The organism is Bacillus sp. SJZ110, from assembly GCF_006715455.1.
GTDB classification, from domain to species: domain Bacteria; phylum Bacillota; class Bacilli; order Bacillales; family Bacillaceae; genus Bacillus; species Bacillus subtilis.
This window is the reverse complement of record NZ_VFNF01000005.1, coordinates 1-57671: the sequence shown is the minus strand read 5'-3', so window position 1 is coordinate 57671 and position 57671 is coordinate 1. Positions and strand designations below refer to the sequence as shown.

General features: G+C 44.0%; 58 protein-coding genes, 1 tRNA gene and 3 other annotated features (1 of these 62 running past the window's edge). Of the genes, 52 read left to right on the top strand and 7 right to left on the bottom strand.

From position 1 onward, the window contains the following. Window positions 1-748 carry the 3' portion of an aspartate kinase gene (locus FB592_RS15025; RefSeq protein WP_032726339.1) on the top strand. It extends 479 nt beyond the left edge of the window, so 748 of the gene's 1227 nt are visible here — the last part of the coding sequence; its start codon lies beyond the left edge, outside the window; its stop codon occupies window positions 746-748. Between the two features lie 43 nt (window positions 749-791). Here the strand turns inward: FB592_RS15025 and FB592_RS15020 are convergent, their stop codons facing one another. Continuing rightward, window positions 792-1238 (bottom strand): YslB family protein, encoded by a 447-nt coding sequence (locus tag FB592_RS15020; protein ID WP_003222508.1) that lies wholly within the window; start codon window positions 1236-1238, stop codon window positions 792-794. Between the two features lie 292 nt (window positions 1239-1530). Here FB592_RS15020 and sdhC point away from each other — a divergent pair, with 292 nt between their 5' ends. From sdhC to FB592_RS14960, 12 genes are all read left to right on the top strand, one after another. Continuing rightward, window positions 1531-2139, top strand: a complete 609-nt coding sequence (gene sdhC, locus FB592_RS15015) for a succinate dehydrogenase cytochrome B558 (protein ID WP_003222512.1) — start codon at window positions 1531-1533, stop codon at window positions 2137-2139. 33 nt (window positions 2140-2172) lie between these two features. Beyond that, window positions 2173-3933, top strand: a complete 1761-nt coding sequence (gene sdhA, locus FB592_RS15010) for a succinate dehydrogenase flavoprotein subunit (protein WP_003229567.1) — start codon at window positions 2173-2175, stop codon at window positions 3931-3933. A 2-nt stretch (window positions 3934-3935) separates the two neighbouring features. After that, the gene (sdhB, locus tag FB592_RS15005) at window positions 3936-4697 is read left to right on the top strand and encodes a succinate dehydrogenase iron-sulfur subunit (RefSeq protein ID WP_014477584.1); all 762 of its coding nucleotides are present in this window, start codon (window positions 3936-3938) and stop codon (window positions 4695-4697) included. Window positions 4698-4757: 60 nt separating this feature from the next. After that, a complete protein-coding gene (locus FB592_RS15000) occupies window positions 4758-5201 on the top strand; it encodes an acyl-CoA thioesterase (protein ID WP_077671534.1) in 444 nt (147 codons plus the stop codon). Between the two features lie 115 nt (window positions 5202-5316). Next, complete coding sequence (gene gerE, locus FB592_RS14995) at window positions 5317-5541, top strand: spore germination transcription factor GerE (protein WP_003184172.1); 225 nt, start codon at window positions 5317-5319, stop codon at window positions 5539-5541. Between the two features lie 243 nt (window positions 5542-5784). Further along, complete coding sequence (locus tag FB592_RS14990; protein ID WP_003229573.1) at window positions 5785-6225, top strand: MarR family winged helix-turn-helix transcriptional regulator; 441 nt, start codon at window positions 5785-5787, stop codon at window positions 6223-6225. Between the two features lie 7 nt (window positions 6226-6232). Then, window positions 6233-7051 (top strand): glutamate racemase, encoded by an 819-nt coding sequence (racE, locus tag FB592_RS14985; RefSeq protein ID WP_015251521.1) that lies wholly within the window; start codon window positions 6233-6235, stop codon window positions 7049-7051. Window positions 7052-7165: 114 nt separating this feature from the next. Beyond that, window positions 7166-8266 (top strand): spore germination protein GerM, encoded by a 1101-nt coding sequence (gerM, locus tag FB592_RS14980; RefSeq protein WP_021480263.1) that lies wholly within the window; start codon window positions 7166-7168, stop codon window positions 8264-8266. 110 nt (window positions 8267-8376) lie between these two features. Then, entirely contained in the window at window positions 8377-9114 is a 738-nt protein-coding gene (rph, locus tag FB592_RS14975) for a ribonuclease PH (RefSeq protein ID WP_003246039.1), read from the top strand. A 12-nt stretch (window positions 9115-9126) separates the two neighbouring features. After that, complete coding sequence (locus FB592_RS14970; RefSeq protein WP_077671535.1) at window positions 9127-9723, top strand: XTP/dITP diphosphatase; 597 nt, start codon at window positions 9127-9129, stop codon at window positions 9721-9723. A gap of 15 nt (window positions 9724-9738) precedes the next feature. Beyond that, complete coding sequence (locus tag FB592_RS14965; RefSeq protein ID WP_017697219.1) at window positions 9739-10248, top strand: metallophosphoesterase; 510 nt, start codon at window positions 9739-9741, stop codon at window positions 10246-10248. 129 nt (window positions 10249-10377) lie between these two features. After that, a tRNA-Arg gene (locus FB592_RS14960) sits at window positions 10378-10451 on the top strand. 63 nt (window positions 10452-10514) lie between these two features. Here the strand turns inward: FB592_RS14960 and FB592_RS14955 are convergent. From FB592_RS14955 to cotQ, 3 genes are all read right to left on the bottom strand, one after another. Further along, the gene (locus FB592_RS14955; RefSeq protein WP_021480260.1) at window positions 10515-11336 is read right to left on the bottom strand and encodes a YsnF/AvaK domain-containing protein; all 822 of its coding nucleotides are present in this window, start codon (window positions 11334-11336) and stop codon (window positions 10515-10517) included. A gap of 183 nt (window positions 11337-11519) precedes the next feature. Beyond that, complete coding sequence (locus tag FB592_RS14950; protein WP_021480259.1) at window positions 11520-11975, bottom strand: GNAT family N-acetyltransferase; 456 nt, start codon at window positions 11973-11975, stop codon at window positions 11520-11522. A gap of 157 nt (window positions 11976-12132) precedes the next feature. Beyond that, window positions 12133-12468, bottom strand: coding sequence for an inner spore coat protein CotQ (gene cotQ / locus FB592_RS14945; protein WP_141949725.1), 336 nt, complete (start codon window positions 12466-12468; stop codon window positions 12133-12135). Between the two features lie 445 nt (window positions 12469-12913). Next, window positions 12914-13158 (top strand) — a binding site (T-box leader). A gap of 121 nt (window positions 13159-13279) precedes the next feature. Here cotQ and ilvB point away from each other — a divergent pair. From ilvB to yihA, 13 genes are all read left to right on the top strand, one after another. Further along, a complete protein-coding gene (ilvB, locus tag FB592_RS14935; protein WP_015251528.1) occupies window positions 13280-15004 on the top strand; it encodes an acetolactate synthase large subunit in 1725 nt (574 codons plus the stop codon). After that, the gene (gene ilvN / locus FB592_RS14930; protein ID WP_004399096.1) at window positions 15001-15519 is read left to right on the top strand and encodes an acetolactate synthase small subunit; all 519 of its coding nucleotides are present in this window, start codon (window positions 15001-15003) and stop codon (window positions 15517-15519) included. Before ilvB ends, ilvN begins: the two co-directional genes overlap by 4 nt. Before the next feature lie 23 nt (window positions 15520-15542). After that, window positions 15543-16571 (top strand): ketol-acid reductoisomerase, encoded by a 1029-nt coding sequence (ilvC, locus tag FB592_RS14925; RefSeq protein ID WP_003222549.1) that lies wholly within the window; start codon window positions 15543-15545, stop codon window positions 16569-16571. Further along, the gene (locus tag FB592_RS14920; protein ID WP_032726332.1) at window positions 16558-18114 is read left to right on the top strand and encodes a 2-isopropylmalate synthase; all 1557 of its coding nucleotides are present in this window, start codon (window positions 16558-16560) and stop codon (window positions 18112-18114) included. Before ilvC ends, FB592_RS14920 begins: the two co-directional genes overlap by 14 nt. Window positions 18115-18134: 20 nt before the next feature. Further along, entirely contained in the window at window positions 18135-19232 is a 1098-nt protein-coding gene (leuB, locus tag FB592_RS14915; protein WP_014477570.1) for a 3-isopropylmalate dehydrogenase, read from the top strand. Window positions 19233-19281: 49 nt separating this feature from the next. Then, a complete protein-coding gene (leuC, locus tag FB592_RS14910) occupies window positions 19282-20700 on the top strand; it encodes a 3-isopropylmalate dehydratase large subunit (RefSeq protein ID WP_003229604.1) in 1419 nt (472 codons plus the stop codon). A gap of 12 nt (window positions 20701-20712) precedes the next feature. After that, complete coding sequence (gene leuD, locus FB592_RS14905) at window positions 20713-21312, top strand: 3-isopropylmalate dehydratase small subunit (protein ID WP_021480251.1); 600 nt, start codon at window positions 20713-20715, stop codon at window positions 21310-21312. A gap of 118 nt (window positions 21313-21430) precedes the next feature. Beyond that, a complete protein-coding gene (ddcA, locus tag FB592_RS14900; RefSeq protein ID WP_103803769.1) occupies window positions 21431-22435 on the top strand; it encodes a DNA damage checkpoint antagonist DdcA in 1005 nt (334 codons plus the stop codon). 227 nt (window positions 22436-22662) lie between these two features. Further along, complete coding sequence (tig, locus tag FB592_RS14895; RefSeq protein ID WP_014480469.1) at window positions 22663-23937, top strand: trigger factor; 1275 nt, start codon at window positions 22663-22665, stop codon at window positions 23935-23937. Window positions 23938-24208: 271 nt separating this feature from the next. Continuing rightward, entirely contained in the window at window positions 24209-25471 is a 1263-nt protein-coding gene (gene clpX / locus FB592_RS14890) for an ATP-dependent protease ATP-binding subunit ClpX (protein ID WP_003229613.1), read from the top strand. Window positions 25472-25622: 151 nt separating this feature from the next. Then, window positions 25623-27281, top strand: coding sequence for an ATP-dependent protease LonB (gene lonB, locus FB592_RS14885; protein WP_014477564.1), 1659 nt, complete (start codon window positions 25623-25625; stop codon window positions 27279-27281). A gap of 180 nt (window positions 27282-27461) precedes the next feature. Beyond that, the gene (gene lon, locus FB592_RS14880) at window positions 27462-29786 is read left to right on the top strand and encodes an endopeptidase La (RefSeq protein ID WP_003229618.1); all 2325 of its coding nucleotides are present in this window, start codon (window positions 27462-27464) and stop codon (window positions 29784-29786) included. After that, on the top strand, window positions 29783-30370 hold the full coding sequence (gene yihA, locus FB592_RS14875) for a ribosome biogenesis GTP-binding protein YihA/YsxC (protein WP_003229621.1): 588 nt from the start codon (window positions 29783-29785) through the stop codon (window positions 30368-30370). The genes lon and yihA overlap by 4 nt, the downstream gene beginning before the upstream one ends. Before the next feature lie 21 nt (window positions 30371-30391). On the opposite strand, the gene FB592_RS14870 is transcribed toward yihA, so the two are convergent. After that, window positions 30392-30889, bottom strand: a complete 498-nt coding sequence (locus tag FB592_RS14870; protein WP_103803770.1) for a hypothetical protein — start codon at window positions 30887-30889, stop codon at window positions 30392-30394. A 229-nt stretch (window positions 30890-31118) separates the two neighbouring features. On the opposite strand from FB592_RS14870, the gene hemA reads away from it, so the two are divergent. The 8 genes from hemA (at window position 31119) to cotN (ending at window position 40288) form a co-directional block, all read left to right on the top strand. Next, entirely contained in the window at window positions 31119-32486 is a 1368-nt protein-coding gene (gene hemA, locus FB592_RS14865; RefSeq protein ID WP_103803771.1) for a glutamyl-tRNA reductase, read from the top strand. Window positions 32487-32493: 7 nt separating this feature from the next. After that, window positions 32494-33324 carry a cytochrome c biogenesis protein gene (locus tag FB592_RS14860; RefSeq protein ID WP_003222575.1) on the top strand — a complete coding sequence of 277 codons (831 nt, stop codon included), beginning with the start codon at window positions 32494-32496 and terminating at the stop codon, window positions 33322-33324. 32 nt (window positions 33325-33356) lie between these two features. Then, on the top strand, window positions 33357-34301 hold the full coding sequence (gene hemC / locus FB592_RS14855) for a hydroxymethylbilane synthase (protein ID WP_021480247.1): 945 nt from the start codon (window positions 33357-33359) through the stop codon (window positions 34299-34301). After that, window positions 34291-35079 carry a uroporphyrinogen-III synthase gene (gene hemD / locus FB592_RS14850; protein WP_072175587.1) on the top strand — a complete coding sequence of 263 codons (789 nt, stop codon included), beginning with the start codon at window positions 34291-34293 and terminating at the stop codon, window positions 35077-35079. The genes hemC and hemD overlap by 11 nt, the downstream gene beginning before the upstream one ends. Further along, window positions 35076-36050, top strand: coding sequence for a porphobilinogen synthase (hemB, locus tag FB592_RS14845; protein WP_072175588.1), 975 nt, complete (start codon window positions 35076-35078; stop codon window positions 36048-36050). Before hemD ends, hemB begins: the two co-directional genes overlap by 4 nt. Window positions 36051-36079: 29 nt before the next feature. Further along, window positions 36080-37372, top strand: a complete 1293-nt coding sequence (gene hemL, locus FB592_RS14840) for a glutamate-1-semialdehyde 2,1-aminomutase (RefSeq protein ID WP_015384279.1) — start codon at window positions 36080-36082, stop codon at window positions 37370-37372. 130 nt (window positions 37373-37502) lie between these two features. Beyond that, on the top strand, window positions 37503-39230 hold the full coding sequence (spoVID, locus tag FB592_RS14835) for a spore coat morphogenetic protein SpoVID (protein ID WP_141949723.1): 1728 nt from the start codon (window positions 37503-37505) through the stop codon (window positions 39228-39230). 32 nt (window positions 39231-39262) lie between these two features. Beyond that, window positions 39263-40288: a spore coat protein CotN gene (cotN, locus tag FB592_RS14830; protein ID WP_141949721.1), complete on the top strand. Its 1026-nt coding sequence runs from the start codon at window positions 39263-39265 to the stop codon at window positions 40286-40288. Between the two features lie 18 nt (window positions 40289-40306). Here the strand turns inward: cotN and FB592_RS14825 are convergent, their stop codons facing one another. After that, window positions 40307-40498 (bottom strand): hypothetical protein, encoded by a 192-nt coding sequence (locus FB592_RS14825; RefSeq protein WP_003222590.1) that lies wholly within the window; start codon window positions 40496-40498, stop codon window positions 40307-40309. Window positions 40499-40663: 165 nt separating this feature from the next. Continuing rightward, window positions 40664-40886: a binding site (T-box leader), on the top strand. Between the two features lie 59 nt (window positions 40887-40945). Here FB592_RS14825 and valS point away from each other — a divergent pair. From valS to rpmA, 16 genes are all read left to right on the top strand, one after another. Continuing rightward, window positions 40946-43588, top strand: a complete 2643-nt coding sequence (gene valS / locus FB592_RS14820) for a valine--tRNA ligase (protein WP_141949719.1) — start codon at window positions 40946-40948, stop codon at window positions 43586-43588. A gap of 59 nt (window positions 43589-43647) precedes the next feature. After that, entirely contained in the window at window positions 43648-44940 is a 1293-nt protein-coding gene (locus tag FB592_RS14815; RefSeq protein ID WP_141949716.1) for a bifunctional folylpolyglutamate synthase/dihydrofolate synthase, read from the top strand. A 140-nt stretch (window positions 44941-45080) separates the two neighbouring features. Beyond that, window positions 45081-45827 (top strand): prepilin peptidase, encoded by a 747-nt coding sequence (locus FB592_RS14810; RefSeq protein ID WP_026113741.1) that lies wholly within the window; start codon window positions 45081-45083, stop codon window positions 45825-45827. A 133-nt stretch (window positions 45828-45960) separates the two neighbouring features. Then, window positions 45961-46959 (top strand): stage II sporulation protein SpoIIB, encoded by a 999-nt coding sequence (gene spoIIB / locus FB592_RS14805; protein WP_141949714.1) that lies wholly within the window; start codon window positions 45961-45963, stop codon window positions 46957-46959. Between the two features lie 152 nt (window positions 46960-47111). Continuing rightward, window positions 47112-47681 (top strand): Maf family nucleotide pyrophosphatase, encoded by a 570-nt coding sequence (locus FB592_RS14800; protein WP_004398496.1) that lies wholly within the window; start codon window positions 47112-47114, stop codon window positions 47679-47681. Between the two features lie 36 nt (window positions 47682-47717). Continuing rightward, window positions 47718-48413, top strand: coding sequence for a RadC family protein (radC, locus tag FB592_RS14795; RefSeq protein ID WP_041351757.1), 696 nt, complete (start codon window positions 47718-47720; stop codon window positions 48411-48413). Between the two features lie 91 nt (window positions 48414-48504). Then, on the top strand, window positions 48505-49518 hold the full coding sequence (gene mreB / locus FB592_RS14790) for a cell shape-determining protein MreB (RefSeq protein ID WP_003229650.1): 1014 nt from the start codon (window positions 48505-48507) through the stop codon (window positions 49516-49518). Window positions 49519-49548: 30 nt separating this feature from the next. After that, on the top strand, window positions 49549-50421 hold the full coding sequence (gene mreC / locus FB592_RS14785; protein ID WP_141949712.1) for a rod shape-determining protein MreC: 873 nt from the start codon (window positions 49549-49551) through the stop codon (window positions 50419-50421). Further along, the gene (mreD, locus tag FB592_RS14780) at window positions 50418-50936 is read left to right on the top strand and encodes a rod shape-determining protein MreD (protein ID WP_141949709.1); all 519 of its coding nucleotides are present in this window, start codon (window positions 50418-50420) and stop codon (window positions 50934-50936) included. The genes mreC and mreD overlap by 4 nt, the downstream gene beginning before the upstream one ends. A 52-nt stretch (window positions 50937-50988) precedes the next feature. Next, window positions 50989-51669 carry a septum site-determining protein MinC gene (minC, locus tag FB592_RS14775; protein WP_004398901.1) on the top strand — a complete coding sequence of 227 codons (681 nt, stop codon included), beginning with the start codon at window positions 50989-50991 and terminating at the stop codon, window positions 51667-51669. Between the two features lies 1 nt (window position 51670). Then, a complete protein-coding gene (minD, locus tag FB592_RS14770; RefSeq protein ID WP_014664846.1) occupies window positions 51671-52477 on the top strand; it encodes a septum site-determining protein MinD in 807 nt (268 codons plus the stop codon). A gap of 148 nt (window positions 52478-52625) precedes the next feature. Continuing rightward, window positions 52626-53420 (top strand): stage IV sporulation protein SpoIVFA, encoded by a 795-nt coding sequence (gene spoIVFA, locus FB592_RS14765; RefSeq protein WP_004398684.1) that lies wholly within the window; start codon window positions 52626-52628, stop codon window positions 53418-53420. Next, window positions 53413-54279 carry a stage IV sporulation intramembrane metalloprotease SpoIVFB gene (spoIVFB, locus tag FB592_RS14760; protein ID WP_004398649.1) on the top strand — a complete coding sequence of 289 codons (867 nt, stop codon included), beginning with the start codon at window positions 53413-53415 and terminating at the stop codon, window positions 54277-54279. The genes spoIVFA and spoIVFB overlap by 8 nt, the downstream gene beginning before the upstream one ends. A 57-nt stretch (window positions 54280-54336) precedes the next feature. After that, window positions 54337-54412: a sequence feature (ribosomal protein L21 leader region), on the top strand. A gap of 13 nt (window positions 54413-54425) precedes the next feature. Continuing rightward, window positions 54426-54734 (top strand): 50S ribosomal protein L21, encoded by a 309-nt coding sequence (gene rplU / locus FB592_RS14755; protein WP_003229668.1) that lies wholly within the window; start codon window positions 54426-54428, stop codon window positions 54732-54734. Window positions 54735-54736: 2 nt separating this feature from the next. Beyond that, window positions 54737-55075: a ribosomal-processing cysteine protease Prp gene (locus FB592_RS14750; RefSeq protein WP_003229669.1), complete on the top strand. Its 339-nt coding sequence runs from the start codon at window positions 54737-54739 to the stop codon at window positions 55073-55075. Between the two features lie 12 nt (window positions 55076-55087). Continuing rightward, entirely contained in the window at window positions 55088-55372 is a 285-nt protein-coding gene (gene rpmA / locus FB592_RS14745; RefSeq protein WP_003222623.1) for a 50S ribosomal protein L27, read from the top strand. A gap of 120 nt (window positions 55373-55492) precedes the next feature. Here rpmA and FB592_RS14740 read toward each other — a convergent pair whose 3' ends face one another. Continuing rightward, window positions 55493-55615 carry a hypothetical protein gene (locus FB592_RS14740; RefSeq protein WP_003229671.1) on the bottom strand — a complete coding sequence of 41 codons (123 nt, stop codon included), beginning with the start codon at window positions 55613-55615 and terminating at the stop codon, window positions 55493-55495. A gap of 77 nt (window positions 55616-55692) precedes the next feature. On the opposite strand from FB592_RS14740, the gene spo0B reads away from it, so the two are divergent. Together spo0B and obgE are read left to right on the top strand one after the other, a co-directional pair. Then, window positions 55693-56271, top strand: a complete 579-nt coding sequence (gene spo0B, locus FB592_RS14735) for a sporulation initiation phosphotransferase Sop0B (protein WP_004399131.1) — start codon at window positions 55693-55695, stop codon at window positions 56269-56271. 33 nt (window positions 56272-56304) lie between these two features. Beyond that, window positions 56305-57591 carry a GTPase ObgE gene (obgE, locus tag FB592_RS14730; protein ID WP_003229675.1) on the top strand — a complete coding sequence of 429 codons (1287 nt, stop codon included), beginning with the start codon at window positions 56305-56307 and terminating at the stop codon, window positions 57589-57591. Window positions 57592-57671 lie beyond the last annotated feature (80 nt).

The window sequence follows — 57671 nt, the reverse complement described above, 5'->3', positions numbered from 1 at the left end:
GGCTGCCGCTTTAAAAGCTGATAAATGTGACATATACACAGACGTGCCAGGCGTGTTTACAACCGATCCGCGCTATGTGAAATCAGCGAGAAAACTTGAGGGCATCTCATACGATGAAATGCTTGAGCTTGCCAATTTAGGCGCCGGTGTTCTTCATCCGAGAGCAGTTGAGTTCGCGAAAAATTACCAAGTGCCGTTAGAAGTGCGTTCAAGTACAGAAACCGCAGCGGGAACATTAATTGAGGAGGAATCTTCCATGGAACAGAATTTAATTGTCAGAGGCATTGCATTTGAAGATCAAATCACAAGAGTAACCATTTACGGGCTGACTAGCGGCCTGACAACTTTGTCTACTATTTTTACGACACTTGCCAAAAGAAACATAAACGTGGATATCATTATCCAAACGCAGGCCGAGGACAAGACTGGAATTTCCTTCTCTGTCAAAACAGAAGATGCAGACCAAACCGTTGCAGTGCTTGAAGAGTATAAAGACGCGCTGGAATTTGAGAAAATCGAGACAGAAAGCAAATTGGCTAAAGTATCCATTGTTGGATCCGGCATGGTCTCAAATCCTGGTGTAGCGGCTGAAATGTTTGCTGTACTGGCGCAAAAAAACATTTTAATCAAAATGGTCAGCACATCTGAAATCAAAGTGTCAACAGTCGTAAGCGAAAATGACATGGTGAAAGCAGTCGAGTCGCTTCACGATGCATTTGAGCTTTCAAAACACCCTTCAGCTGTGTAATGACAATCAAAAAGGCGGGACTATGCAGTCACCGCCTTTTTGATTACACTGGGTCTTTCATATCCCATTTCACAGTCAGAACCACTTTATCGGCTCTCTTTTTCACTTGTTCATATGATTCGGCAATCTGATCATTCATCAATTGAATTTGTTCAGCGATAAAACCAGCCTCCAGCTGAAAGCATGGTTCTTTCTGATGTTTAAGCCGGTTGGAAATGATCGGCCCTTCAAGTTCAAATTCAAGCTCCTGTTTTTTAGCGCTTACGTTGGTGAGGGTTCCCCAGCCAGCTTCTTCAAAGAAGGCCGGAAATTCCTCCCATGATTCAAGAGGAAACTTACGGGCGAGATGTTTTCCTGCCCAATACATCATGGAAGAGTAATCTTGGCCAAGCATATCTGGGAGAACGATCTCTCGTATTAGTTCGTAGGCATAGGCGTTCATTTCAATTTCTTTTAGGTTGTCAATAGATGCTTCAAATTTAGACTTCATATCTGTCTCCCCTCTCTCCTGCGTATATTATAGCTCAAACAGGGGGGAGGATTACAGAATGATCCTGTAATTCTTATGAAAAATTAAGCAAGAAATATATATTGATAAAATAAAATTTTTCAATCAACTAATCAATTCGGAAAATTATAATTTATGTACGCGTTTTCTTGACGCCCTTTTGAGGGAGGAGTAAAATGAAATTGTCAATAAATCTTAATAAAGTGCTTACAATTGAAAGAAGTGGGGGAAGAGATTTAGCACATTTCGCACTTATCAAACAGGGGGTAAAGTAATGTCTGGGAACAGAGAGTTTTATTTTCGAAGATTGCATTCCTTGCTTGGCGTCATACCGGTCGGCATCTTTCTCATTCAGCATTTAGTCGTCAACCAGTTTGCCGCAAGGGGCGCTGAAGCATTCAATAGCGCTGCTCATTTTATGGATAGTCTGCCTTTCAGGTATGCCTTGGAAATTTTTATTATCTTCTTACCATTAATTTATCATGCAGTTTATGGTGTGTACATAGCGTTTACTGCGAAAAATAACGCAGGTCAATACAGCTACATGAGAAACTGGCTATTCGTCCTGCAGCGTGTAACCGGTATCATCACCCTCATTTTCGTCAGCTGGCACGTGTGGGAAACCCGCATTGCCGCGCAAATGGGTGCTGAGGTCAATTTCGACATGATGGCGAATATTTTGAGCTCTCCGGCTATGCTTGGTTTTTACATTGTCGGTGTTTTATCAACAATTTTCCACTTCTCGAACGGTTTATGGTCTTTCGCTGTTACATGGGGCATCACGGTAACGCCTCGTTCTCAAAGAATTTCGACATACGTTACGCTGATTATTTTTGTTGCACTGTCATACGTAGGCTTAAAAGCGATTTTCGCATTTGTTTAAGAGTACTAGATTACTAGAGGGAGAGGGGCTATCATGAGTCAATCAAGCATTATCGTAGTCGGCGGGGGTCTTGCCGGCCTCATGGCGACAATTAAAGCAGCGGAATCAGGAATGGCGGTTAAATTGTTTTCCATCGTTCCTGTCAAACGTTCTCATTCAGTTTGTGCGCAAGGCGGCATAAATGGAGCGGTCAATACAAAAGGGGAAGGTGACTCTCCGTGGGAACATTTTGATGACACGGTATACGGGGGAGACTTTCTTGCCAACCAGCCGCCAGTCAAGGCGATGTGTGAAGCGGCGCCTTCGATCATCCACTTATTAGACCGGATGGGCGTCATGTTTAACCGGACGCCTGAAGGCCTGCTTGATTTCCGCCGATTCGGGGGTACACAGCACCACAGAACTGCTTATGCTGGTGCGACGACGGGACAGCAGCTGCTTTACGCACTGGACGAGCAAGTGCGCAGATACGAAGTTGCGGGTCTGGTCACAAAATACGAAGGCTGGGAATTCCTTGGCGCTGTTTTAGATGATGACAGAACCTGCCGTGGAATTGTTGCACAAAACCTGACAAACATGCAAATTGAATCCTTCCGTTCAGACGCTGTCATTATGGCGACGGGCGGACCGGGAATCATCTTTGGAAAATCAACGAACTCCATGATTAATACAGGATCTGCTGCATCAATCGTTTATCAGCAGGGAGCGTATTATGCAAACGGAGAATTCATTCAAATCCACCCGACAGCCATACCTGGCGATGACAAACTAAGACTGATGAGTGAATCAGCGCGTGGTGAAGGCGGTCGCGTGTGGACATATAAAGACGGCAAACCGTGGTATTTCCTGGAGGAAAAATATCCGGCATACGGAAACCTGGTGCCGCGTGATATTGCGACACGCGAAATATTTGATGTGTGTGTGAACCAGAAGCTCGGCATTAACGGTGAAAACATGGTCTATCTCGATCTGTCTCATAAAGATCCGAAAGAGCTTGACATTAAGCTTGGCGGCATCATTGAGATTTATGAGAAATTCATGGGAGACGACCCGCGTAAGCTTCCAATGAAAATCTTCCCTGCGGTCCATTATTCTATGGGCGGTTTATGGGTGGATTACGATCAAATGACAAACATCCCTGGACTGTTTGCGGCTGGGGAATGTGATTATTCTATGCACGGCGGCAACCGCTTGGGAGCGAACTCCTTGCTGTCTGCGATTTACGGAGGCATGGTGGCCGGACCGAATGCGGTGAAATATGTAAACGGCTTAGAATCTTCAGCGGAAGACATGTCTTCATCATTATTCGACGCTCACGTTAAGAAAGAAGAAGAAAAATGGGCTGATATTATGAGTATGGACGGAACCGAAAATGCCTATGTTCTTCACAAAGAGCTCGGTGAGTGGATGACGGCGAACGTAACGGTTGTCCGCCATAATGACAAGCTTTTGAAAACGGATGACAAAATTCAGGAGTTAATGGAGCGCTTCAAAAAGATCAACATCAATGACACGACAAAATGGAGCAACCAGGGAGCGATGTTCACACGCCAGTTCTCGAACATGCTTCAGCTTGCGAGGGTGATTACCCTTGGCGCATACAACCGTAATGAAAGCCGGGGCGCCCATTATAAACCGGATTATCCTGAACGTAATGATGACGAATGGCTCAAAACAACAATGGCTAAACATGTAAGCCCGTATGAAGCGCCGGAATTTGAGTATCAGGATGTCGATGTATCACTGATAACGCCTCGGAAACGGGATTACTCGAAGAAGAAGGTGGCGAAATAATCATGAGTGAACAAAAAACCATACGATTTATTATCACACGTCAAGATACAGCCGACAGCACGCCTTACGATGAAGAATTTGAGATTCCATACCGCCCGAATCTGAACGTCATTTCCGCTCTGATGGAAATCCGCCGGAATCCGGTTAATGTCAAAGGTGAGAAGACAACCCCTGTCACATGGGATATGAACTGTCTTGAGGAAGTATGCGGCGCATGTTCAATGGTCATAAACGGAAAACCCCGCCAGTCTTGCACGGCGCTTATCGACCAGCTTGAACAGCCGATCCGTTTAAAACCAATGAAAACATTCCCAGTCGTTCGTGATTTGCAGGTTGATCGCAGCAGAATGTTTGATTCATTGAAAAAAGTTAAAGCGTGGATACCGATTGACGGTACGTACGATTTAGGACCGGGGCCGAGAATGCCGGAAAAACGCCGTCAATGGGCATATGAATTATCAAAATGCATGACATGCGGCGTCTGCCTCGAAGCTTGCCCGAATGTGAACAGCAAATCGAAGTTCATGGGGCCTGCACCGATGTCGCAAGTCCGCCTGTTTAACGCGCATCCGACAGGCGCTATGAATAAATCTGAACGATTAGAAGCATTAATGGATGAAGGCGGCCTTCAAGATTGCGGTAACTCGCAAAACTGTGTTCAATCCTGTCCGAAGGGGATTCCGCTTACCACTTCGATTGCAGCCTTGAATAGAGATACAAACTTACAAGCGTTCCGCAATTTCTTCGGAAGCGACAGAGTATAAGAAGAAAAAACCTCTTCCGCATGGGAGAGGTTTTTTTAAACAATAAGGAGATGAAAAAAGATGAAGCTTCCCGCTTATATTGATATGCCGTTTCAAGAATGGAAAACATCCTTTTCTTTTTTCAATGAGGTATCCGTAAGATTTTCCGAGACAGACATGTTTGGGCATATGAATAATGTAACCCCTTTTATATATTTTGAGGAGGCGCGGATTTCTTATTTTAAACAGCTGAATATGATGAGTGAAAACAAACAGACCATGACAGTCGTGGCAAGCCAGCAATGCGATTATTTGCGCCAAGTCATGCCTTATGAAGAGTTGCGCATCTATGTGAAAACAAGCGCAGTCGGCAGTTCATCTCTTACCTTGCACTATCTCGGAGAGAACCTCGAAGGCGAACCCTGCTTCACCGGGGCAGTCGTGATGGTTCAAGTCTCAAAGGAAAGCGGCAAGGCTGTCAGCTGGACAGATGAGGAGAAAGAAACGCTCCTTCATACACGATAAACTAATTATCTTGTAAACGTCACCTCCTGCGCCCTTCTTACATATGATATCTCGACTATATCAAAACCCATTCGTTTCTGATTCGCTCTCACCTTAGCAAGGAGGGTTACAATACTTGAAGGAGAAAGAATTTCAATCGAAGCCGCTGCTAACGAAAAGAGAAAGAGAAGTGTTCGAATTGCTCGTTCAAGATAAGACAACAAAGGAGATTGCAAGCGAGCTATTTATCAGTGAGAAAACCGTTCGAAACCATATTTCAAATGCCATGCAGAAATTGGGTGTGAAAGGGCGTTCGCAAGCCGTTGTTGAGCTTCTTAGAATGGGTGAGCTAGAGCTTTAATCCTTGCCGGTATTCCTTCTTTTGGAAGGAGCCGGTTATTGCTGTTTGTTTGGAACATTCGAAACCATATTTGGAATGCTGTGCAAAACGTAGGCAAGTCATAAATTAAATTTTATTTCTTGATGTTGTTTGACTAAAGTCCTCTATTTCTCTCCTGCGAGTCTTGCATTTTCTTCAAAAAAGAAGGAAAATAGACACGGAACGCTTTTGTGCGTAAGAGATCCTTGAGTGAGGGATGGACAAATGACATCAAAACCTTTGGAGCATGTTGCGGATATTGAAAAGTCACTCCGCCACATTGCCGCGATCATTAAGCAAAAAGGACGAGAAATCCTTAACCAATATGCGATTACGCCGCCGCAATTTGTCGGCTTGCAATGGCTTTATGAATTAGGAGATATGACAATCGGTGAATTATCGGGCAAAATGTATCTGGCATGCAGCACGACAACAGACCTAATCGACCGCATGCAAAAAAATGAGCTTGTTGAGCGGGTCAAGGACCCGGCGGACAGACGTGTTGTCCGGATACATCTGCTGCCTGAAGGAGAACGGATTATCCAAGAGGTCATTACAAAAAGACAGGAATATCTGCGTGATATGTTCGAATCGTTTACAGATGAAGAAATAGCCATCTTCGAAAAATCTTTGATGAAACTGCAGCATGAAATGAAGAGAAAATGAGGCGATTTTGTTGGAACAACCAATAGGAGTCATTGATTCCGGGGTTGGCGGTTTAACCGTTGCGAAGGAAATCATGAGACAGCTACCTAAAGAAAATATTATCTACGTTGGGGATACGAAACGGTGTCCTTATGGGCCGCGCCCTGAAGAAGAGGTGCTTCAATATACGTGGGAGCTGACGAATTATTTACTCGAAAACCACCACATCAAAATGCTGGTGATCGCCTGTAATACAGCAACAGCGATCGCATTGGATGACATCCAGCGAAGCGTCGGTATACCGGTGGTCGGAGTGATTCAGCCTGGTGCGAGAGCAGCGATAAAAGTGACGGATAATCAGCATATCGGTGTCATCGGCACAGAGAATACGATTAAGAGCAATGCGTACGAAGAGGCGCTTTTGGCATTAAATCCTGATCTGAAGGTTGAAAACCTTGCCTGCCCGCTGCTTGTGCCTTTTGTGGAAAGCGGGAAGTTTCTCGATAAAACAGCAGACGAGATTGTCAAAACCTCGCTGTATCCGTTAAAAGATACATCGATTGATTCGCTGATTTTAGGCTGCACCCACTATCCCATTTTGAAAGAAGCCATTCAAAGATATATGGGAGAACACGTTAACATTATTTCGTCCGGCGATGAAACAGCCCGGGAAGTCAGCACGATTCTCTCGTATAAAGGGTTGCTGAACCAGTCTGCGAATGCCCCGGATCATCAGTTCTTGACAACAGGAGCGCGTGATCAGTTTGCGAAAATCGCAGACGATTGGTTTGGGCATGAGGTAGGTCATGTGGAATGCATCTCCCTGCAAGAACCGATTAGAAGATAGTTTTCCCCGCAACGGTATGTTGCGGGTTTTTTTCTGTTTTGCCGGAATTCTTCGGTCTATTTCCTAAAGAGGCTCGTATACATAATAGTACAAACATCCTTAGGAGGGAAAAGTATGCTGAAAAAAGGACCTGCAGTCATTGGTGCCACTTGTCTCACCTCTGCCTTGCTTTTATCCGGATGCGGTTTGTTTCAATCTGATAAGGCAGCCGAGGAAATTGATCCGCCTCAAGACGTTACATTCGTGAACGATGAAGCGGGTGCCAATTCAAATACAACAGCAGCCAAAAAAACAGAAAGTGAAAAAAGCGATACCGCAAAAGCGGATCAAGCCTCATCTACTGTTATGAGGGAGCTTTATCTCATTGATAAAAACGGATATGTTGTTGCGCAAACGCTGCCTCTCCCTAAAAGTGAGAGTACGGCTAAGCAGGCGCTTGAATACCTCGTACAGGGCGGGCCTGTGTCTGAAATTCTTCCGAATGGCTTCAGAGCTGTATTGCCGGCTGACACCACCGTTAACGTTGACATCAAAAAAGATGGAACCGCGATAGCTGATTTCTCTAATGAGTTCAAAAATTATAAGAAAGAAGACGAACAGAAAATCGTTCAATCTGTGACGTGGACGCTGACGCAATTTAGTTCGATAGATAAAGTGAAGCTGAGAATAAACGGGCATGAACTGAAGGAGATGCCTGTAGGAGGGACGCCGATCTCAGATGATTTAAGCCGCAAAGACGGCATTAATTTGGAAACAGCCGGTGTAAATGATCTCACTGCTACCCATCCGCTGACAGTCTACTATTTGGCGGAAAATGAAGACAGTGAATACTACGTGCCGGTGACCAAACGAATCGACAATTCGGAAAAAGACGACATCACAGCAGCCATTAATGAATTGGCTAAAGGCCCAAGCAAGGTGAGCGGGCTGTTAACAGACTTCAGTGAAGATGTAAAGCTGGTCAGCAAACCGAAAATCAAAGACGGGCGCGTGACGTTGGATTTCAATCAATCTATATTCGGCAGCGCCGATGAGAAGACGAAAATGATTTCTTCAGAAGTGCTGAACAGCATTGTGCTCACGTTAACGGAGCAGCCGGATATAAAAGGCGTGTCTGTTAAAGTGAACGGAAAATCAGAGCTGGTAAATGAAAAAGGCGAAAAGCTCACAGAACCGGTCTCCAGACCATCTCAAGTGAATACGGGTAGTTTTTAAATTGGGATTTTTGATATACTAGAAAGAAAGAGGTTAGCGTTCCGGCTGCCTCTTTCTTTATTCAATTCCGGGACAAAAATGGTTTATGTACATACAATCGGAGGTAAAACATGAGACATGACGGAAGACAACACGATGAGCTGCGTCCAATCACATTCGATTTGGATTTTATCAGCCATCCGGAAGGTTCTGTTCTAATAACAGCAGGGAATACAAAGGTAATCTGCAACGCGTCTGTTGAGGACCGCGTACCGCCGTTTTTGCGGGGCGGAGGGAAAGGCTGGATTACAGCAGAGTACAGCATGCTGCCGCGGGCAACAAACCAAAGAACAATCAGAGAATCTTCTAAGGGGAAAATTTCCGGCAGAACAATGGAGATCCAACGCCTGATCGGCCGCGCGCTTCGAGCTGTTGTAGATCTGGAAAAGCTCGGTGAACGGACGATTTGGATTGACTGTGATGTCATTCAAGCTGATGGAGGAACTAGAACAGCTTCCATTACAGGCGCATTTCTTGCTATGGCGATTGCGATTGGCAAGCTGATCAAAGCAGGAACAATCAAGACAAATCCGATCACTGATTTTCTTGCTGCGATCTCTGTTGGAATTGATAAGGAACAGGGAATTTTGTTAGATTTAAATTATGAAGAAGATTCCTCCGCTGAAGTTGACATGAATGTCATCATGACAGGCAGCGGCCGTTTTGTGGAACTGCAGGGAACCGGGGAAGAGGCGACTTTTTCAAGAGAGGATCTGAACGGTCTTCTGGGTCTTGCAGAAAAAGGAATTCAAGAGCTGATTGACAAGCAAAAAGAAGTGCTGGGTGATTCTCTGCCAGAACTGAAATAAAGACAGAAAGGCTTGATCATCATGAAAGAAGCAATTATTGCAACACATAATCCGGGAAAAGTGAAGGAATTCAAAGAAATTCTTGAGCCAAGAGGCTATGATGTCAAATCTTTAGCTGAAATTGGATTCACAGAAGAAATTGAAGAAACAGGCCATACATTTGAAGAAAATGCCATTCTGAAAGCGGAAGCTGTTGCCAAAGCAGTGAACAAAATGGTGATTGCGGACGACTCCGGTCTATCCATCGATAATCTTGGCGGCAGACCCGGGGTTTATTCAGCCCGCTATGCAGGGGAACAGAAAGACGACCAGGCAAATATCGAAAAAGTGCTCAGCGAGCTGAAAGGTATCGAAAAAGAACAGCGCACCGCCCGTTTCCGCTGCGCACTGGCCGTGAGTATTCCCGGAGAGGGAACAAAAACAGTCGAAGGCCATGTTGAAGGGTATATTGCTGAAGAACCGAGAGGAGAATATGGCTTTGGCTATGACCCAATTTTTATCGTGAAAGATAAAGATAAGACAATGGCTGAACTGACAAGTGATGAAAAAAATAAAATCAGCCATAGGGCTGACGCGCTTAAAAAGCTGTCTAAGCTTTTGGAGGCATAAGGAGGAAGCTTGTACATGAACGTGCTGATTATCAGTGACAGCCATGGGCTTGAAGAAGAACTCCAAACCATTGCGAAACGGCATGAGGCAGAAGTTGATCTCATGATTCATTGCGGGGACTCTGAGCTTGAAACGAGGCATCCTGCATTGGAGCCTTATGCGGTTGTAAAAGGCAATTGCGATTTTGCCGGCGATTTTAAGGACGAGCTTCTTCTGACTGCCGGCTCAAGAAAAATACTGGTCACACACGGCCACCTTCACGGTATAAAACAGACCTTGTTAAACGTATACTATCGTGCAGAGGAGCTCGGAGCGGATGTTATCTGCTTCGGGCATTCGCACATCGCGGGCAGCGAAGTGCTGCGCGGAAAACTGATGATTAACCCAGGCAGCATCCGGCTTCCGAGGGTGCGCAGGACAGAAAGCTATGCTATACTGACATTAGAAAATGATGCTGCGTCAGTCCGTTTTTACGACCAAGCAGGCAATGAAATTGAGGATCTGCAAAATCGAGTCACACTATGAAAATGTCATGAGGAAGAAAATTTTCTTCCTCATGAAAAAAATTCTAAAAAACCGTTGACTTATTATTGCATCCCATATATAATAAATCTTGTCGCTGATAGTTAAAGCGAAAAACAAAAAACAAAACGTGTCCCAGTAGCTCAGCTGGATAGAGCAACGGCCTTCTAAGCCGTCGGTCGGGAGTTCGAATCTCTCCTGGGACGTACCAAAAGAAAAACCTCAAATCCATTTAGGATTTGAGGTTTTTTGTTGTCGTCTTATGATTTTTATTTGTTATTTAACGTATCATCATCCAAGCCGTCAACTTTTCCTTCTTTATTCAGACGAGGTTCTTCTTTTTTCACAGTTTCAGAAATATGTTCATTTTCTTCAACAGTGCGTTTGCCGACAACCACTTCATCAGTGACAACCGGTTTTTTAGTCACTTCAAGCTTTTCCTCAACGATTGGAACTCTGATCTCTTCCGAATCGTTGACGGGAGCAGCGTCCGTTTTATTTTCATCCACTGGACGGCGTTCGACATAAATTTCATCGTGTCTCACCGGGATGTCCATATCTCTTTTTTCTGTTTTCACTTCTTTTCCTATTTCTACTTCGCCGGTTTGAACGTCTTCCTTATCGACTTTCAGCTGTTCTTCCCGGAGCGGCATCGTTTTTTCTTCTTTCGTTGTATAATCCAATTCATTTGTGCTTGAAAAGCCGCCTGAAAGGGCATTGCCGTTATCAATAGGAGCAATTACATCTGCATCTGTATCAACGGCTACCAGAAGTTTTCCGTCATCCAAATCTTCTTGATACTTGTCTATTTCATCAGTTTTAATATCCAAGTCGGATAATGCTTTGCTGTGTGTAGCAGTATCATCCATTGTGAAATAATCTTTCAGTTTATCGAAAAAAGATTCAGATTCGTCCTGATGTGCATCGATGGCTTGATTGACTTCTGTTCCTGTACGTGACTCCAAATAATCTGTATCTCGCCGGCTTGTCACAACAGAAATGTCATCAGAATCATAGCCTTTTGTGAGTAAGCCTTCAATCGCTGCGATGGTTTCCTGCGGGGTATCGTATACACCAACTATGCTTTTCATATCAATCTCCTCCTTTATGAATTTGCATGATATCGTTCATGTCGTTTGTAATTCCCGCTGTTCTTTGAATTAAACAAAATTGAAAACATTGGCGTGTATCATAAAGGTGAAAAATGTGTGAATATAAAAAAAGATAGATAAGACAGACCTTCCTCTGTACTTATCTATCCTTATAAAGCCGTCTCACAATTCCTTCGTCATAAACACACTGTTTGGATCTTCAACATAGTCTGCAAACGGTTCACAGTACTGAAAACCGAAGCTTTCATACAACTTTCTTGCCGGCTCAAATGAAGCCATTGAACCCGTTTCTAAGCTTAACCGCTCATAGCCTCGCTTTCCAGCTTCTTCAATGATATGCTGGAGAACTTGTTTGGCAACGCCTTTTCTTAAATGTGATGCAGATGTTCGCATTGATTTGATTTCTCCGTGCCGGCTGTCCAGTTCTTTTAGTGCTCCGCAACCGGCTAGTTCATCACCCTCCCATGCACTCCAAAATGTTATTCCAGGGCCTCTTAGTTTCTCTAAACCTAAGGCATGAATGCTTTCTGGTGGGGACATAAGCGTCATGCTATGTAAATGCTCATTTACAAGTGAGACCACCTGACGTTCAGTTAAATCGTCTATTTTTATATGCAATTTTATACCTCCTCAAACATTCATCTTAATCATATTTCCTCCTGAACCCAACTATAAAGGCAGAAAATCTGTCAGTTTTGAAGAAATGTATGAGTTGCAAAAGATGCTTGAAAGCAAAAAAAGAGGCCGAAATCGTGTTCGGCCCTTGCAGTTTTCTTTAATATCTAAAGCCTCCATGCACACCGGCTGTTCCGCTAAAACCGCCGACATGTGTCGCCGGAATACTGAACCCGCCGCTATGGCCGCTGAAGCCAGTGCCTGAAAATTGCTGCCCGAAAAAATCTGAAGTGTATGGATAAGAGGAGTACATAGCAGAGGGAGTGGTTAACGAGCTATATGCCTGGCTGAACGGCTGTCCGTATCCGTAGCCTCCAAATGGCTGATGGCTTTGCTGGTAAAAGGAAGGGACAGCAGGATAATGATGCTGCGGAAAGCTCGGGAAGCTTGGAAAGCCTGCAGGGAATCCTTGCATGTCTGCTAATGATTTATTCATCGTATCACCTTTTCTTTGCAAGATACCATTAATGTATGCCGGGGAATAATAGGGGTGCCTATCCGAAATTGAAATGGATTGCAGATGATCTGTCAGACTCAATCCATATACGAACCATAGCGTGTTATAAAATCTTACATGTTTATATAAAATTAAATAATTCTGGTTTATTCTTGATAGATTAATAAAAAAATTATAAAAACTTTTAACATTTGCAATTCCTTTTGTACCAATAATGAAAGCGTATACAATATAGATTGATTAATCAAAATTGTCTAATAATTTTAAAAAATGCTGTTGACACTGCGTCCAAAGCGGCGTAATATGAGTTCAACAAAAGATAAACGCAAGCTTCACAAGCGAAAATCATCGCAGTATGATTCTAAAAAAATGAAAAACAAACGACCTTCTTGAACAGCTGGAAAGCCGTTCCGAAGGCTGAATATGAAAAGCGCAGATGAGGATAAGTAGCCTTGAAAAAGCTTTCCACAGAGAACCGGGTTAGCTGAGAACCGGCGAAGCTTTACAAGGTGAACTCGCCTCAGAGTGCCAGTCTGAAATGACAGTAGGACTTGGCCGGGTGAACTTGATTCACTCGTTACTAAAGCGGATAGAAATATCCATGAGACGGCCAACTAAGGCCGTAAACAAGGGTGGTACCGCGGAAAGAAAAGCCTTTTCGCCCCTTTTAGCTATCGCAGTTACTGCGCGGCTGATTGTGGGCGGAAGGGCTTTTTTTATTGAATAATCAGCTATCTAGCTAATGAAAAGATGATCTTTAAAGGATGAAAATCCAAAAGGAGGAACTAAAATGGGGACTAATGTACAGGTGGATTCAGCATCTGCCAAATGTACACAGACGATGAGCGGAGCATTAATGCTGATTGAATCATTAAAAAAAGAGAAAGTAGAAATGATCTTCGGTTATCCGGGCGGGGCTGTGCTTCCGATTTACGATAAGCTATACAATTCAGGGTTGGTACATATCCTTCCCCGTCACGAACAAGGAGCAATTCATGCAGCGGAGGGATACGCAAGAGTCTCCGGAAAACCGGGTGTCGTCATTGCCACGTCAGGGCCGGGAGCGACAAACCTTGTTACAGGCCTTGCTGATGCCATGATTGATTCATTGCCGTTAGTTGTCTTTACAGGGCAGGTAGCAACCTCTGTAATCGGGAGCGATGCATTTCAGGAAGCAGACATTTTAGGGATTACGATGCCAGTAACAAAACACAGCTACCAGGTTCGCCAGCCGGAAGATCTGCCGCGCATCATTAAAGAAGCGTTCCATATTGCAACAACTGGAAGACCCGGACCTGTATTGATTGATATTCCGAAAGATGTAGCAACAATTGAAGGAGAATTCAGCTACGATCATGAGATGAATCTCCCGGGATACCAGCCGACAACAGAGCCGAATTATTTGCAGATCCGCAAGCTTGTGGAAGCCGTGAGCAGTGCGAAAAAACCGGTGATCCTGGCGGGTGCGGGCGTACTGCACGGAAAAGCGTCAGAAGAATTAAAAAATTATGCTGAACAGCAGCAAATCCCTGTGGCACACACCCTTTTGGGACTCGGAGGCTTCCCGGCTGACCATCCGCTTTTCCTAGGGATGGCGGGGATGCACGGTACTTATACAGCCAATATGGCCCTTCATGAATGTGATCTATTAATCAGTATCGGCGCCCGTTTTGATGACCGTGTCACAGGAAACCTGAAACACTTTGCCAGAAACGCAAAGATTGCTCACATCGATATTGATCCAGCTGAAATCGGAAAAATCATGAAAACACAGATTCCTGTAGTCGGAGACAGCAAAATTGTCCTGCAGGAGCTGATCAAACAAGACGGCAAACAAAGCGATTCAAGCGAATGGAAAAAACAGCTCGCCGAATGGAAAGAAGAGTATCCGCTCTGGTATGTAGATAATGAAGAAGAAGGTTTTAAACCTCAGAAATTGATTGAATATATTCATCAATTTACAAAAGGAGAGGCCATTGTCGCAACGGATGTAGGCCAGCATCAAATGTGGTCAGCGCAATTTTATCCGTTCCAAAAAGCAGATAAATGGGTCACGTCAGGCGGACTTGGAACGATGGGATTCGGTCTTCCGGCGGCGATCGGCGCACAGCTGGCCGAAAAAGATGCTACTGTTGTCGCGGTTGTCGGAGACGGCGGATTCCAAATGACGCTTCAAGAACTCGATGTTATTCGCGAATTAAATCTTCCGGTCAAGGTAGTGATTTTAAATAACGCTTGTCTCGGAATGGTCAGACAGTGGCAGGAAATTTTCTATGAAGAACGTTATTCAGAATCTAAATTCGCTTCTCAGCCTGACTTCGTTAAATTGTCCGAAGCATACGGCATTAAAGGCATCAGAATTTCATCAGAAGCGGAAGCAAAGGAAAAGCTGGAAGAGGCATTAACATCAAGGGAACCTGTTGTCATTGACGTGCGGGTTGCCAGCGAAGAAAAAGTATTCCCGATGGTGGCTCCGGGGAAAGGGCTGCATGAAATGGTGGGGGTGAAACCTTGAAAAGAATTATCACATTGACTGTGGTGAACCGCTCCGGGGTGTTAAACCGGATCACCGGTCTATTCACAAAAAGGCATTACAACATTGAAAGCATTACAGTTGGACACACAGAAACAGCCGGCGTTTCCAGAATCACCTTCGTCGTTCATGTTGAAGGAGAAAATGATGTTGAACAGTTAACGAAACAGCTCAACAAACAGATTGATGTGCTGAAAGTCACAGACATCACAAATCAATCGATTGTCCAGAGGGAGCTGGCCTTAATCAAGGTTGTCTCCGCGCCTTCAACGAGAACAGAGATTAATGGAATCATAGAACCGTTTAGAGCCTCTGTCGTTGATGTCAGCAGAGACAGCATCGTTGTTCAGGTGACGGGTGAATCTAACAAAATTGAAGCGCTTATTGAGTTATTAAAACCTTATGGCATTAAAGAAATCGCGAGAACAGGTACAACGGCTTTTGCGAGGGGAACCCAGCAAAAGGCGTCATCCAATAAAACAATATCTATTGTATAAAACATAACAAGGGAGAGATTAAAATGGTAAAAGTATATTATAACGGTGATATCAAAGAGAACGTATTGGCTGGAAAAACAGTAGCGGTTATCGGGTACGGTTCGCAAGGCCACGCACATGCCCTGAACCTTAAAGAAAGCGGAGTAGACGTGATCGTCGGTGTTAGACAAGGAAAATCTTTCACTCAAGCCCAAGAAGACGGACATAAAGTATTTTCAGTAAAAGAAGCGGCAGCCCAAGCCGAAATCATCATGGTTCTGCTTCCGGATGAGCAGCAGCAAAAAGTTTACGAAGCTGAAATCAAAGATGAATTGACAGCAGGAAAATCATTAGTATTTGCTCATGGATTTAACGTGCATTTCCATCAAATTGTTCCTCCGGCGGATGTAGATGTATTCTTAGTGGCGCCTAAAGGACCGGGACACTTGGTAAGAAGAACATATGAGCAAGGAGCTGGCGTACCTGCATTGTTCGCAATCTATCAAGATGTGACTGGAGAAGCAAGAGACAAAGCCCTCGCATATGCAAAAGGAATCGGCGGCGCAAGAGCGGGCGTATTAGAAACGACATTTAAAGAAGAAACAGAAACAGATTTGTTCGGTGAGCAAGCAGTTCTTTGCGGCGGATTAAGCGCGCTTGTCAAAGCCGGATTTGAAACATTAACTGAAGCAGGTTATCAGCCTGAACTTGCATACTTCGAGTGCCTTCATGAGCTGAAATTAATCGTAGACCTTATGTACGAAGAAGGACTTGCAGGAATGAGATATTCAATCTCTGACACAGCACAGTGGGGAGATTTCGTATCAGGTCCTCGCGTTGTGGACGCTAAAGTAAAAGAATCTATGAAAGAAGTATTAAAAGATATCCAAAACGGTACATTCGCAAAAGAGTGGATCGTCGAAAACCAAGTAAACCGTCCTCGTTTCAACGCTATCAATGCAAGCGAGAACGAACATCAAATCGAAGTAGTGGGAAGAAAGCTTCGTGAAATGATGCCGTTTGTGAAACAAGGCAAGAAGAAGGAAGCGGTGGTCTCCGTTGCGCAAAATTAATTTTTTCGATACGACGCTTCGTGATGGTGAACAGTCCCCTGGAGTGAACTTGAATACACAGGAGAAACTTGCCATAGCTAAGCAGCTCGAAAGACTCGGGGCAGATATCATTGAAGCGGGATTTCCCGCTTCGTCCCGAGGTGACTTTTTAGCTGTTCAGGAAATCGCAAGAACCATTAAAAATTGTTCAGTAACTGGTCTGGCCCGTTGTGTAAAAGGTGATATTGATGCTGCTTGGGAAGCGTTAAAAGAAGGTTCTCACCCGAGAATTCATGTTTTTATCGCCACATCGGACATTCATTTGAAGCACAAGCTGAAAATGACACGTGAGCAAGTCATTGAAAGAGCGGTTGAAATGGTGAAATACGCAAAAGAACGTTTTCCGATTGTGCAATGGTCAGCTGAAGATGCCTGCCGCACTGAACTGCCGTTTCTAGCAGAAATCGTCGAAAAAGTGATTGACGCAGGCGCCAGTGTTATCAATCTTCCGGACACTGTCGGCTACCTGGCTCCGGCGGAATACGGAAATATCTTTAGATATATGAAGGAAAACGTTCCGAACATTCACAAAGCAAAGCTTTCAGCCCACTGTCATGATGATTTAGGAATGGCAGTCGCAAACTCTCTTGCTGCGATTGAAAATGGCGCTGATCAAATCGAATGCGCTGTGAACGGGATCGGTGAAAGAGCCGGAAACGCGGCATTAGAGGAAATTGCCGTAGCCCTCCATACCAGAAAAGATTTCTACCAAGTCGAAACAGGCATTACACTGAACGAGATTAAGAGAACAAGTGATTTAGTAAGCAAACTGACAGGCATGGCTGTCCCGCGCAACAAAGCGGTTGTTGGAGATAATGCATTTGCTCATGAATCAGGCATCCATCAGGACGGCTTTTTAAAGGAAAAATCGACTTATGAAATTATTTCACCGGAGCTTGTCGGCGTAACCGCAGATGCGCTTGTCCTAGGTAAACATTCCGGACGCCACGCATTTAAAGACCGGCTGACTGCTTTAGGATTCCAATTTGACAGTGAAGAGATTAATAAATTCTTTACGATGTTCAAAGAGTTGACTGAGAAGAAAAAAGAAATCACTGATGAGGATCTTGTTTCTCTTATTTTAGAAGAAAAAGTAACAGATCGCAAGATTGGGTATGAATTTCTTTCTCTGCAAGTACATTACGGAACAAGTCAGGTCCCTACGGCTACTCTTTCGTTGAAAAATCAAGAAAACGCAGAGCTTATTCAGGAAGCTGCAACTGGAGCTGGAAGTGTGGAAGCAATCTACAATACGCTTGAGCGCTGCATCGATAAGGACGTGGAGCTCTTAGACTACCGCATTCAGTCTAACAGAAAAGGCGAAGATGCATTTGCCCAGGTGTATGTAAGAGTTTTGGTGAACGGAAAAGAATCAGCAGGGCGGGGCATAGCGCAAGACGTATTAGAAGCATCAGCGAAAGCCTATTTGAACGCAGTCAACCGTCAATTGGTTTTCCAGTCGAATATGAGCGGATTGAAAAACCACACAGCTGTCGGATCATAAAAGAAAGGAGAACGGTTAACTTGAAGAAACGTATTGCTCTATTGCCCGGAGACGGGATCGGCCCTGAAGTATTAGAATCAGCGACAGACGTACTGAAAAGTGTTGCCGAACGCTTTAACCATGAATTTGAATTTGAATATGGCCTGATTGGAGGGGCGGCTATTGATGAACATCATAACCCCCTCCCGGAGGAAACCGTTGCTGCTTGTAAAAATGCAGACGCGATATTACTTGGTGCTGTCGGCGGACCGAAATGGGATCAAAATCCTTCGGAACTGAGACCGGAAAAAGGGCTGCTCAGCATCAGAAAACAGCTTGATTTGTTTGCGAATTTACGGCCTGTGAAGGTATTTGAAAGCCTTTCTGACGCTTCGCCTTTGAAAAAAGAATATATAGATAATGTTGATTTCGTTATCGTTCGTGAGCTCACAGGCGGCTTGTATTTCGGCCAGCCGAGCAAACGCTATGTAAACACTGAAGGTGAGCAGGAAGCAGTAGATACACTGTTTTATAAGCGAACGGAAATTGAACGAGTGATCAGAGAGGGTTTCAAAATGGCGGCAGCCAGAAAAGGCAAAGTGACCTCTGTAGATAAAGCGAATGTTCTTGAATCAAGCCGGCTGTGGCGTGAAGTGGCTGAGGACGTTGCACAAGAATTTCCTGATGTGAAGCTTGAGCACATGCTTGTGGATAACGCGGCCATGCAGCTAATCTATGCACCGAATCAATTTGATGTCGTTGTGACTGAAAATATGTTCGGTGATATTTTAAGCGATGAAGCGTCCATGCTTACAGGCTCGCTCGGAATGCTCCCGTCAGCCAGCCTATCAAGCTCTGGTCTTCATCTGTTTGAACCTGTTCATGGCTCCGCGCCTGATATTGCCGGTAAAGGGATGGCAAATCCGTTCGCAGCCATATTGTCAGCGGCAATGCTTTTGAGAACATCTTTCGGGCTTGAAGAGGAAGCGAAAGCTGTAGAAGATGCGGTAAACAAAGTCTTGGCTTCTGGGAAAAGAACAAAAGATTTGGCACGGGGTGAAGAGTTCAGCAGCACTCAGGCCATTACAGAGGAAGTTAAGGCAGCAATCATGAGTGAAAATACAATTTCTAATGTGTGACAGCTTACGTTAAGCGGTCTTAGCTCTAGGTAGAGGGAGGAAATAAAAGATGATGCCTCGAACAATCATCGAAAAGATTTGGGATCAGCATATTGTAAAACATGGTGAGGGAAAGCCGGATCTTCTCTATATTGATTTGCACCTCATTCATGAGGTGACGTCTCCTCAGGCATTTGAAGGCTTGAGACAAAAGGGAAGAAAGGTCAGAAGACCCCAAAACACATTTGCGACAATGGACCACAACATCCCGACTGTCAATCGTTTTGAGATAAAGGATGAAGTTGCGAAACGCCAGGTAACGGCGCTTGAAAGAAACTGTGAGGAATTTGGCGTGCGCCTTGCCGATCTTCACAGTGTGGATCAAGGGATTGTCCATGTCGTCGGACCTGAACTAGGCTTAACGCTTCCAGGGAAAACGATTGTGTGCGGGGACAGTCATACATCAACACATGGCGCTTTCGGCGCTCTTGCATTTGGAATCGGGACGAGTGAGGTTGAACATGTCCTTTCCACACAGACACTTTGGCAGCAGCGTCCAAAAACACTTGAAGTGCGCGTAGATGGAACGCTTCAAAAAGGGGTAACGGCAAAGGATGTCATCCTTGCTGTCATCGGCAAATACGGTGTGAAATTCGGCACAGGCTACGTCATTGAATACACTGGGGAAGTATTCAGAAATATGACGATGGATGAACGAATGACCGTTTGTAACATGTCAATTGAAGCAGGAGCAAGAGCAGGTTTGATTGCACCTGACGAGGTGACGTTTGAATATTGCAAAAATCGCAAGTACACGCCAAAAGGCGAAGAATTTGACAAGGCCGTAGAGGAATGGAAGGCGCTGCGCACAGACCCGGGCGCTGTTTACGATAAATCTATTGTCCTTGACGGCAACAAAATTTCCCCTATGGTGACATGGGGCATTAACCCGGGAATGGTTCTTCCTGTCGATTCTGAAGTTCCTGCGCCGGAAAGCTTTTCTGCAGAAGATGACAAAAAAGAAGCGATTCGCGCTTATGAATATATGGGACTTACTCCTCATCAAAAAATTGAAGACATTAAAGTGGAGCACGTATTTATCGGTTCCTGCACAAATTCCCGCATGACTGACCTTCGACAGGCTGCTGACATGATCAAAGGGAAGAAGGTAGCTGACAGCGTAAGGGCCATCGTCGTGCCCGGATCCCAAAGCGTGAAGCTTCAGGCTGAAAAAGAAGGGCTTGACCAAATTTTCTTGGAAGCTGGATTTGAATGGAGAGAGTCAGGCTGCAGCATGTGTTTGAGTATGAATAATGATGTTGTTCCTGAGGGAGAGCGCTGTGCATCAACCTCTAACCGCAACTTTGAGGGCAGACAAGGAAAAGGTGCAAGAACACATCTCGTCAGCCCGGCAATGGCTGCGATGGCTGCCATTCACGGACACTTCGTTGATGTCAGAAAGTTTTATCAGGAAAAAACAGTTGTGTAAGGAGTGCGCGAGATGGAACCTTTGAAATCACATACGGGGAAAGCGGCCGTATTAAATCGGATCAATGTGGATACAGACCAGATTATTCCTAAGCAATTTTTGAAGAGGATTGAAAGAACAGGCTACGGGCGTTTTGCATTCTTTGACTGGAGATATGATGCGAATGGTGAACCGAACCCTGAATTTGAATTAAACCAGCCTGTTTATCAAGGAGCTTCCATTTTAATAGCAGGAGAAAACTTCGGCTGCGGGTCATCGCGGGAACACGCTCCGTGGGCACTTGATGATTATGGGTTTAAAATTATCATTGCGCCGTCATTTGCTGATATTTTTCATCAGAACTGCTTTAAAAACGGCATGCTTCCGATCCGCATGCCATATGACAATTGGAAACAGCTTGTCGGCCAGTATGAAAACAAGTCATTGCAAATGACTGTTGACCTTGAAAATCAGCTGATTCATGACAGTGAAGGCAATCAAATTTCATTTGAAGTTGACCCGCATTGGAAAGAGATGCTGATCAACGGATATGATGAAATTTCATTAACGCTGCTGCTGGAAGATGAAATAAAGCATTTTGAATCACAAAGAAGCTCTTGGCTTCAAGCCTGAAAAAGCAGCCGGTATTTGTCCGGCGGCTTTTTTTGCCTGGTGAAACCTTTCATTTCTTGTGTTTGTTCACAGGTGTTGATACACTTGAACAAAATAAATGCCTGAAAGGAATATAGGTATGACGCATGACAAGAAGAACGCAAAAATTATTCCTTTTCCTCATCTGAAAGACCGCCTTGTGGAAAAAGGGATGTCATCACTAAAGGAAAAAAAGTATCAAGAAGCGCTTGAACTGTTTTCAGAAGCGATGAAATATGATGATACTGAATCCGATCTTCACTTAGGGATGGCCATCTGCTTTTTAGAGCTGGGCGAGATGGAAGAGGCAAAAAGCGTGTGCGAGAAGATGCTCAAAGAAGGTTATGGCCATTATTTTACGGTTTTGCAGGTGTACATGACCATCTTAATTCAGCTCAAAAAATACGAAGAAGTCAAAAGCACCATTGAAGCCGTTTTGGAAGAAAATCAGCTGCCGGCAGAAAGCGCCGAGCAATTTTATAAGCTGCTGGATTTCAGCCGGAAAATGACTGATCCGGATCGTGAGGATGAGGCTTGGGCTGAAGAATATGAGGATACAATTGACACCGAGAAAGTGCTGGCAAGCCCTGAGGAGCAAATGAATCTCATTCATTCCTTAAAAGACCGTAACGTAGCAAAGTATACAGGATTGCTCAAAACAATCCTCCAAGACCCCTCAGCCCATCCGATTATCAAAACGATGATTGTCATGCTGTTGGCTGAGCATGAGTACAGTAAACCTGTGCACATTAGTAAATTTGGCGAGTCGTTGACAATTGAACCGTCTGAGATTGTTCCGCCTGATGCCGCCCCGATTCTGCACCGTGTTCTCAGGGTGCTGGATGAGACACTTGGAAATGAAAATCCAACCTTATATGCGGCAGTAGAAGAATTGTGGAGAAGACATTTGTACGTTTTATATCCGTTCCAGCCGAAATTGCTGTCGGCTGACCTTTGGGCGGCTGCCCTGCATAAAGTCGGTTACGAGATGCACGGAATTGAAATTGAAAGAGAAGAACTTCATATGATGTATGAATTTACCGACAGAGAACTCGATGAAGCTTGCACAATGTTAAAAGATATTGAAGAAATTTCTTATTTGTAAATCGCGCCATATAGTTGAAAGCGCTATGTGTTATGTTATAATATAGTGGTTGTATTTGTGTATAACGGGTTATAAGAAATACGGTTGGACAGGCTTTGCAGTTCATTATTAACATCTATACATAATGATTCTGATCTTTGGCAGCTTTGTTTTTATTGGACGAAGCCGAATGATTGCTTTAGAATGGAAGACCGACACAACCTGAATAGATTTTTGGAGGGAAACACATGTCTGTAAAATGGGAAAAACAAGAAGGCAACGAAGGCGTTTTAACGGTTGAAGTTGATGCTGAAACGTTTAAAACAGCACTTGATGATGCATTTAAAAAAGTAGTAAAACAAGTTTCAATTCCTGGATTCCGTAAAGGTAAAATTCCTCGCGGATTATTCGAACAGCGCTTTGGCGTAGAAGCTCTTTACCAAGATGCTTTGGATATTCTTCTTCCTGTAGAATACCCTAAAGCGGTTGAAGAAGCTGGAATCGAGCCTGTAGACCGTCCTGAAATCGACGTTGAAAAAATCGAAAAAGGCGAAAGCTTAATCTTCACTGCGAAAGTAACAGTAAAACCTGAAGTGAAGCTTGGCGACTACAAAGGCTTAGGCATTGAAAAAGACGACACAACTGTAACTGACGAAGATGTTCAAAACGAACTAAAAGCGCTTCAAGAGCGTCAAGCTGAGCTTGTTGTAAAAGAAGAAGGCGCTGTTGAAGAAGGAAACACAGTTGTTCTTGATTTCGAAGGATTCGTTGACGGCGAAGCTTTCGAAGGCGGAAAAGCTGAAAACTACTCTCTAGAAGTAGGTTCTGGTTCATTCATCCCTGGCTTCGAAGATCAATTAGTTGGCCTTGAAGCAGGTGCTGAGAAGGATGTTGAAGTGACATTCCCTGAGGAGTACCACGCTGAAGATCTTGCAGGCAAACCAGCTGTGTTCAAAGTGAAAATTCACGAAATCAAAGCGAAAGAGCTTCCTGAGCTTGACGATGAATTCGCAAAAGATATCGATGAAGAAGTGGAAACACTCGCTGAATTAACTGAAAAAACTAAGAAACGTTTAGAAGAAGCAAAAGAAAACGAAGCTGACGCTAAATTGCGTGAAGAGCTTGTTCTGAAAGCTTCTGAAAATGCTGAAATCGATGTTCCGCAAGCAATGGTCGACACTGAGCTTGACCGCATGCTGAAAGAATTCGAACAGCGTCTGCAAATGCAAGGCATGAACCTTGAGCTTTACACTCAATTCTCAGGCCAAGATGAAGCTGCGTTAAAAGAGCAAATGAAAGAAGATGCTGAAAAACGCGTAAAATCTAACCTGACTCTTGAGGCGATTGCGAAAGCGGAAAACCTTGAAGTATCAGATGAGGAAGTTGATGCTGAGCTTACTAAAATGGCTGAAGCATACAACATGCCTGTTGAAAATATTAAACAAGCCATCGGTTCTACTGACGCGATGAAAGAAGATTTAAAAGTTCGCAAAGCAATTGATTTTCTTGTAGAAAACCGTTAATATGGTGCATAATAATAGTACTAATAAAACAGGGCGCGAATCATTCGTGCCTTGTTTTGTACAATTATGAGTTATCTCTTTTTCTTGGGGCAATATAGTTAATGCAGGGCTGTTTTTTGTCATACATATAGAATGTGCAAGTCAGAAACACATTGTTACCGTCTTTTTGGAAAGTATGGTAAAATGCAATACATACTCGTTCGTTTCAAGAATCATTTTCTTTTGCTCTGCCGGTAAAAGAAAAAGTGAGACAAGATTAAGGGGTGAAAGAATGTTTAAATTTAACGAGGAAAAAGGACAATTAAAATGCTCGTTCTGTGGAAAAACACAAGATCAGGTTCGTAAGCTTGTAGCTGGACCTGGTGTATATATATGTGACGAATGTATCGAACTCTGCACTGAAATTGTAGAGGAAGAACTCGGAACAGAAGAAGAAGTAGAATTTAAAGACGTACCAAAGCCTCAGGAAATTCGCGAAATTTTGAATGAATATGTCATCGGCCAAGATCAAGCGAAGAAATCACTTGCTGTTGCTGTGTATAACCACTATAAGCGCATTAACTCCAACAGCAAAGTTGATGATGTTGAGCTTTCAAAAAGTAATATTTCATTAATCGGCCCTACGGGAAGCGGTAAAACCCTTCTGGCGCAAACATTAGCTCGCATTTTAAATGTGCCGTTTGCGATTGCAGACGCTACATCTTTGACTGAAGCTGGATACGTGGGTGAAGATGTAGAGAATATTCTCTTGAAGCTCATCCAAGCTGCTGATTATGATGTGGAAAAAGCCGAAAAAGGCATTATCTATATTGATGAAATCGATAAAGTGGCTAGAAAATCTGAAAACCCGTCTATCACACGTGACGTGTCAGGTGAGGGTGTACAGCAGGCATTGCTTAAAATTCTTGAGGGTACAGTGGCAAGCGTGCCGCCTCAAGGTGGACGTAAGCATCCTCATCAAGAATTCATTCAAATTGACACAACAAATATTTTGTTCATTTGCGGCGGAGCTTTCGATGGTATCGAACAAATCATCAAACGCCGTTTAGGCCAAAAAGTGATTGGATTCGGTGCCGACAATAAAGCTGCTGATCTTGAGAAAGAAGATCTTCTTTCAAAAGTGCTTCCTGAAGATTTGCTCCGTTTCGGGTTAATTCCTGAATTTATCGGACGTCTTCCGGTTATTGCAAGCCTTGAAAAGCTTGACGAAGAAGCATTGGTTGCGATCTTAACAAAACCGAAAAACGCTCTTGTTAAGCAATTCAAGAAAATGCTTGAGCTTGATAACGTTGAGCTTGAGTTTGAAGAAGAAGCGCTTTCTGAAATTGCTAAAAAAGCAATTGAACGCAAGACTGGAGCACGCGGACTCCGTTCTATCATTGAAGGCATCATGCTTGATGTGATGTTTGAGCTGCCTTCTCGTGATGACATTGAAAAATGTGTAATTACCGGGGCAACTGTGACACACGGAGAGCCTCCTCGCCTCTTATTAAAAGACGGCACTGAGGTAAGCCAAGATAAAACATCTGCATAAAGATAAGTACAAACCTCCTGAGTGGTAACACTCAGGAGGTTTTTTTGCATGCAACTCTTCCGGAAAAACGTTTATTCCCGTCTTCTATGGGAGATACTAGCAATCAGAGGAATGAATTGGATACATAAATTGTTTTTCAGGAGGGACCACCATGAGTTGGACAGGGATCGCGTTATTTATTCAGCTGTTTTTTGGGATCATCATCGGTTTGTATTTTTGGAATTTGCTTAAAAATCAAAGGACACAAAAGGTCACAATAGATAAAGAATCAAAGAAGGAAATGGAGCAGCTTCGGAAAATGCGCGCTATCAGCTTGTCCGAGCCATTATCTGAGAAGGTCCGCCCCAAAAGCTTTCAAGATATCGTCGGACAGGAAGACGGCATTAAAGCATTAAAGGCGGCTTTATGCGGGCCAAATCCTCAGCATGTGATTGTCTATGGGCCACCGGGAGTTGGGAAAACGGCTGCTGCGCGGCTTGTGTTGGAAGAAGCAAAAAAACATAAACAATCACCGTTTAAAGAGCAGGCTGTCTTTGTGGAACTCGATGCGACAACAGCCCGTTTTGATGAAAGAGGAATTGCCGATCCGCTCATCGGCTCTGTCCATGACCCGATATACCAAGGGGCCGGAGCGATGGGACAGGCTGGGATTCCGCAGCCGAAGCAGGGAGCTGTCACCCATGCCCATGGCGGTGTGCTGTTTATTGATGAAATAGGGGAGCTGCATCCTATTCAAATGAATAAAATGCTGAAGGTGCTTGAGGACAGAAAAGTCTTTTTAGACAGTGCGTATTACAGTGAGGAAAATACACAAATTCCGAATCATATTCATGATATTTTTCAAAATGGGCTGCCGGCTGATTTTCGCTTGATTGGCGCGACCACGAGAATGCCAAACGAAATTCCGCCAGCTATCAGGTCCCGCTGTTTGGAAGTTTTTTTCCGCGAGCTTGAAAAGGACGAGCTGAAAACGGTTGCTAAAACAGCAGCGGATAAAATTGAAAAAAATATCTCCGAAGAAGGCCTAGATCTTTTGACCAGCTACACGCGGAACGGGCGGGAAGCCGTCAATATGATTCAAATCGCAGCGGGGATGGCTGTAACGGAGAATCGGAAAGACATTACGATTGAGGATATTGAATGGGTCATTCACTCCAGTCAGCTTACTCCAAAGCACGAGCAAAAAATCGGTGTTGAACCACAGGTTGGCATTGTAAATGGGCTTGCAGTCTATGGGCCTAACAGCGGATCGCTTCTGGAAATCGAAGTGAGTGTAACCGCGGCTCAAGATAAAGGATCAATTAACATCACAGGAATAGCTGAAGAAGAAAGCATCGGCAGCCAATCAAAATCAATCAGACGAAAAAGCATGGCGAAGGGTTCGGTTGAAAATGTATTAACCGTGCTCCGGACAATGGGAATGAAGCCTTCTGATTATGATATTCACATCAATTTCCCAGGAGGGATTCCGATTGATGGGCCGTCAGCAGGCATTGCGATGGCGGCGGGGATTTTCTCGGCGATACACAAAATTCCTATTGACAATACCGTTGCGATGACGGGCGAAATCAGCCTGAACGGTCTTGTGAAACCCATTGGAGGCGTCATTCCGAAAATAAAAGCGGCCAAGCAGTCCGGTGCGAAAAAGGTGATTATCCCATATGAAAATCAGCAGGCCATCTTAAAGCAGATTGACGGGATCGAGATTATTGCAGTGAAGACGTTCCAAGAAGTGCTTGATGAAATTTTAGTGAATCCGCCAACGGAACAAAAACCGTTTCATATTGAAATCAATAAAGAATCTGTTTAAACCCTATTTTGATAATAGGGTTTTTTTCATGAAGGACATCTTTTCCTTTTTCATATCAGAAAGAAAGGGTATACTACGAGGAGACTGTTTTATAGAAAATGGAACCATGCCGTTTATTGTACAAGGATGAAAAAGTTGTATTATAATGGTTCATACTAAAGTCACGGAGGTGTCAGTCACATGGCAGAAGAATTAAAACGCAGCATCCCGCTCCTCCCTTTAAGAGGTTTATTAGTGTACCCGACGATGGTTTTGCATTTAGATGTAGGACGTGACAAGTCGGTTCAAGCTCTTGAACAGGCAATGATGCATGATCATATGATATTTTTAGCCACTCAGCAGGATATTTCGATAGACGAACCTGGTGAAGACGAGATTTTCACTGTCGGCACCTATACAAAAATTAAGCAAATGCTGAAGCTTCCGAACGGTACGATTCGTGTGTTGGTGGAGGGCCTCAAGCGCGCCCATATCGTCAAATACAATGAACACGAGGATTACACGTCGGTCGACATTCAACTTATTCATGAAGATGATTCAAAAGATACAGAAGACGAAGCATTGATGCGGACTTTGCTAGACCACTTTGATCAGTACATAAAAATTTCTAAAAAAATCTCGGCCGAAACGTACGCCGCGGTTACTGATATCGAAGAGCCGGGCAGAATGGCAGACATCGTTGCTTCTCATCTGCCCCTTAAACTAAAGGATAAGCAGGATATTTTAGAAACGGCTGATGTCAAAGACAGGCTGAACAAGGTCATTGATTTTATTAATAATGAAAAAGAAGTGCTGGAGATTGAGAAAAAAATCGGCCAGCGCGTCAAACGTTCGATGGAGCGTACGCAGAAGGAATACTACTTGCGAGAACAAATGAAGGCGATTCAAAAAGAGCTTGGCGATAAAGAAGGCAAAACTGGCGAAGTTCAGACGCTGACGGAAAAAATCGAAGAAGCAGGCATGCCTGATCATGTGAAGGAAACAGCGCTTAAAGAATTGAACAGATATGAAAAAATTCCGTCAAGTTCTGCGGAAAGCTCTGTGATCCGCAACTATATCGACTGGCTGGTTGCTCTTCCGTGGACGGATGAAACAGATGATAAGCTTGATTTGAAAGAAGCAGGACGTCTCTTGGACGAAGAGCACCACGGGCTTGAAAAAGTAAAAGAACGTATTTTAGAATATTTGGCTGTCCAGAAGCTGACCAAATCCCTGAAAGGCCCGATTCTCTGTTTGGCAGGACCTCCAGGTGTCGGAAAAACGTCTTTAGCCAAATCAATTGCAAAAAGCTTGGGACGCAAATTCGTCAGAATCTCACTCGGAGGAGTTCGGGACGAATCAGAGATACGCGGACACAGACGGACCTATGTCGGAGCAATGCCTGGACGGATTATTCAAGGGATGAAAAAAGCGGGCAAGCTGAATCCGGTCTTCTTATTAGACGAAATTGACAAAATGTCATCTGATTTTAGAGGAGACCCATCATCCGCTATGCTTGAAGTGCTTGATCCAGAGCAAAACAGCAGCTTCAGTGATCACTATATTGAAGAAACCTTTGATTTATCCAAAGTGCTGTTTATCGCAACGGCGAACAATTTGGCCACAATTCCGGGTCCGCTCAGAGACAGAATGGAAATTATTAATATCGCAGGCTACACAGAAATAGAAAAACTTGAAATCGTAAAGGATCACTTGCTTCCAAAGCAAATCAAAGAACACGGGCTGAAGAAAAGCAACCTGCAGCTGCGTGATCAGGCGATTCTTGATATTATCCGCTACTATACGAGAGAAGCTGGTGTGAGAAGCCTTGAACGCCAGCTTGCCGCGATTTGCCGTAAAGCTGCAAAAGCCATTGTTGCTGAAGAGCGAAAACGGATTACGGTTACTGAGAAGAACCTTCAAGACTTTATCGGAAAACGTATTTTCAGATATGGACAAGCTGAAACAGAGGATCAGGTTGGTGTAGTGACAGGGCTTGCTTATACAACCGTTGGCGGAGATACGCTGTCGATTGAAGTATCGCTTTCTCCGGGGAAAGGGAAATTAATCCTGACAGGAAAGCTCGGAGATGTTATGAGAGAGTCTGCTCAGGCTGCATTCAGCTATGTGCGATCCAAAACAGAAGAACTTGGCATTGAACCTGACTTTCATGAGAAGTATGATATTCATATACATGTACCAGAGGGTGCGGTGCCAAAAGATGGTCCGTCAGCCGGTATTACGATGGCAACAGCGCTTGTTTCTGCTTTAACGGGACGGGCGGTTTCGCGTGAAGTCGGCATGACTGGGGAAATCACGCTTCGCGGGCGCGTGCTGCCGATCGGCGGCTTAAAGGAAAAAGCGCTTGGCGCACATAGAGCGGGATTAACGACCATTATTGCGCCTAAAGATAATGAAAAAGATATAGAGGATATTCCGGAAAGCGTCAGGGAGGGGCTGACATTTATATTGGCGTCCCACTTAGACGAGGTTTTGGAACATGCCTTAGTAGGAGAGAAGAAATGAAAGTCACAAAGTCAGAAATCGTGATCAGTGCAGTAAAACCGGAACAGTACCCTGAAGGGGGGCTTCCGGAAATCGCATTGGCCGGAAGATCGAACGTAGGAAAATCGTCTTTTATCAATTCATTAATCAATCGCAAAAATCTTGCGAGAACGTCATCAAAGCCGGGAAAAACACAAACACTTAATTTCTACATTATCAATGATGAGCTGCATTTTGTGGATGTGCCGGGCTACGGTTTTGCCAAAGTGTCAAAGTCTGAGCGTGAAGCATGGGGCAGAATGATTGAAACCTATATCACGACACGCGAGGAATTAAAAGCTGTGGTGCAGATCGTTGATTTGCGGCATGCGCCATCTAATGATGATGTACAGATGTATGAATTTTTAAAGTATTACGGCATTCCTGTTATTGTTATCGCTACAAAGGCGGATAAGATCCCGAAAGGCAAATGGGACAAACACGCGAAGGTTGTCCGACAAACATTAAATATTGATCCGGAAGACGAGCTGATTCTCTTTTCCTCAGAAACGAAAAAGGGAAAAGACGAAGCTTGGGGAGCGATCAAAAAAATGATAAACCGGTAGAGGATCCTCTACCGGTTTTATTTATCGTATAGATTTTTTTCGTTTTATCAATAATAACAATAAACTGATTCCAATAAAGACAAACGGCCAATACTCCTTCAGAAGCGCTGTTGGAATATGCGCAGACTCAAGCCATGCCATAATTTGTTTGAAAAAGTACAAAAACAGGGAAAAACAAATCATCGACACAGCTTCATATACATATTCTTTTTTTTGAACGGCTGAAACGAGAAGTGAGAAGCCGATCATAAAGAGGAGCATTTCAAAATCATCCGGCCACCATACCCATTTCGGCTTGGCAAAAAAGTGTAAACCGATTCCGAAGAGAAGCAAACCAATAAAAAAATGGGGTGTAACGGCTTCTTTTTTTCCTTGATATACAAAGGCTGCGCCTAACAAAATGAGGAGAACAGGCCATTGATCCTGCCCTGAAAACAGTTCGGCTTGGCCGCTTTCTAGCCATGCATATACAGAAGCGGCAAGCAGCAGACAAGGGAATAAAATTGATTTTTGTTTCATGCATATCACCTTCTTGTTTTTTAGAGCTGATGTGTAGTAAATTTCTGCTGTTTTTGGTATTGTCAATAGGAATGCTTCTTTTCCCTGAAGCTTTTTCTAATATAGCATAAGAATTTTAAAATCTGTTCACATTTTGTGAAAGAAACTATGTTATAATTATTATAAATAATGAGTTCTATGTTAGAATGATTATAAATTAAGATTGGGTGTTGGGGGTGTAATTAGAGCGATGCATATACTTGTTGTGGGAGTAGATTATAAATCCGCCCCTATTGAGATACGTGAAAAAGTAAGTTTTCAGCCGAATGAGCTGGCAGAAGCAATGGTGCAGCTGAAAGAAGAGAAAAGCATTCTTGAAAACATCATTGTCTCAACCTGCAACCGCACTGAAATTTATGCGGTAGTCGATCAGCTCCATACCGGCCGTTATTATATAAAAAAGTTTTTAGCTGATTGGTTTCAATTAAGCAAAGAAGAGCTGTCACCGTTCTTAACGTTTTATGAGAGCGATGCCGCTGTTGAGCATTTATTCCGTGTAGCCTGCGGACTTGACTCTATGGTGATTGGCGAAACGCAGATTCTCGGACAGGTACGCGACAGCTTTAAAACAGCTCAGCAAGAAAAAACGATCGGGACTATTTTTAATGAGCTGTTTAAGCAGGCGGTTACAGTGGGCAAACGAACTCACGCCGAAACAGACATTGGCTCAAATGCGGTGTCAGTAAGCTATGCTGCAGTTGAACTTGCTAAAAAAATCTTCGGAAATCTTTCAAGCAAGCACATATTGATTCTCGGTGCGGGAAAAATGGGCGAGCTTGCTGCGGAAAACCTGCACGGACAGGGAATCAGCAAGGTCACTGTCATTAACCGAACATACTTGAAAGCGAAGGAGCTTGCAAACCGTTTCTCAGGTGAAGCGAGAAGCTTGAATCAGCTTGAAAGCGCGCTTGCGGAGGCTGATATTTTAATCAGTTCAACCGGTGCAAGTGAATTTGTCGTGTCCAAAGAGATGATGGAAAACGCGAATAAGCTTCGCAAGGGACGCCCGCTGTTTATGGTCGACATTGCCGTGCCTAGAGATCTTGATCCGGCGCTGAATGATCTTGAAGGTGTTTTTCTTTATGATATCGACGATCTGGAAGGCATTGTAGAAGCGAACATGAAAGAGCGGAGAGAAACAGCTGAAAAAGTTGAACTGTTAATTGAAGAAACCATTGTGGAATTTAAACAATGGATGAATACACTTGGTGTTGTGCCGGTTATTTCTGCATTGCGCGAAAAGGCGCTTGCCATCCAGTCAGAAACGATGGACAGCATTGAGCGTAAGCTGCCTCACTTAAGCACAAGAGAGAAAAAACTGTTGAACAAACACACCAAAAGTATTATTAACCAAATGCTTCGTGATCCGATTTTAAAGGTGAAAGAGCTTGCTGCAGATGCTGATTCTGAAGAAAAGCTTGCGTTGTTTATGCAGATTTTTGATATTGAAGAAGCTGCGGGCCGTCAAATGATGAAAACCGTTGAAAGCAGCCAGAAGGTCCACTCTTTTAAGAAGGCTGAATCAAAAGCGGGCTTTAGCCCACTTGTAAGTGAGTGAAAGCTGAATGATTGATACTGCAATGGCAAGACTTAATGAGGGGACAATCGTCATTTACGCGTTAAGTGTACTCTTTTATTTTATAGATTTTCTTCAACACAACCGGAAGGCTGGAAAAATGGCCTTCTGGTTGCTTTCTATTGTCTGGACTCTGCAAACCGTGTATTTGGCCTATTTTATGTGGGTGACGGGGCGGTTTCCGGTATTAAATGTGACGGAGGCGCTTTATTTTTATGCCTGGGTGCTTGTCACGCTGTCACTGGTACTGACAAAGCTTTTACGTGTTGACTTTATCGTGTTTTTTACAAATGTTATAGGATTTTCTATGATCGCCATTCACACATTTTCACCGACAGAGCAGCAGTCAGCTGCTTTTTCCGGGCAGCTTGTATCCGAGCTTTTGGTGATTCATATTACAATGGCGATTCTTTCATACGGCGCTTTTTCCCTTTCTTTCGTTTTTTCTGTGCTATATATGTTTCAATATCATCTGCTGAAAAAGAAAAAGTGGGGAAAATGGCTGTTGAGAATAGAAGATTTATCTAAGCTTGATTATATGGCGTATGTTTTAAATGTCATTGGGGTTCCGATGCTGCTGCTGAGTTTGATTCTCGGCGTCATATGGGCATATGTCTCACTAGAAACGCTGTATTGGTTTGACGCCAAAGTGCTTGGTTCGTTTGTCGTCCTGCTGCTGTACAGCTATTATCTTTATATCAGGCTGATTAAAGAGCTGCAAGGAAAGGTCGCTGCACTGTGGAATACGGCTTGTTTTCTGGTGCTGATGATCAATTATTTCCTGCTTGGAAGCCTGTCGCAATTCCATTGGTTCAGTTAAACGATGTCCCAAGCAGATTCGGGAGGAAAGAAATGATGAGAACGATTAAAGTAGGTTCCAGACGAAGCAAACTCGCTATGACTCAAACAAAATGGGTTATTCAAAAACTGAAGGAAATCAATCCTTCGTTTGCTTTTGAAATTAAAGAGATCGTGACAAAGGGCGACCGGATTGTCGATGTTACACTCTCAAAAGTGGGTGGAAAAGGGCTGTTTGTCAAAGAAATTGAACAGGCGCTTTTAAACGAAGAGATTGATATGGCAGTGCACAGCATGAAGGACATGCCTGCTGTTTTGCCTGAAGGCCTTGTGATCGGCTGCATTCCTGAACGGGAGGACCCGCGTGATGCCCTTATTTCAAAGAATCGCGTAAAGCTTTCAGAAATGAAGGAAGGTGCTGTCATTGGCACAAGCAGTTTAAGAAGAAGCGCGCAGCTTTTGATTGAGCGCCCTGACCTTACAATTAAATGGATTAGAGGTAATATAGATACAAGACTTCAAAAGCTGGAAACAGAGGATTATGACGCGATTATTTTAGCGGCTGCCGGCCTTTCTAGAATGGGGTGGAAGCAAGATGTCGTAACCGAATTCCTTGAGCCAGAGCGCTGTTTGCCTGCTGTGGGGCAGGGAGCACTGGCGATTGAGTGCCGAGAATCGGATGAAGCGCTGTTGGCGTTGTTTTCTCAGTTTACAGATGAATATACAAAACGAACTGTCTTAGCGGAACGTGCTTTTTTAAACGCGATGGAGGGCGGCTGCCAGGTTCCGATCGCGGGCTACTCCGTGTTAAATGGACAGGATGAAATTGAAATGACAGGTCTTGTCGCTTCACCTGACGGCAAAATCATTTTTAAAGAAACCGTCACCGGAAACGATCCGGAGGAAGTAGGAAAGCGCTGTGCCGCTCTTATGGCTGACAAAGGAGCAAAAGATTTAATTGATCGTGTAAAACGGGAGCTTGATGAGGATGGAAAATGATTTTCCGTTGAAAGGAAAAACAGTGCTTGTCACCCGGAATAAGGCACAGGCAACATCATTTCAGCAAAAAGTGGAGGCGCTTGGCGGTAAAGCTGTTTTAACCTCTTTGATTACGTTTCGCCGCGCTTTGCCGAATGATGTTGCGGAACAGGTAAGAGAGGATCTTGCCGCGCCAGGCTGGCTTGTTTTTACAAGTGTGAATGGGGCAGACTTCTTTTTTTCTTATCTGAAGGAAAATCAGCTTATTATGCCTGCGCATAAAAAAATTGCAGCCGTCGGTGAAAAAACCGCCCGCCGTTTAAAAACGCATAACGTATCGGTTGATGTGATGCCACAGGAGTATATTGCTGAACAATTGGCTGACGCTCTTAAGCAGCATGCTGAACCGGGGGAGCCCATTACCGTGATGAAAGGGAATTTGTCACGTGATGTGATAAAACAAGAGCTTGTCCCGCTCGGTTTTGAAGTAAAGGAATGGGTTCTCTACGAAACGATTCCGGATGAAGAAGGCATTGAGGAACTGAAAGACGTTGCGGGTCAATATTCCTTTGACTATGTAACATTTACGAGTTCATCAACCGTACATACGTTTATGCATGTCTTGGGAGAAGAATTAAAAAAGTGGAAGGCGAATGGGACGGCCTGTATCAGCATTGGACCTTTAACAAATGATGCCCTTCTGACGTACGGCATCACATCGCATACGCCTGATACATTTACAATAGATGGCATGCTTGAATTAATGTGCAGCATGTCAAGAGAGGAAGAGAGAATATGAGTCAATCATTTAATAGACACCGCCGCCTGCGGACATCAAAAGCAATGAGAGAAATGGTAAAGGAAACACGTTTGCATCCATCAGATTTTATTTATCCGATTTTTGTCGTTGAAGGGCTGGAGGGCAAAAAAGCTGTTCCGTCAATGCCTGATGTTTACCATGTATCATTAGATTTATTGAAGGATGAAGTAGCGGAGCTGGTCAAACTGGGCATTCAATCTGTTATCGTGTTCGGCATCCCGGAAGAAAAAGATGATTGCGGAACACAAGCGTACCATGATCACGGAATTGTCCAAAAAGCCATCACAGAAATTAAAGATCACTTCCCTGAAATGGTTGTTGTCGCTGACACGTGCCTGTGCGAATACACAGACCACGGCCATTGCGGACTTGTCAAAGACGGGGTCATTCTCAATGATGAATCGCTGGAGCTTTTGGCGCAGACAGCTGTCAGCCAAGCGAAAGCAGGTGCGGATATCATTGCGCCATCAAACATGATGGACGGATTTGTTACAGTGATCAGAGAAGCACTTGATAAAGAAGGATTCGTCAATATTCCAATCATGTCTTACGCTGTGAAATATTCTAGCGAGTTTTACGGTCCGTTCCGTGATGCAGCAAACAGCACACCGCAATTCGGAGACCGCAAAACATATCAGATGGACCCTGCCAACCGTATGGAGGCACTCCGCGAAGCACAATCAGATGTCGAGGAAGGCGCGGACTTTTTGATTGTCAAACCTTCGCTTTCTTATATGGATATCATGCGTGACGTAAAAAATGAGTTTACTTTGCCGCTCGTCGCTTATAATGTAAGCGGAGAGTATTCAATGGTGAAGGCTGCAGCGCAGAACGGCTGGATCAAAGAAAAAGAAATTGTGTTGGAAATTTTGACAAGCATGAAGCGCGCGGGTGCCGACCTGATTATTACGTATCATGCGAAAGACGCAGCGAAATGGCTTGCGGAGTAATTTTATTCAGTTGACAGGAGTTGAGGCAGATGAGAAGCTATGAAAAATCAAAAACGGCTTTTAAAGAAGCGCAAAAACTCATGCCGGGCGGTGTGAACAGTCCCGTTCGCGCATTTAAATCGGTAGACATGGACCCGATTTTTATGGAGCGCGGAAAAGGCTCGAAAATCTTTGATATTGACGGGAATGAATATATTGACTACGTCTTGTCATGGGGGCCTTTAATTTTAGGGCATACAAATGACCGCGTCGTAGAAAGCCTCAAAAAAGTGGCTGAATACGGGACAAGCTTCGGTGCTCCGACTGAAGTAGAAAATGAACTGGCTAAGCTCGTCATTGATCGTGTGCCATCTGTAGAAATTGTACGAATGGTAAGCTCCGGAACAGAGGCTACAATGAGTGCCCTCCGTTTGGCAAGGGGCTATACGGGCCGCAACAAGATTTTAAAATTTGAGGGCTGCTACCACGGACACGGCGATTCTCTCTTGATTAAAGCTGGTTCAGGTGTTGCCACTCTCGGTCTGCCTGACAGCCCGGGGGTGCCCGAAGGCATTGCGAAAAACACCATCACCGTTCCGTACAATGATTTAGAAAGTGTAAAGCTTGCTTTCCAGCAATTCGGTGAAGACATTGCGGGAGTCATTGTAGAGCCAGTTGCCGGAAATATGGGTGTTGTTCCGCCGCAAGAAGGTTTCCTGCAGGGTCTGCGTGATATCACTGAGCAGTACGGCTCCCTGCTGATTTTTGATGAAGTGATGACTGGCTTCCGGGTCGATTATAACTGCGCTCAAGGCTACTTCGGCGTAACGCCTGATCTGACTTGTTTAGGAAAAGTAATCGGGGGCGGACTTCCTGTCGGTGCTTATGGCGGAAAGGCAGAAATCATGGAGCAGATCGCTCCAAGCGGCCCGATCTATCAAGCTGGTACATTGTCAGGCAATCCGCTTGCGATGACGGCTGGCTTAGAGACATTGAAACAGCTGACACCTGATTCCTACAAGAATTTCATCAAAAAAGGCGACAGACTGGAAGAAGGAATTTCAAAAGCTGCCGAGGCTCATGGCATTCCGCATACCTTTAACCGTGCAGGTTCGATGATCGGTTTCTTCTTTACAAACGAACCAGTCATCAATTATGAAACAGCGAAATCATCTGATTTGAAGCTGTTCGCAAGCTATTATAAAGGGATGGCAAATGAAGGGGTATTCCTTCCGCCATCACAATTCGAAGGTCTTTTCCTCTCAACGGCCCATACTGATGAAGATATTGAAAACACAATCCAGGCAGCTGAGAAAGTATTTGCTGAGATCAGCCGCAGATAAGAGTGAAAACCGGTATCAAGGACTCCTTGTGCCGGTTTTTTCGTGCTCTCCCACTCATATTTTCTCCAGTTCATACATACACCTTTAGTGACATCTAATTTTAAGGATTAGATGAAAGGAGGATATGAACTTGCCGCAAAATCATCGATTGCAATTTTCTGTAGAAGAATCGATCTGTTTCCAAAAAGGACAGGAAGTTTCTGAACTGCTTTCTATTTCATTAGATCCTGATATTAGGGTTCAGGAAGTAAATGATTATGTATCAATCATAGGATCGCTTGAACTTACAGGTGAGTACAACATAGATCAAAACAAACATACCGAAGAGATTTATACAGATAAGCGGTTTGTTGAACAAGTCAGAAAGAGAGAGGATGGAAGTGCGGAACTGACTCACTGTTTTCCTGTGGATATTACCATTCCGAAAAATAAAGTGAGCCATTTACAGGATGTCTTCGTCTTTATTGACGCATTTGACTATCAATTGACGGATTCGCGCATTTTAACAATTCAAGCTGATTTAGCGATCGAAGGGCTTTTGGACGATACGCAAGACAAAGAGCCGGAGATACCTTTATATGAAGCTCCTGCGGCATTCAGGGAGGAAGAGCTTTCAGAGCCGCCGGCACATAGTGTAGTAGAAGAACCGGGTGCATCATCGGCAGAGGAAGCAGTTCTTCAGCATGAACCGCCAGCCGAACCGCCAGAACTTTTTATCTCAAAAGCGGGGCTCCGTGAAGAACTGGAGACAGAAAAAGCAGAATCTGAGCCGCCTGAATCGGTTGCTTCAGAACCAGAGGCCAGAGAAGATGTAAAAGAGGAAGAAGAGTCAGAAGAGCTTGCTGTGCCGGAAACGGAGGTTCGTGCTGAATCGGAAACAGAAGAATCTGAGCCAGAACCTGATCATTCAGAAATAGAGATTCAAGAGATCGTTAAAGCAAAAAAAGAAACGGCTGAGCCGGCAGCTGCAATAGCGGATGTTCGTGAAGAAGCAGACTCTCCAGCGGAGACTGAGCTTCGTGAACACGCCGGAGCAGAAGAATCGCCTGCTTTGGAAGCTGAACTTCATTCAGAGACTGTGATTGCAGAGGAAAAAGAGGAAACAACAGTGTCTCCTAATCATGAATATGCGCTACGCCAAGAGGCTCAAAATGAAGAAGCAGCTCAATCGGATCAGGCTGATCCTGCGCTTTGCCAAGAAGAGGCGGAAGCGGATGAAGCTTTGGAGAGTGTATCAGAGGCCGCTCTCTCCATAGAAGATAGCAGAGAAACAGCTTCAGCTGTATATGTGGAGAATGACAAAGCCGATTTACATTTCCATTTCAATCAAAAAACAAGCTCGGAGGAGGCATCTCAAGAAGAATTGCCTGAACCGGCATACCGTACCTTCCTGCCTGAACAAGAAGAGGAGGATTCTTTTTATTCAGCGCCTAAGCTGCTGGAGGAGGAAGAACAAGAGGAAGAGAGCTTCGAAATTGAAGTGAGAAAAACACCATCAGCTGAAGAGCCTAAGGAAGAAACACCTTTTCAATCCTTCCAGCTGCCTGAATCTTCTGAGACTGAAAGGAAGGAAACGGATGCTGTTCCTAGGGTTGCTCCTGCTGCTGAAACGAAGGAACCTCAAACAAAGGAAAGTGATAATTCTCTTTATTTAACAAAACTCTTTACAAAAGAAGCGGATGAGTTTTCGAGAATGAAAATTTGTATTGTGCAGCAGGAAGATACGATCGAGCGTTTATGCGAACGGTATGAAATTACATCCCAGCAGCTGATCAGGATGAATTCTTTAGCCTTGGATGATGAATTAAAAGCAGGACAGATTCTCTATATTCCTCAATATAAAAATAGCCATGCGTAAACCGTAAGTGATCGGAAAATGTGGTGAATGAAATGGAAGATACCCAATCGGTTCTTCAGGAATACGGACTGACTGCTCAATTTATTGAGCCTGTCAGTCCTCTTGTTTGGAAAGTGTATACAGACTACGGCATATTTGCCCTGAAAAAATTGAAAGAAGGTCGCGGCAAGCATTTTACAGATCATATGGTGGCGATTGAGGAAAAAGGCTTTCGTTCATTCGTTCCCGTTTACAGAACAAATAGCGGTGAGTTTTTCTCAGCAGGCATACAATACGGAGATACCTACTATTTAATGCCTTGGCTCCAATTTGACCAAGAGGAAGAACGGGATCAAAAACAGGCTTATTTATTTAGGGAAACAGCCCGTCTTCACGAGAGAACCGCGCAAGAACTAAAGGTTAGACGTGATGAGATTGAACGTTATTACGGGCAAACGAAAAAAAAGTGGGAACAAGATAAAATTTTCTATGAGCAGTTTGTGGATAGAGCGGAGAAGGAGTGGTACCTTTCTCCCTTTGAACTCCAGGCCATAACCTATTTTTCTGAAACCATTTCCGCGGTGAATTTTGCGCTGGAACGGTTGGAGGACTGGTATGAGTCTGCAAAGGAAAAGGACGTTTCAAGGGTTGTAATGAACCACGGCAGCCTGTCTATACACCATTTTCTGTATAATGATGCCGGGACCGGATATTTTACAAACTTCGAAAGAGCATCTGTCGGTCCGCCGCAAAACGACCTGCTCGGCTTTTATACAAAAATGTTCAGAGGCTTTCCGAAAGCTTGTCCGGAATGCGTCGAATGGTTTTATGGATATACGAAATCATTCCCTTTGCGTGAAACGGAAGTCAGCCTTTTTCTCAGCTATATGGCATATCCGGCAGCCATGTACAAGGTGCTGAACGGTTATCAAACTGGGAAAAGACAGCATGAAAAAGAGGAATGTACACAATTATTAAAGGCTTATTGGCAAATGAAAAATATAGAGCCGTTTGTGATGAAAATTCATCAGATTGAACAAGAGAAAAAATTTCAGGCTGAAAACGAGTCCACGTCTTAATGGCGCGGACTTGTTTGTTTATATCCATTCTAAATGAAGGGCGCAAGCTAAAAAGATTAAGATTGCGAGCAGCAAAACATCAAAGGTTGTCGGAAAGAAAATGGTTCTGATTCCTTGAAAAATCGTAATGGGAATAATCACTTGTGCGGATACAAGCCGAATTTGCCTTACCCATGGCGGCAGCGAATAAGAGCTGAAACGTTTCTTCACGGTGCATCCTCCTCTACGCATTTACAAGCATCATATGTAAACTTGGGCAATAGGTGCCTGCCTATCTGTATAGAAAGCGGTGTTTTTGGAAAAGATGATTGACGAATCAAAAACACTTTTACTATAATAAAGAACATAAATAATGTATACAATGAGCTGATAAATACACCTGCTTAGAACGGGAAGAGTACAAAAAAGGCGCATGCAGAGAGAGAAGCCGTTTGCTGAAAGGCTTCTTATGTTGCCTGATTGGAAGGTCGCCCGGGAGCATAATTTCTTGAAAGAAGAGTAGAGAAATTCGGGAAACACCCGTTATCCGTTATAAGTGCATGAACTGATAGAGTTCATGAAAAAAGGTGGTACCGCGAAAGAGCTTTTCGTCCTTTTACAGGGATGAAGAGCTCTTTTTTCGTTCTCAGCCATTTTTAAACATGCTGGAGGGTTATGATGGAAACGAATGAACAAACAATGCCGACGAAATATGATCCGGCAGCGGTTGAAAAAGACCGATATGATTTTTGGCTAAAAGGCAAATTTTTTGAAGCGGGCAGTGACCAGACAAAAGAGCCATACTCTGTTGTCATCCCGCCGCCAAACGTAACAGGAAGACTTCACCTTGGCCACGCATGGGACACAACGCTGCAAGACATTGTAACAAGAATGAAACGCATGCAGGGCTATGATGTGCTGTGGCTTCCAGGCATGGACCACGCCGGCATCGCGACACAGGCTAAAGTGGAGGCGAAACTTCGTGAAGAAGGCAAATCCCGCTACGATTTAGGCCGTGAAAAATTCCTCGAAGAAACGTGGAAGTGGAAGGAAGAATATGCTGACTTTATTCGCAGCCAGTGGGCGAAATTAGGTCTTGGCCTAGATTATTCCCGTGAACGTTTTACGCTGGATGAAGGCTTGAGCAAAGCGGTAAGAGAAGTATTCGTTAAGCTTTATAAAAAAGGCCTGATCTACAGAGGCGAATATATTATTAACTGGGACCCAGCGACAAAAACAGCCCTATCCGACATTGAGGTGATTTACAAGGATGTTCAAGGCGCGTTCTATCATATGAGCTATCCGCTTGCTGACGGTTCAGGCTCAATTGAAATTGCGACGACACGTCCTGAAACAATGCTCGGTGATACAGCTGTTGCCGTTCACCCTGAAGACGAGCGCTATAAACACCTTATCGGAAAAACGGTGATCCTGCCGATTGTAAATCGTGAAATTCCGATTGTCGGTGATGACTATGTTGATATGGAATTTGGTTCAGGTGCCGTGAAAATTACGCCTGCTCATGATCCGAACGACTTCGAGCTTGGCAACCGCCACAATTTAGAACGCATCCTTGTCATGAATGAAGATGGCACGATGAATGAAAATGCGCTCCAATATCAAGGTATGGATCGTTTTGAATGCCGCAAAAAGCTCGTGAAAGATTTACAGGAGGCGGGAGTTCTCTTCAAGATCGAGGATCATATGCACTCTGTCGGCCATAGTGAACGAAGCGGGGCTGTTGTGGAGCCTTATCTTTCTACACAATGGTTTGTGCGCATGCAGCCGCTTGCTGATGCAGCGATTGAGCTGCAAAAGAAAGAAGAAAAGGTCAACTTTGTGCCTGACCGTTTCGAAAAAACGTATTTACACTGGATGGAAAACATCCGCGACTGGTGTATCTCCCGTCAATTGTGGTGGGGCCATCGTATTCCTGCCTGGTATCATAAAGAAACAGGCGAGCTATATGTCGGGCTTGAAGCGCCGGAAGACAGCGAAAATTGGGAACAGGATTCAGACGTACTGGATACATGGTTCAGTTCTGCGCTATGGCCTTTCTCCACAATGGGCTGGCCTGATGTAACGGCTGAAGACTTTAAACGCTACTATCCGACAGATGTTCTCGTGACAGGGTACGACATCATTTTCTTCTGGGTATCACGCATGATTTTCCAAGGCATTGAATTTACAGGCGAGCGCCCGTTCAAAGATGTTTTAATCCACGGCTTAATCCGTGACGAGCAAGGCCGGAAAATGAGTAAATCTCTTGGCAACGGTGTCGACCCGATGGATGTGATTGACAAGTACGGAGCCGATTCTCTGCGTTATTTCCTTGCGACTGGAAGCTCTCCTGGCCAGGATCTGCGCTTCAGCTATGAAAAAGTGGAATCGACCTGGAATTTTGCCAATAAAATTTGGAACGCCTCCCGTTTTGCATTAATGAATATGGATGGTATGACGTACGATGAGCTTGATCTGTCAGGCCAAAAGTCAGTCGCTGACAAGTGGATTTTAACGCGATTAAATGAAACGATCGAGCACGTGACCCAGCTTGCTGATCGATATGAATTTGGTGAAGTAGGACGCCATTTATATAACTTTATTTGGGATGATTTCTGTGATTGGTATATTGAAATGGCGAAGCTTCCGCTTTATGGAGAAGACGAAGCGGCTAAGAAAACTACCCGTTCCATCCTTGCTTACGTACTAGATCAAACGATGCGTCTGCTCCATCCGTTTATGCCATTCTTAACGGAGGAAATTTGGCAGCACCTTCCTCACCAAGGGGAATCGATTACAGTAAGTCAATGGCCTGTAGTAGTGCCGGAGCATACCGATACTGAAGCGGCAGCTGACATGAAGCTTCTTGTTGAGCTGATCCGTTCTGTGCGCAATATCCGCAGTGAAGTCAATACGCCAATGAGCAAGCAGGTTGAACTGTACATTAAAACAAGCACAGACGAAATAGCAGCCCGCCTCGAAGCGAACCGTTCATATGTTGAACGCTTTACGAATCCGAGCGTGCTTAAAATCGGCACCGATATTGAGGCTGTTGATAAGGCGATGACGGCCGTTGTCTCAGGAGCAGAGGTTATTCTTCCGCTTGAAGGCTTAATCAATATTGATGAAGAAATTGCCCGTCTGCAAAAAGAATTTGATAAACTGACAAAAGAAGTTGAGCGTGTCCAAAAGAAACTTGGAAATGAAGGATTTATGAAAAAAGCGCCTGCACACGTAATTGATGAAGAACGTGAAAAAGAAAAAGATTATGTGGCGAAGCGTGACGCTGTTCAAAAACGAATGGCTGAGCTGAAGGGTTAATGAAAAGCCGGGGCGGTTTCTAGAGAAACCGCCTTGTCTTATAAAAGAGGGGATTATCATTGTTTACTGCATATCAAGATGCGCGCAGCTGGATTCACGGGAGGCTGAAATTCGGGGTGAAGCCTGGACTTGGCCGAATGAAACAGCTGATGGCGCGGTTAGGACATCCTGAAAAAAAAATCCGAGCGTTCCACGTCGCAGGAACAAACGGTAAAGGATCAACTGTCGCTTTTATCCGTTCTATGCTGCAGGAAGCCGGATATACGGTTGGAACATTTACATCGCCTTATATTATTACGTTTAATGAAAGGATCAGCGTAAACGGGATACCGATTTTAGATGAGGAATGGACAGCACTCGTCAATCAAATGAAACCGCACGTTGAAGCCCTTGATCAAACGGAATACGGACAGCCGACAGAATTTGAAATTATGACAGCTTGTGCATTTTTATATTTTGCAGAGTTTCATAAGGTCGATTTTGTTATTTTTGAAACAGGTCTGGGCGGTAGATTCGATTCTACTAATGTGGTTGAACCGCTCTTAACTGTGATTACAAGCATCGGACACGATCATATGAACATTTTGGGAAACACCATTGAAGAAATTGCAGGAGAAAAGGCCGGTATTATTAAAGAAGGTATTCCAATCGTTACAGCAGTTACCCAGCCGGAAGCTTTACAGGTCATCCGCCATGAAGCCGAACGGCATGCTGCGCCGTTCCAGTCATTGCATGATGCATGTGTTATTTTCAATGAAGAGGCTCTGCCTGCAGGAGAACAGTTTTCATTCAAAACGGAAGAGAAATGCTATGAAGATATTCGGACATCTCTGATTGGCACCCATCAAAGACAAAATGCTGCTTTGTCCATTTTGGCTGCGGAGTGGCTCAATAAGGAGAATATCGCCCATATCAGTGACGAAGCGTTAAGGAGCGGGCTTGTGAAGGCTGCTTGGCCGGGACGGTTAGAGCTTGTTCAGGAACATCCTCCGGTATATTTAGACGGTGCGCATAACGAAGAAGGTGTTGAAAAGCTGGCGGAAACGATGAAGCAGCGTTTCGCCAATTCACGCATTTCTGTGGTGTTTAGCGCGTTAAAGGACAAACCGTATCAGAACATGATTAAAAGACTGGAAACCATTGCTCATGCGATTCATTTTGCTTCTTTTGATTTCCCCCGTGCTTCTCTTGCAAAAGATCTCTATGATGCAAGTGAAATCAGCAATAAAAGCTGGAGTGAAGATCCAGACGATGTGATCAAATTCATAGAAAGTAAAAAGGGCTCAAATGAAATTGTGCTGATTACCGGATCTCTTTACTTTATTTCTGACATTCGAAAAAGGTTGAAATAAAAGCATCCGGCTCCGGCAGAATCAAAAAAAAGATTCTGCCGTTTTTTTTATGTGTAAAATTGAATATTCCCAATTGGAGCTCAGGATGTCCATTTTGCTACAATCCATACCAGAACTCAATGAGTAAAGGTGTGTTGTCTATGCTATCCATTCTTTTTATCTTTGGGCTGATCCTTGGTTCTTTTTACTATACGGCCGGGTGCCGTATCCCCTTACATCTATCTATTATTGCGCCTCGTTCATCATGCCCGTTTTGCCGGCGGACATTAACTCCTGCAGAATTAATTCCCATCCTGTCATTCCTATTTCAAAAAGGTAAATGTAAAAGCTGCGGGCATAGGATTTCTTTTATGTATCCCGCAGCAGAGCTTGTGACAGCGTGTTTATTTGCCGCCGCAGGAATACGCTTTGGCACGTCGCTGGAACTGTTTCCCGCTGTGGTGTTTATCTCTCTTCTCATTATTGTTGCAGTGACAGATCTTCATTTTATGCTGATTCCAAATCGAATATTGATTTTCTTTCTTCCCTTTTTGGCGGCCGCGAGATTGATTTCTCCGCTTGATTCCTGGTATGCAGGCCTGTTAGGTGCGGCAGCCGGATTTCTGTTTCTGGCTGTAATTGCCGCAATCACCCATGGGGGAGTAGGGGGAGGAGATATTAAATTATTTGCGGTGATTGGCTTTGTGCTTGGTGTGAAGATGCTGGCAGCTGCCTTTTTCTTTTCAGTTTTGATAGGTGCATTATATGGAGCGGCAGCTGTTCTGACTGGTAGACTCGCTAAAAGGCAGCCGCTTCCCTTCGCCCCCGCTATAGCCGCAGGGAGCATTTTAGCCTATTTATACGGTGACTCTATCATTTCTTTTTATATCAAAATGGCATTGGGCTGACGGCTGAAAAATTTGACGAACGTTTTTTGGACAAGGCGACAAAAGTCTTGTTCTTTTTTTCTTTGCCTGTGCTAAAGTGTGTAGCATGAAAAGCCGACAAGAACGGTCAAGCAAATGAAGGGAGGAAGCGGAATTGAAAAAAAGAAAGAATAAAAAAAACAGTAAAGCCGCAGAAAAAGCCCTCAAGGTGACGATTAATGGAAAAGAAGAGACGGTTTACGAACAAGAGACGCCTGAGACAGAGGCGGATAAAAGCATGACATTTTCAAATTGGGAGGAAAAAAGACAGGCAGAACAAGAGGTTGCGGCATCCCAGGAACATCCTGATGAAGATGAATTCAATTGGGATTCCGAGGAGGACAAGGTGTTTAAAGAGGACCCTAAAGTTGTTCCTCCTTTTCAAAAGAAAAAAACAAAGCTTTATGCAAAAGGAAAGACCGGGGCTGCCAAACCGGTAAAAAGAGTGGCCGCGACGATTGCCTTCGCGGCTGTCATTGGCACTGGATTAGGGTTATTCGCGTTAAACATATCGGGGAATAAAGAAGCGTCAGCACCGGCCTCTTTAGAGGATTCTTTAGGCAGCCAAACGGCAAAAGCAGGAGATACTTCAACTGAAAAACAAACTTCTGGCGCAGAAAAACAAGCGGCGCAAACTGAAGGTACATATAAAACATACGCTGTACAAGCCGGAAAATTTTCAAATGAAAAGGGTGCCGAAACGTTAACAGAACAATTGACCGAAAAAGGATATTCCGCCGTGTCACTGTCAAAGGATGACGGGTATACGTATGTCATCGCGGGCTTAGCCAGTGATAAGGAGGTCTCACAGCAGTTAGGACAGGTTTTAATCGACAGTGATTTTGAAGCCTGGGGAGGCAAGGAGCTTTCCTTATCAATAGAGTCAGATATGACAGATTCTTTTAAGGAAACAGCGGAGCTTGCAGCAAAGGCGATTCTCGGCGAAGACATTACAAAAGCGAGTGTAGAGAAAATAGAAAAGTCGCTTGGTGAAACAAAAGCGTCAGAAACAGGAGAGAAAAAAGCGATTTTGCAGGCTTTAAAGGAATTAGAGGATCCAAGTGCTGAAGCCGGGTGGAAGGCTCAGCAGGAGCTGTTAGCCGTCGTAAAATAAGAGATAGTGCCCTGAGCCTTCGTCCTTTAGTGACAGGCTTTTTTTATTTTGTCATGAAAAAGTTATTTTTCTGAAATTGTGACAAGCCTCGTGATTTGGTAGGATAAACGAGTATCTTTTTTTCTTAAGCAAACCCTGAAAGGATGACGAACATGACAAAACCGCTAATACTTGCATCACAATCTCCGCGCAGGAAAGAACTCCTCGATCTTCTCCAGCTGCCCTACTCCATTATTGTCAGTGAAGTAGAAGAAAAATTAAATCGAAACTTTTCACCAGAAGAAAACGTCCAATGGTTGGCAAAACAAAAAGCTAAGGCTGTAGCTGATCTCCACCCGCATGCAATCGTTATCGGTGCTGATACAATGGTATGCCTTGACGGCGAATGTCTTGGCAAACCGCAGGATCAAGAAGAAGCTGCTTCTATGCTGCGGAGGCTTTCAGGCCGAAGTCACTCAGTAATAACCGCGGTCAGCATTCAAGCTGAAAATCACAGCGAGACTTTTTATGATAAGACAGAAGTTGCGTTTTGGTCCCTCAGTGAAGAAGAGATTTGGACGTATATTGAAACAAAAGAGCCGATGGATAAAGCAGGTGCATACGGCATCCAAGGAAGAGGCGCGCTTTTTGTAAAGAAAATAGACGGAGATTATTATTCAGTCATGGGCCTTCCTATATCAAAAACAATGAGAGCTCTTCGCCATTTTGATATAAGGGCATGACGGTTCTATAAACGGGAAGGGAAAGAAAAGGAGTGCTTGGTCATACACGATCTGCCATTAAAACTCAAAGATTTCCCAATGAGAGAAAAGCCAAGAGAACGGCTCCTGAAAGTCGGAGCCGAGAACTTAGCGAATCATGAACTTTTGGCTATATTATTGCGGACAGGGACTAAACACGAATCTGTTTTGGACCTGTCAAACCGGCTGCTGCGCTCATTTGACGGACTGCGCCTGCTCAAGGAAGCATCGGTTGAAGAGCTGTCAAGCATCCCGGGAATCGGTATGGTAAAAGCGATTCAAATACTGGCTGCAGTTGAGCTTGGAAGCCGGATTCACAAATTAGCCAACGAAGAACATTTCGTTATTCGCTCCCCGGAAGACGGCGCTAATCTCGTCATGGAGGATATGCGCTTTTTAACCCAGGAGCATTTTGTCTGTTTATACTTAAATACAAAAAATCAAGTCATCCATAAACGCACCGTATTTATCGGAAGCCTGAATTCATCTATTGTCCATCCGCGAGAGGTGTTTAAAGAAGCGTTTAAACGATCTGCCGCTTCCTTTATCTGTGTTCATAATCATCCTTCTGGAGATCCGACGCCGAGCAGGGAAGATATTGAAGTGACAAGACGGCTGTTTGAATGCGGAAACCTGATTGGCATCGAGCTGCTTGACCATTTGGTGATCGGGGATAAAAAATTTGTGAGTTTAAAGGAAAAAGGATATTTGTAACACTTTTTTTTTCGTCGAATTAAGCTATAATAGAGTTTATGAGTTTTTCCCTTTAGGGTATTTTTGCTTTAAGAAAGGAAGATACATACATATGTTTGGAATTGGTGCTAGAGACCTTGGTATAGATCTTGGAACTGCGAATACGCTTGTTTTTGTAAAAGGAAAAGGAATTGTTGTGAGAGAGCCGTCAGTTGTCGCTTTGCAGACGGATACGAAATCGATTGTCGCTGTCGGAAATGATGCGAAAAATATGATTGGACGGACACCGGGCAACGTGGTGGCTCTTCGCCCGATGAAAGACGGCGTTATCGCTGATTATGAAACAACGGCGACGATGATGAAATATTACATCAATCAGGCCATAAAAAATAAAGGCATGTTTGCCAGAAAACCATATGTAATGGTATGTGTCCCATCAGGCATTACAGCTGTTGAAGAACGCGCTGTTATCGATGCGACAAGACAGGCCGGAGCGCGTGACGCGTATCCGATTGAAGAGCCTTTTGCCGCAGCAATCGGAGCCAATCTGCCAGTTTGGGAACCGACTGGAAGCATGGTTGTTGATATCGGGGGCGGTACGACAGAAGTTGCGATTATTTCCCTCGGAGGCATCGTAACGTCTCAGTCAATCCGTGTAGCCGGTGATGAGATGGACGACGCAATTATTAACTACATCAGAAAAACGTACAACCTGATGATCGGTGACCGTACGGCTGAAGCGATTAAAATGGAAATCGGATCTGCAGAAGCTCCTGAAGAATCCGACAACATGGAAATCCGCGGACGCGATTTGCTCACAGGTCTGCCGAAAACAATTGAAATTACAGGAAAAGAGATTTCTAATGCTCTACGTGACACTGTATCTACAATTGTCGAAGCAGTGAAGAGCACACTCGAAAAAACACCGCCTGAGCTTGCAGCAGATATCATGGACAGAGGTATAGTGTTAACCGGCGGCGGAGCGCTTTTGCGCAATTTAGACAAAGTCATCAGCGAAGAAACAAAAATGCCGGTCCTTATCGCCGAAGACCCGCTTGATTGTGTAGCGATCGGAACAGGGAAAGCACTGGAGCACATCCATCTTTTCAAAGGGAAAACTAGATAATCGGGAGTTCAATAGAAGAGGTGTAACACGATGCCGAATAAGCGGTTAATGCTATTACTTCTGTGTATTATCATATTGGTGGCTATGATTGGATTTTCGCTGAAGGGCGGCCGCAATACCACCTGGCCTGAGAAAGTGATCGGCGATACGACGGGAGTATTTCAAAATATTTTTCATACGCCTGCCGAATTTTTTGCAGGAATATTTGAGAACATCAATGGTTTAAAAAACACATACAAAGAAAACGAGCGTCTAAGAGAAAAACTTGACGGACAGACACAATATGAAGCCAAGCTTCAAGAGCTTGAAGAAGAAAACAAATCCTTGCGTGACGAGCTTGGCCATGTCAAATCGATTAAAGATTACAAGCCGATTTTAGCAACGGTCATCGCCAGAAGCCCTGATAATTGGGCCAAACAGGTCACCATTAACAAGGGGACTCAGCAAAACGTAGCGAAAGATATGGCCGTTACAAACGAAAAAGGCGCATTAATCGGCAAGATCAAAAACTCCGGACTTAACAATTTTACGTCTACTGTTCAGCTTTTAAGCGATACTGACCGCAATAACAGAGTCGCGACAAAAATTTCCGGAAAAAAAGGCAGCAAAGGCTACGGCTTGATCGAAGGATATGACAAAGAGAAAAAACGTCTTAAGATGACAATTATTGAGCGTAAGGATAAACAAGACGTGAAAAAAGGCGATCTTATTGAAACATCAGGGACAGGCGGTGTTTTCCCAGAAGGGCTGACAATCGGTGAAGTGACTGATATCGAGTCAGATTCCTATGGATTAACGAAGGTTGCTTATGTAAAACCTGCGGCTGACCTTACAGATTTAAATAATGTGATCGTTGTTAACCGTGACGTGCCGACTGTCGATACAGAGGAGGAAGGATCGTGAAACGTTTCCTTCTCCCTTTCGTTATGATGCTTGTTTTTTCTGCGGAAAGCATTTTTACAGATTTGGTGCATTTTCCTTTCGTTACAGATGACCAAGTGCTCGCCCCGCGTTTTTTGATGCTTGTATTGATATTCATGTCGGCTTTTATCAACCAAAAACACGCGATGATTTACGGATTTATTTTTGGTTTTCTATATGACATGAACTATACAAGTCTATTAGGCGTTTACATGTTTGGTTTTGCAGGGCTATGTTATTTGGCTTCAAAAGCGTTTAAAGTGTTGCATACAAACGCATTTGTAGTGATATTGATAGCAGTTCTGGCTGTCTGTCTGCTCGAATTTTACATATTCGGCATTCAGTCTTTGATTCATAAAGATATTATGACGTTTAACGGATTTGTGCTTGACCGGTTTATACCGACAATTTTATTAAATATTGCAGCAGCTCTTATTCTTGTTCTGCCATTTAGATTGTTTTTTATGAGTCTAAAGAAAGAATTGAGAGATGAGTAAAAAGGATTTTATCTTTTTTTGACGAAATGAGTATGTTGTTGAGGTGAATATTGTGAAGACCAAAAAGCAGCAATATGTAACAATAAAAGGAACAAAGAATGGACTAACATTGCATCTGGATGATGCGTGTTCTTTTGATGAGCTTCTCGATGGTCTTCAGAATATGCTGTCAATTGAACAATATACCGATGGAAAAGGCCAGAAAATCAGCGTTCATGTTAAGCTGGGAAATCGCTTTTTATATAAGGAGCAAGAGGAACAGCTAACCGAATTGATTGCGTCAAAGAAAGATTTGTTTGTTCATTCTATTGACAGTGAAGTCATTACTAAAAAAGAAGCACAGCAGATAAGAGAGGAAGCCGAAATTATTTCTGTTTCAAAAATTGTCCGTTCAGGCCAAGTGCTGCAGGTAAAAGGCGACTTGCTCCTGATCGGTGACGTGAATCCCGGCGGAACAGTCAGGGCCGGAGGGAACATTTTTGTTCTGGGCTCACTGAAAGGAATCGCGCATGCCGGATTTAATGGAAATAATCAAGCGGTCATCGCCGCCTCTGAAATGCTTCCGACACAATTAAGAATCAATCATGTGTTAAATCGCTCCCCAGACCACATTCAAAAAGGGAACGAAATGGAATGTGCTTATTTAGATACAGACGGAAATATGGTCATTGAACGCCTTCAACATTTGGCTCATTTAAGACCTGATCTAACAAGGCTTGAGGGAGGAATGTGAATTGGGTGAGGCTATCGTAATAACTTCGGGAAAAGGCGGAGTAGGTAAGACAACAACATCTGCGAACCTCGGTACCGCCTTAGCCATTTTAGGGAAGCGCGTATGCTTAGTAGATACTGATATAGGACTGCGCAACCTTGATGTTGTAATGGGTCTTGAAAATAGAATTATTTACGATCTGGTAGACGTTGTAGAGGGCAGATGCAAAATGCATCAGGCGCTCGTAAAAGACAAACGTTTCGATGATCTGCTCTATTTAATGCCCGCTGCTCAAACGAGCGATAAGACAGCTGTTGCTCCTGAACAAATTAAAAACATGGTCCAAGAGCTCAAACAGGAATTTGACTATGTCATCATAGACTGTCCTGCCGGAATCGAGCAAGGGTACAAAAATGCCGTTTCCGGAGCTGATAAAGCGATTGTGGTCACTACGCCTGAAATCTCAGCTGTTCGTGATGCTGACCGTATTATAGGGCTGCTGGAGCAAGAAGAAAATGTTGAATCGCCGCGGCTTGTTGTAAACAGAATCAGAAATCACCTGATGAAAAACGGTGACACGATGGATATCGACGAAATCGTACAGCATCTGTCGATCGATTTGCTAGGAATCGTGGCTGATGATGATGAAGTCATCAAAGCTTCCAACCATGGTGAACCGATTGCGATGGACCCGAAAAATCGCGCTTCTATTGCATATCGCAATATTGCCCGCCGCATTTTAGGTGAATCTGTTCCTTTACAGGTGCTTGAAGAGCAAAACAAAGGAATGATGGCTAAAATTAAGTCATTTTTCGGAGTAAGATCTTAATGTGATAGAATCAAAGAGAAGAATCTGACAAAGCATATGCTGTGTCAGGTTTTTTTGTTTTTGCCTGCTTTGTTCTTGACTAAACCGAATATTTGCCATGGACAAGACATATGATGTACAAACCCAACGAATGCAAAGGATGATGGCAATGAGTCACAGAGCAGATGAAATCAGAAAACGATTAGAGAAAAGAAGAAAGCAGCTTTCCGGCTCAAAACGTTTCTCTACTCAGACAGTTTCTGAAAAGCAGAAACCCCCGTCCTGGGTGATGGTAACGGATCAGGAAAAGCATGGAACACTTCCGGTCTACGAAGATAACATGCCAACATTCAACGGAAAACACCCATTGGTGAAAACAGATTCAATTATCCTGAAATGTCTTCTGTCGGCCTGCCTAGTTCTCGTTTCAGCTATAGCCTATAAAACAAACATTGGACCCGTCAGTCAGATTAAACCCGCCGTAGCCAAAACCTTTGAAACTGAATTTCAATTTGCCTCAGCAAGCCATTGGTTCGAAACCAAATTCGGAAATCCGCTTGCTTTCCTGGCTCCTGAACACAAAAATAAGGAACAGCAGATTGAAGTAGGCAAAGATCTGATCGCGCCTGCATCCGGGAAAGTACAGCAGGATTTTCAGGATAATGGGGAAGGAATAAAAGTCGAAACAAGCAGCGATAAGATTGATAGCGTAAAAGAAGGCTATGTGGTTGAAGTCAGCAAAGACAGCCAGACGGGACTGACGGTTAAGGTGCAGCATGCTGACAACACCTATAGTATCTATGGCGAGCTCAAAGATGTTGATGTTGCTTTATATGATTTTGTGGATAAAGGCAAAAAACTCGGTTCGATTAAGCTTGATGATCATAATAAAGGGGTCTATTATTTTGCCATGAAAGACGGCGATAAATTTATTGATCCGATTCAGGTGATTTCATTTGAATAAATGGCTCGACCTTATCTTAAAGATCCATGTGCATCCTTTTCTTTGGATTATCGCGGCGCTGGGATTGCTCACAGGCCATATGAAAGCATTATTATGTCTGCTCCTGATTGTATTGATTCATGAGCTGGGGCATGCTGCTCTGGCTGTGTTTTTTTCTTGGAGAATCAAGCGTGTTTTTTTGCTGCCGTTTGGGGGAACGGTCGAAGTGGAAGAGCACGGGAATCGGCCGTTAAAGGAAGAGTTTGCGGTCATTATTGCCGGCCCTCTTCAGCACATCTGGCTTCAGTTTGCCGCCTGGATGCTTGCTGAAGTCTCAGTGATTCATCAGCATACCTTTGAACTCTTCACCTTTTATAATCTTTCTATCTTATTTGTCAATTTACTGCCGATCTGGCCGCTGGATGGAGGAAAACTGTTATTTTTGTTGTTTTCCAAACAGCTGCCTTTTCAAAAGGCTCACCGGCTTAATCTAAAAACGTCGCTCTGCTTCTGCCTGTTGCTCGGGTGCTGGGTTTTATTCGTGATTCCTCTGCAAATCAGCGCATGGGTTTTGTTTGTCTTTCTGGCTGTTTCCTTGTTTGAGGAATATCGGCAAAGGCATTATATCCATGTGAGATTTCTCCTCGAAAGGTATTACGGAAAAAACAGGGAGCTTGAGAAACTTCTGCCGCTGACTGTAAAGGCGGAGGATAAAGTCTATCATGTGATGGCCGAGTTCAAACGTGGCTGTAAGCATCCGATTATTATAGAAAAATCAGGCCAAAAGCTCAGCCAGCTTGACGAGAATGAAGTGCTGCACGCTTACTTTGCCGATAAGCGGACGAATTCTTCCATGGAGGAACTGCTTCTGCCCTACTAAAACTGATTGACAAACGCCTTGTATTTTGGTATATTTTTTAATGTTATGGATGTAGCACCATTGCTACAACCGCTCAGTACAGGTGTTAAGAGCTTTTACAGCCCCCTGGTATCTGGCGAGTCTTAGTCTAATAGGAGGTGCAGAGAATGTACGCAATCATTAAAACAGGCGGTAAACAAATCAAAGTTGAAGAAGGCCAAACTGTTTACATCGAAAAACTTGCTGCTGAAGCAGGTGAAACAGTTACTTTTGAAGACGTTTTGTTTGTTGGCGGAGACAACGTGAAAGTCGGCAACCCTACAGTTGAAGGCGCAACAGTAACGGCTAAAGTTGAAAAACAAGGCCGCGCGAAAAAAATCACTGTTTTCAGATACAAACCAAAGAAAAACGTTCATAAAAAACAAGGTCATCGTCAGCCTTACACTAAAGTGACGATCGAAAAAATCAACGCGTAAGCATGATTCAGGCAACAATCAGAAGGTCTCATGATAAAGGCATATTGTCTTTTGAAATGACAGGCCATGCGAATTTTGCTGAACATGGACAAGATCTTGTTTGTGCCGGAGTGACAGCCGTTGTGTTTGGAGCCGTTAACGCGGTCATTGTGCTCGCGGGCTTCGAGCCGCTTCTTGATATAGGGGAGGACGGGGGTTATTTTTATTTTGAATTCCCTGAATCTCTTGATCCAGAGGCACGCCAAAAAGCTCAGCTGCTGATTGAAGGCATGATTGTTTCGCTGGAGACAATCGAACGGGATTACAAAGACAACTTGCGTGTGACCACAAACATAATATAGGAGGTGAGCTACATGCTTAGATTAGATCTTCAGTTTTTCGCTTCTAAAAAAGGAGTAGGTTCTACAAAGAACGGACGTGACTCTGAGGCTAAACGTTTAGGTGCTAAACGTGCTGACGGTCAATTCGTAACAGGCGGTTCTATCCTTTACCGTCAACGCGGAACAAAAATTTACCCAGGTGAAAACGTGGGCCGCGGCGGAGATGACACTCTATTTGCGAAAATCGACGGAACTGTTAAATTCGAACGTTTCGGCCGTGACCGCAAAAAAGTGAGCGTATATCCTGTAGCTCAATAATGATTCAAAAAACTCCGGTCGATGATGACTGGAGTTTTTTTTGCAATATGCGGAGTAAACACCTAGAATGAAATGCAGAGTATGTGCGAGCAGACCCCGCCAAGAATGAGAATAAACATCTCAAACCCACTGGATATGTTCCCCAAGCAGTAATACATAAAATGTTCTGCCTGGCTGCAAATCAACCAAAGCCAGAAAAAAGGAACATGATATTTCTGGGAAAAACAATTGTTTTTCTAACAAAGCCTTCTCTGTTATAATTCATAATACACACTTATACAGACTCCTAAATAAGAAATTAAATGATTGGGAGTGCGAAAATGAAGGATGTTTCAAAAAATCAAGAAGAAAATATAAGCGACACGGCATTAACAAACGAACTGATTCATCTGCTTGGCCATTCCCGGCATGATTGGATGAATAAGCTGCAGCTGATTAAAGGAAACTTAAGCTTACAGAAGTATGACCGTGTCTTTGAAATGATTGAAGAAATGGTTATAGACGCAAAGCACGAATCAAAGCTCTCAAACCTGAAAACACCGCATTTGGCGTTTGATTTTCTTACGTTTAATTGGAAAACCCATTATATGACGCTTGAATATGAAGTTCTCGGAGAAATTAAGGATTTGTCGGCTTATGATCAAAAGCTGGCGAAACTGATGAGAAAGCTGTTTCATCTGTTTGATCAAGCAGTCAGCAGAGAGAGTGAAAATCATTTAACGGTTTCGCTTCAAACGGATCATCCTGACAGACAGCTGATTCTGTACCTTGATTTTCACGGCGCCTTTGCCGATCCATCTGCTTTTGATGATATTCGGCAGAATGGATATGAGGACGTTGATATCATGCGTTTTGAAATCACCAGTCACGAATGTCTGATTGAAATTGGGTTGGACTAGCGGAGTTTTTAACGGTTTAGAACGGAGGACATTATGTTTGTAGATCAGGTCAAAGTATATGTAAAAGGCGGCGACGGCGGCAACGGTATGGTTGCGTTTCGCCGTGAAAAATATGTGCCGAAAGGCGGCCCTGCCGGCGGTGACGGAGGAAAGGGAGGAGACGTCGTTTTTGAAGTAGATGAAGGTCTCCGCACCCTGATGGATTTTAGATACAAAAAACACTTTAAAGCGATTCGCGGCGAGCATGGCATGTCCAAAAACCAGCACGGACGAAATGCTGATGATATGGTCATTAAAGTTCCGCCGGGCACCGTTGTGACAGACGATGATACAAAACAGGTCATCGCTGATTTAACAGAGCACGGACAGCGGGCTGTCATTGCAAGAGGCGGAAGAGGCGGAAGAGGGAATAGCCGCTTTGCTACACCGGCTAATCCCGCGCCTCAGCTTTCAGAAAACGGCGAGCCGGGAAAAGAACGCTACATTGTTCTTGAATTAAAAGTGCTTGCAGATGTCGGACTTGTCGGGTTCCCGAGTGTGGGAAAATCTACTTTGCTGTCTGTTGTCTCATCTGCAAAACCGAAAATTGCGGACTATCACTTTACAACGCTTGTCCCGAATCTCGGCATGGTTGAAACGGATGACGGACGCAGCTTTGTCATGGCCGATTTGCCGGGGCTGATTGAAGGCGCACACCAAGGCGTCGGACTGGGCCACCAGTTTTTGCGCCATATTGAACGGACGAGGGTTATTGTTCACGTCATTGACATGTCAGGCTTAGAAGGCCGCGATCCGTATGAGGATTATCTTACGATTAACCAGGAGCTGAGCGAGTACAATCTGCGTCTCACCGAGCGTCCGCAAATTATCGTTGCAAATAAAATGGACATGCCGGAGGCTGCGGAAAATCTCGAAGCCTTTAAAGAAAAGCTGACGGATGATTATCCGGTATTCCCGATCAGTGCGGTGACAAGAGAAGGTCTGCGTGAGCTTCTGTTTGAGGTTGCCAATCAGCTTGAGAACACACCGGAATTCCCGCTGTATGACGAGGAAGAGCTTACACAAAACCGTGTCATGTACACGATGGAAAATGAAGAAGTGCCATTTAACATTACACGCGATCCAGACGGTGTATTTGTGCTTTCAGGAGACAGCCTTGAGCGGTTATTCAAGATGACTGATTTCTCACGTGATGAATCGGTTAAACGGTTTGCAAGACAGATGCGCGGAATGGGTGTTGATGAAGCACTCAGAGAACGCGGAGCCAAGGATGGAGATATAATCAGGCTTCTGGAATTTGAATTTGAATTTATTGATTAATGAATGTTGGCTGAAAAGAGAGCCTGGTGTCAGGCTCTCTATTTTAAAGGGGGGATGCAAATGAAAGAGGAGACATTTTA

Excerpts from the sequence above, each read along its gene's own strand:
- FB592_RS15020 (WP_003222508.1), bottom strand. The coding sequence starts at position 1,238 with ATGAAGTCTAAATTTGAAGCATCTATTGACAACCTAAAAGAAATTGAA.
- sdhC (WP_003222512.1), top strand. The coding sequence starts at position 1,531 with ATGTCTGGGAACAGAGAGTTTTATTTTCGAAGATTGCATTCCTTGCTT.
- sdhA (WP_003229567.1), top strand. The coding sequence starts at position 2,173 with ATGAGTCAATCAAGCATTATCGTAGTCGGCGGGGGTCTTGCCGGCCTC.
- sdhB (WP_014477584.1), top strand. The coding sequence starts at position 3,936 with ATGAGTGAACAAAAAACCATACGATTTATTATCACACGTCAAGATACA.
- FB592_RS15000 (WP_077671534.1), top strand. The coding sequence starts at position 4,758 with ATGAAGCTTCCCGCTTATATTGATATGCCGTTTCAAGAATGGAAAACA.
- FB592_RS14990 (WP_003229573.1), top strand. The coding sequence starts at position 5,785 with ATGACATCAAAACCTTTGGAGCATGTTGCGGATATTGAAAAGTCACTC.
- gerM (WP_021480263.1), top strand. The coding sequence starts at position 7,166 with ATGCTGAAAAAAGGACCTGCAGTCATTGGTGCCACTTGTCTCACCTCT.
- rph (WP_003246039.1), top strand. The coding sequence starts at position 8,377 with ATGAGACATGACGGAAGACAACACGATGAGCTGCGTCCAATCACATTC.
- FB592_RS14965 (WP_017697219.1), top strand. The coding sequence starts at position 9,739 with ATGAACGTGCTGATTATCAGTGACAGCCATGGGCTTGAAGAAGAACTC.
- FB592_RS14955 (WP_021480260.1), bottom strand. The coding sequence starts at position 11,336 with ATGAAAAGCATAGTTGGTGTATACGATACCCCGCAGGAAACCATCGCA.
- cotQ (WP_141949725.1), bottom strand. The coding sequence starts at position 12,468 with ATGAATAAATCATTAGCAGACATGCAAGGATTCCCTGCAGGCTTTCCA.
- ilvB (WP_015251528.1), top strand. The coding sequence starts at position 13,280 with ATGGGGACTAATGTACAGGTGGATTCAGCATCTGCCAAATGTACACAG.
- ilvC (WP_003222549.1), top strand. The coding sequence starts at position 15,543 with ATGGTAAAAGTATATTATAACGGTGATATCAAAGAGAACGTATTGGCT.
- leuC (WP_003229604.1), top strand. The coding sequence starts at position 19,282 with ATGATGCCTCGAACAATCATCGAAAAGATTTGGGATCAGCATATTGTA.
- leuD (WP_021480251.1), top strand. The coding sequence starts at position 20,713 with ATGGAACCTTTGAAATCACATACGGGGAAAGCGGCCGTATTAAATCGG.
- ddcA (WP_103803769.1), top strand. The coding sequence starts at position 21,431 with ATGACGCATGACAAGAAGAACGCAAAAATTATTCCTTTTCCTCATCTG.
- tig (WP_014480469.1), top strand. The coding sequence starts at position 22,663 with ATGTCTGTAAAATGGGAAAAACAAGAAGGCAACGAAGGCGTTTTAACG.
- clpX (WP_003229613.1), top strand. The coding sequence starts at position 24,209 with ATGTTTAAATTTAACGAGGAAAAAGGACAATTAAAATGCTCGTTCTGT.
- lonB (WP_014477564.1), top strand. The coding sequence starts at position 25,623 with ATGAGTTGGACAGGGATCGCGTTATTTATTCAGCTGTTTTTTGGGATC.
- lon (WP_003229618.1), top strand. The coding sequence starts at position 27,462 with ATGGCAGAAGAATTAAAACGCAGCATCCCGCTCCTCCCTTTAAGAGGT.
- yihA (WP_003229621.1), top strand. The coding sequence starts at position 29,783 with ATGAAAGTCACAAAGTCAGAAATCGTGATCAGTGCAGTAAAACCGGAA.
- FB592_RS14870 (WP_103803770.1), bottom strand. The coding sequence starts at position 30,889 with ATGAAACAAAAATCAATTTTATTCCCTTGTCTGCTGCTTGCCGCTTCT.
- hemA (WP_103803771.1), top strand. The coding sequence starts at position 31,119 with ATGCATATACTTGTTGTGGGAGTAGATTATAAATCCGCCCCTATTGAG.
- FB592_RS14860 (WP_003222575.1), top strand. The coding sequence starts at position 32,494 with ATGATTGATACTGCAATGGCAAGACTTAATGAGGGGACAATCGTCATT.
- hemC (WP_021480247.1), top strand. The coding sequence starts at position 33,357 with ATGATGAGAACGATTAAAGTAGGTTCCAGACGAAGCAAACTCGCTATG.
- hemD (WP_072175587.1), top strand. The coding sequence starts at position 34,291 with ATGGAAAATGATTTTCCGTTGAAAGGAAAAACAGTGCTTGTCACCCGG.
- hemB (WP_072175588.1), top strand. The coding sequence starts at position 35,076 with ATGAGTCAATCATTTAATAGACACCGCCGCCTGCGGACATCAAAAGCA.
- hemL (WP_015384279.1), top strand. The coding sequence starts at position 36,080 with ATGAGAAGCTATGAAAAATCAAAAACGGCTTTTAAAGAAGCGCAAAAA.
- cotN (WP_141949721.1), top strand. The coding sequence starts at position 39,263 with ATGGAAGATACCCAATCGGTTCTTCAGGAATACGGACTGACTGCTCAA.
- valS (WP_141949719.1), top strand. The coding sequence starts at position 40,946 with ATGGAAACGAATGAACAAACAATGCCGACGAAATATGATCCGGCAGCG.
- FB592_RS14810 (WP_026113741.1), top strand. The coding sequence starts at position 45,081 with ATGCTATCCATTCTTTTTATCTTTGGGCTGATCCTTGGTTCTTTTTAC.
- FB592_RS14800 (WP_004398496.1), top strand. The coding sequence starts at position 47,112 with ATGACAAAACCGCTAATACTTGCATCACAATCTCCGCGCAGGAAAGAA.
- mreB (WP_003229650.1), top strand. The coding sequence starts at position 48,505 with ATGTTTGGAATTGGTGCTAGAGACCTTGGTATAGATCTTGGAACTGCG.
- mreC (WP_141949712.1), top strand. The coding sequence starts at position 49,549 with ATGCCGAATAAGCGGTTAATGCTATTACTTCTGTGTATTATCATATTG.
- spoIVFA (WP_004398684.1), top strand. The coding sequence starts at position 52,626 with ATGAGTCACAGAGCAGATGAAATCAGAAAACGATTAGAGAAAAGAAGA.
- rplU (WP_003229668.1), top strand. The coding sequence starts at position 54,426 with ATGTACGCAATCATTAAAACAGGCGGTAAACAAATCAAAGTTGAAGAA.
- FB592_RS14750 (WP_003229669.1), top strand. The coding sequence starts at position 54,737 with ATGATTCAGGCAACAATCAGAAGGTCTCATGATAAAGGCATATTGTCT.
- rpmA (WP_003222623.1), top strand. The coding sequence starts at position 55,088 with ATGCTTAGATTAGATCTTCAGTTTTTCGCTTCTAAAAAAGGAGTAGGT.
- spo0B (WP_004399131.1), top strand. The coding sequence starts at position 55,693 with ATGAAGGATGTTTCAAAAAATCAAGAAGAAAATATAAGCGACACGGCA.
- obgE (WP_003229675.1), top strand. The coding sequence starts at position 56,305 with ATGTTTGTAGATCAGGTCAAAGTATATGTAAAAGGCGGCGACGGCGGC.